This window comes from Thiobaca trueperi, assembly GCF_004342175.1.
Taxonomy (GTDB): domain Bacteria; phylum Pseudomonadota; class Gammaproteobacteria; order Chromatiales; family Chromatiaceae; genus Thiobaca; species Thiobaca trueperi.
Window position 1 is genome coordinate 400,821 of the sequence record NZ_SMAO01000002.1, and the last position, 57,671, is coordinate 458,491.

At 61.9% G+C, this 57,671-nt stretch carries 46 protein-coding genes, 1 tRNA gene and 1 pseudogene (2 of these 48 cut by a window edge); 26 read left to right on the forward strand and 22 right to left on the reverse strand.

The features are described from left to right. Positions 1-108 carry the 5' portion of a glutamyl-tRNA reductase gene (gene hemA / locus EDC35_RS04960; protein WP_132976115.1) on the reverse strand. 1,164 nt of this gene lie to the left of the window's left edge, so only the first 108 of its 1,272 coding nucleotides appear in the window; it begins with the start codon at positions 106-108; the stop codon falls past the left edge of the window. Positions 109-400: 292 nt separating this feature from the next. Beyond that, entirely contained in the window at positions 401-1,744 is a 1,344-nt protein-coding gene (locus EDC35_RS04965) for an OmpP1/FadL family transporter (protein WP_132976116.1), read from the reverse strand. Positions 1,745-2,234: 490 nt separating this feature from the next. Here EDC35_RS04965 and EDC35_RS04975 point away from each other — a divergent pair, with 490 nt between their 5' ends. The 6 genes from EDC35_RS04975 to pth all read left to right on the forward strand — a co-directional run bounded on the left by EDC35_RS04975 (position 2,235) and on the right by pth (position 7,548). Further along, a complete protein-coding gene (locus EDC35_RS04975; RefSeq protein WP_132976117.1) occupies positions 2,235-4,037 on the forward strand; it encodes a tetratricopeptide repeat protein in 1,803 nt (600 codons plus the stop codon). Then, positions 4,034-4,912 (forward strand): 4-(cytidine 5'-diphospho)-2-C-methyl-D-erythritol kinase, encoded by an 879-nt coding sequence (gene ispE / locus EDC35_RS04980; RefSeq protein WP_243651439.1) that lies wholly within the window; start codon positions 4,034-4,036, stop codon positions 4,910-4,912. The genes EDC35_RS04975 and ispE overlap by 4 nt, the downstream gene beginning before the upstream one ends. A 63-nt stretch (positions 4,913-4,975) precedes the next feature. Beyond that, positions 4,976-5,050 (forward strand) — tRNA-Gln (locus tag EDC35_RS04985). Between the two features lie 55 nt (positions 5,051-5,105). Then, positions 5,106-6,059 (forward strand): ribose-phosphate diphosphokinase, encoded by a 954-nt coding sequence (locus tag EDC35_RS04990; RefSeq protein WP_132976118.1) that lies wholly within the window; start codon positions 5,106-5,108, stop codon positions 6,057-6,059. Positions 6,060-6,163: 104 nt separating this feature from the next. After that, positions 6,164-6,769 carry a 50S ribosomal protein L25/general stress protein Ctc gene (locus tag EDC35_RS04995; RefSeq protein ID WP_132976119.1) on the forward strand — a complete coding sequence of 202 codons (606 nt, stop codon included), beginning with the start codon at positions 6,164-6,166 and terminating at the stop codon, positions 6,767-6,769. Between the two features lie 194 nt (positions 6,770-6,963). Further along, entirely contained in the window at positions 6,964-7,548 is a 585-nt protein-coding gene (gene pth, locus EDC35_RS05000; protein WP_132976314.1) for an aminoacyl-tRNA hydrolase, read from the forward strand. A gap of 73 nt (positions 7,549-7,621) precedes the next feature. Here pth and fdxB read toward each other — a convergent pair whose 3' ends face one another. From fdxB to mnmA, 8 genes are all read right to left on the reverse strand, one after another. Further along, positions 7,622-7,930, reverse strand: a complete 309-nt coding sequence (gene fdxB, locus EDC35_RS05005; RefSeq protein WP_132976120.1) for a ferredoxin III, nif-specific — start codon at positions 7,928-7,930, stop codon at positions 7,622-7,624. Positions 7,931-8,117: 187 nt separating this feature from the next. Next, complete coding sequence (locus tag EDC35_RS05010; protein ID WP_132976121.1) at positions 8,118-8,333, reverse strand: CCE_0567 family metalloprotein; 216 nt, start codon at positions 8,331-8,333, stop codon at positions 8,118-8,120. A gap of 4 nt (positions 8,334-8,337) precedes the next feature. Then, positions 8,338-8,811: a NifX-associated nitrogen fixation protein gene (locus EDC35_RS05015; protein WP_132976122.1), complete on the reverse strand. Its 474-nt coding sequence runs from the start codon at positions 8,809-8,811 to the stop codon at positions 8,338-8,340. A 299-nt stretch (positions 8,812-9,110) separates the two neighbouring features. Further along, positions 9,111-9,542, reverse strand: coding sequence for a NifB/NifX family molybdenum-iron cluster-binding protein (locus EDC35_RS05020; protein WP_243651442.1), 432 nt, complete (start codon positions 9,540-9,542; stop codon positions 9,111-9,113). A 101-nt stretch (positions 9,543-9,643) separates the two neighbouring features. Next, entirely contained in the window at positions 9,644-11,041 is a 1,398-nt protein-coding gene (gene nifN, locus EDC35_RS05025) for a nitrogenase iron-molybdenum cofactor biosynthesis protein NifN (RefSeq protein ID WP_132976124.1), read from the reverse strand. A gap of 87 nt (positions 11,042-11,128) precedes the next feature. After that, the gene (gene nifE, locus EDC35_RS05030) at positions 11,129-12,559 is read right to left on the reverse strand and encodes a nitrogenase iron-molybdenum cofactor biosynthesis protein NifE (protein ID WP_132976125.1); all 1,431 of its coding nucleotides are present in this window, start codon (positions 12,557-12,559) and stop codon (positions 11,129-11,131) included. Between the two features lie 399 nt (positions 12,560-12,958). Beyond that, entirely contained in the window at positions 12,959-13,591 is a 633-nt protein-coding gene (gene hflD, locus EDC35_RS05035; RefSeq protein WP_132976126.1) for a high frequency lysogenization protein HflD, read from the reverse strand. A gap of 67 nt (positions 13,592-13,658) precedes the next feature. Then, on the reverse strand, positions 13,659-14,774 hold the full coding sequence (mnmA, locus tag EDC35_RS05040; RefSeq protein ID WP_132976127.1) for a tRNA 2-thiouridine(34) synthase MnmA: 1,116 nt from the start codon (positions 14,772-14,774) through the stop codon (positions 13,659-13,661). 258 nt (positions 14,775-15,032) lie between these two features. Between mnmA and EDC35_RS05045 the strand changes: the two genes are divergently transcribed. The 12 genes and pseudogenes from EDC35_RS05045 (at position 15,033) to icd (ending at position 28,766) form a co-directional block, all read left to right on the forward strand. Next, positions 15,033-16,949 carry a methyl-accepting chemotaxis protein gene (locus tag EDC35_RS05045; protein WP_132976128.1) on the forward strand — a complete coding sequence of 639 codons (1,917 nt, stop codon included), beginning with the start codon at positions 15,033-15,035 and terminating at the stop codon, positions 16,947-16,949. Between the two features lie 14 nt (positions 16,950-16,963). Continuing rightward, entirely contained in the window at positions 16,964-18,538 is a 1,575-nt protein-coding gene (locus EDC35_RS05050; RefSeq protein ID WP_132976129.1) for a chemotaxis protein CheW, read from the forward strand. A 37-nt stretch (positions 18,539-18,575) separates the two neighbouring features. Next, positions 18,576-19,661, forward strand: a complete 1,086-nt coding sequence (gene cheB, locus EDC35_RS05055) for a chemotaxis-specific protein-glutamate methyltransferase CheB (RefSeq protein ID WP_132976130.1) — start codon at positions 18,576-18,578, stop codon at positions 19,659-19,661. Positions 19,662-19,802: 141 nt separating this feature from the next. Then, on the forward strand, positions 19,803-20,429 hold the full coding sequence (locus EDC35_RS05060; RefSeq protein WP_132976131.1) for a HEAT repeat domain-containing protein: 627 nt from the start codon (positions 19,803-19,805) through the stop codon (positions 20,427-20,429). Continuing rightward, the gene (locus EDC35_RS05065; RefSeq protein ID WP_243651444.1) at positions 20,419-21,279 is read left to right on the forward strand and encodes a CheR family methyltransferase; all 861 of its coding nucleotides are present in this window, start codon (positions 20,419-20,421) and stop codon (positions 21,277-21,279) included. The genes EDC35_RS05060 and EDC35_RS05065 overlap by 11 nt, the downstream gene beginning before the upstream one ends. Continuing rightward, a complete protein-coding gene (locus EDC35_RS05070; RefSeq protein ID WP_132976133.1) occupies positions 21,276-21,647 on the forward strand; it encodes a response regulator in 372 nt (123 codons plus the stop codon). The genes EDC35_RS05065 and EDC35_RS05070 overlap by 4 nt, the downstream gene beginning before the upstream one ends. After that, a complete protein-coding gene (locus EDC35_RS05075; protein WP_132976134.1) occupies positions 21,644-24,436 on the forward strand; it encodes a chemotaxis protein CheA in 2,793 nt (930 codons plus the stop codon). Before EDC35_RS05070 ends, EDC35_RS05075 begins: the two co-directional genes overlap by 4 nt. Further along, positions 24,433-24,669, forward strand: coding sequence for a hypothetical protein (locus EDC35_RS05080; RefSeq protein ID WP_132976135.1), 237 nt, complete (start codon positions 24,433-24,435; stop codon positions 24,667-24,669). Before EDC35_RS05075 ends, EDC35_RS05080 begins: the two co-directional genes overlap by 4 nt. A 192-nt stretch (positions 24,670-24,861) precedes the next feature. Next, the gene (locus EDC35_RS05085) at positions 24,862-25,236 is read left to right on the forward strand and encodes a response regulator (protein WP_132976136.1); all 375 of its coding nucleotides are present in this window, start codon (positions 24,862-24,864) and stop codon (positions 25,234-25,236) included. Between the two features lie 646 nt (positions 25,237-25,882). After that, a pseudogene (locus tag EDC35_RS19170) lies at positions 25,883-26,062 on the forward strand (methyl-accepting chemotaxis protein); the annotation flags it as partial. Positions 26,063-26,538: 476 nt separating this feature from the next. Then, complete coding sequence (locus tag EDC35_RS05095; RefSeq protein WP_132976138.1) at positions 26,539-27,303, forward strand: ParA family protein; 765 nt, start codon at positions 26,539-26,541, stop codon at positions 27,301-27,303. Positions 27,304-27,509: 206 nt separating this feature from the next. After that, positions 27,510-28,766 (forward strand): NADP-dependent isocitrate dehydrogenase, encoded by a 1,257-nt coding sequence (gene icd / locus EDC35_RS05100; protein ID WP_132976139.1) that lies wholly within the window; start codon positions 27,510-27,512, stop codon positions 28,764-28,766. Positions 28,767-29,039: 273 nt separating this feature from the next. Here the strand turns inward: icd and cspD are convergent, their stop codons facing one another. Beyond that, positions 29,040-29,246, reverse strand: a complete 207-nt coding sequence (gene cspD / locus EDC35_RS05105; RefSeq protein WP_132976140.1) for a cold shock domain-containing protein CspD — start codon at positions 29,244-29,246, stop codon at positions 29,040-29,042. Between the two features lie 313 nt (positions 29,247-29,559). Between cspD and clpS the strand changes: the two genes are divergently transcribed. Further along, entirely contained in the window at positions 29,560-29,883 is a 324-nt protein-coding gene (gene clpS, locus EDC35_RS05110) for an ATP-dependent Clp protease adapter ClpS (protein ID WP_132976141.1), read from the forward strand. 67 nt (positions 29,884-29,950) lie between these two features. Further along, positions 29,951-32,212 (forward strand): ATP-dependent Clp protease ATP-binding subunit ClpA, encoded by a 2,262-nt coding sequence (gene clpA / locus EDC35_RS05115; protein ID WP_132976142.1) that lies wholly within the window; start codon positions 29,951-29,953, stop codon positions 32,210-32,212. A gap of 255 nt (positions 32,213-32,467) precedes the next feature. Here clpA and infA read toward each other — a convergent pair whose 3' ends face one another. The 6 genes from infA to EDC35_RS05145 form a co-directional block, all read right to left on the reverse strand. Beyond that, positions 32,468-32,686 (reverse strand): translation initiation factor IF-1, encoded by a 219-nt coding sequence (gene infA / locus EDC35_RS05120; RefSeq protein WP_007193303.1) that lies wholly within the window; start codon positions 32,684-32,686, stop codon positions 32,468-32,470. A gap of 187 nt (positions 32,687-32,873) precedes the next feature. Then, positions 32,874-33,629 (reverse strand): arginyltransferase, encoded by a 756-nt coding sequence (locus EDC35_RS05125; RefSeq protein WP_132976143.1) that lies wholly within the window; start codon positions 33,627-33,629, stop codon positions 32,874-32,876. Beyond that, positions 33,626-34,288: a leucyl/phenylalanyl-tRNA--protein transferase gene (aat, locus tag EDC35_RS05130; RefSeq protein WP_132976144.1), complete on the reverse strand. Its 663-nt coding sequence runs from the start codon at positions 34,286-34,288 to the stop codon at positions 33,626-33,628. Before aat ends, EDC35_RS05125 begins: the two co-directional genes overlap by 4 nt. A 12-nt stretch (positions 34,289-34,300) precedes the next feature. Continuing rightward, positions 34,301-35,470, reverse strand: coding sequence for a GNAT family N-acetyltransferase (locus EDC35_RS05135; RefSeq protein ID WP_132976145.1), 1,170 nt, complete (start codon positions 35,468-35,470; stop codon positions 34,301-34,303). Positions 35,471-35,849: 379 nt separating this feature from the next. Further along, positions 35,850-37,514 (reverse strand): hypothetical protein, encoded by a 1,665-nt coding sequence (locus EDC35_RS05140; RefSeq protein WP_132976146.1) that lies wholly within the window; start codon positions 37,512-37,514, stop codon positions 35,850-35,852. Between the two features lie 70 nt (positions 37,515-37,584). Continuing rightward, positions 37,585-39,420: a PhoX family protein gene (locus EDC35_RS05145; protein ID WP_132976147.1), complete on the reverse strand. Its 1,836-nt coding sequence runs from the start codon at positions 39,418-39,420 to the stop codon at positions 37,585-37,587. A 251-nt stretch (positions 39,421-39,671) separates the two neighbouring features. Between EDC35_RS05145 and ilvB the strand changes: the two genes are divergently transcribed. The 5 genes from ilvB (at position 39,672) to EDC35_RS05170 (ending at position 50,177) form a co-directional block, all read left to right on the forward strand. Then, positions 39,672-41,405, forward strand: coding sequence for a biosynthetic-type acetolactate synthase large subunit (ilvB, locus tag EDC35_RS05150; protein ID WP_132976148.1), 1,734 nt, complete (start codon positions 39,672-39,674; stop codon positions 41,403-41,405). A gap of 190 nt (positions 41,406-41,595) precedes the next feature. Beyond that, positions 41,596-43,080, forward strand: coding sequence for a sensor histidine kinase (locus tag EDC35_RS05155; RefSeq protein WP_132976149.1), 1,485 nt, complete (start codon positions 41,596-41,598; stop codon positions 43,078-43,080). Further along, complete coding sequence (locus tag EDC35_RS05160) at positions 43,055-43,513, forward strand: response regulator (protein WP_132976150.1); 459 nt, start codon at positions 43,055-43,057, stop codon at positions 43,511-43,513. The genes EDC35_RS05155 and EDC35_RS05160 overlap by 26 nt, the downstream gene beginning before the upstream one ends. Then, on the forward strand, positions 43,513-47,859 hold the full coding sequence (locus EDC35_RS05165) for a PAS domain S-box protein (protein WP_132976151.1): 4,347 nt from the start codon (positions 43,513-43,515) through the stop codon (positions 47,857-47,859). Before EDC35_RS05160 ends, EDC35_RS05165 begins: the two co-directional genes overlap by 1 nt. Before the next feature lie 149 nt (positions 47,860-48,008). Further along, positions 48,009-50,177 (forward strand): malate synthase G, encoded by a 2,169-nt coding sequence (locus EDC35_RS05170; RefSeq protein WP_132976152.1) that lies wholly within the window; start codon positions 48,009-48,011, stop codon positions 50,175-50,177. A gap of 413 nt (positions 50,178-50,590) precedes the next feature. Here the strand turns inward: EDC35_RS05170 and EDC35_RS05175 are convergent, their stop codons facing one another. From EDC35_RS05175 to EDC35_RS05190, 4 genes are all read right to left on the reverse strand, one after another. Then, positions 50,591-51,532, reverse strand: coding sequence for a Nudix family hydrolase (locus EDC35_RS05175; RefSeq protein ID WP_132976153.1), 942 nt, complete (start codon positions 51,530-51,532; stop codon positions 50,591-50,593). 162 nt (positions 51,533-51,694) lie between these two features. Beyond that, complete coding sequence (gene argJ / locus EDC35_RS05180) at positions 51,695-52,906, reverse strand: bifunctional glutamate N-acetyltransferase/amino-acid acetyltransferase ArgJ (protein WP_132976154.1); 1,212 nt, start codon at positions 52,904-52,906, stop codon at positions 51,695-51,697. Positions 52,907-52,908: 2 nt separating this feature from the next. Further along, the gene (gene secA / locus EDC35_RS05185; RefSeq protein WP_132976155.1) at positions 52,909-55,731 is read right to left on the reverse strand and encodes a preprotein translocase subunit SecA; all 2,823 of its coding nucleotides are present in this window, start codon (positions 55,729-55,731) and stop codon (positions 52,909-52,911) included. Between the two features lie 359 nt (positions 55,732-56,090). Continuing rightward, on the reverse strand, positions 56,091-57,011 hold the full coding sequence (locus EDC35_RS05190; RefSeq protein ID WP_132976156.1) for a M23 family metallopeptidase: 921 nt from the start codon (positions 57,009-57,011) through the stop codon (positions 56,091-56,093). Positions 57,012-57,056: 45 nt separating this feature from the next. Between EDC35_RS05190 and EDC35_RS05195 the strand changes: the two genes are divergently transcribed. Beyond that, complete coding sequence (locus EDC35_RS05195) at positions 57,057-57,521, forward strand: DciA family protein (protein WP_165903354.1); 465 nt, start codon at positions 57,057-57,059, stop codon at positions 57,519-57,521. On the opposite strand, the gene lpxC is transcribed toward EDC35_RS05195, so the two are convergent. Next, positions 57,518-57,671, reverse strand: the final stretch of a protein-coding gene (lpxC, locus tag EDC35_RS05200) for a UDP-3-O-acyl-N-acetylglucosamine deacetylase (RefSeq protein WP_132976315.1). 758 nt of this gene lie beyond the right edge of the window; only the last 154 of its 912 coding nucleotides appear in the window; the start codon falls outside the window, past its right edge — the gene reads right to left on this strand; the stop codon is at positions 57,518-57,520. The two genes, EDC35_RS05195 and lpxC, sit on opposite strands and share 4 nt — an antisense overlap.

Consider the following 57,671-nt stretch of genomic DNA (forward strand, 5'->3'; position numbering starts at 1 on the left):
GGTCAGGTCGCGCAGCGCGCCGGCGATGATGTCAGGACCGAAAGCGATGCGTTCGCGGATGTCGATCGGGGCGGTCTTGTGGTTGAGTCCAAGTGCAAGCAGCTTCATATGGTTGGTTTCAGCGGTTGTGTTGGCCGACATTGGCTGATTGGACGGTGTCCGCGTGGGTCGCGGTGCGCGGTCGCGTGGTGTCGGAGACAAACCACATGACGATTGAGTCGCGCATTCTGCCGATACAAAACGGCACAATGGTAACAATTTTTTCGCGGAACCGCTTCGCCGGACTGAACGCTCAGGCTGAAGGCCGTTGCCGAAGGGTCTTTAGCGGGGTTCGCACTCACGGCATGTCTCTGCTCCTGCCTGTCTGCGGCGGGTCTCGGCGCCGAGCAGGCATGTGCGATTAGAATTTCAGGCCGAAACTGAGCTCAAGCTCCCATTGATCCATCGCGATATTGATGGACTCCGGTCCGCCCGAGAAGGGGAGTGAGCAACCGCAATCAAGATCCTTCTGCGGCGCATACATGGCCGCGACACTGATCTCGCTGCGTTGATTCAGCGCCTTGGTGAGTCCCATCGTGAAATGATGCTCGATCAGGGCTGGCGCGATGACATTGAAGAGAACGCCTTCTGCTGGGATTGGCTGCTTGCCGTAGCTGTAGCCCGCGCGCAGGGTCCAGTCTGGTCGCATCTCCCATTGCGCGCCGAATTTATAGACAGTCATGTCGCGCCAGCCGAAGCCGACGCCTTTACTTCCACCCAGGCAGTAGGCGGTTTGGCCTTGCATGCACAACTGAAGGCTGGTGGTCATGCTGTTGCCGAGTGCATCGACATCGCTATACCAGATGTGCTGCACATCGACTGCCAAGGTGAGTGTTGGCGTGGCCTTGAAGGCCAGGCCCAGATTGGCGAACGCGGGCGCGTCGAGATCGCCGCCCTCGGCGAAGAGATCGGAATAACGGTCAAACCGATCGAAGTCCACCTGACTCTGATAGGCGGCACCGAGCGAAAGTTGATCACTGATCCGCCAGAGTGCGCCGATCTGGAGTCCCCAGCCGAACACGCCATCAGTTCCCCGATTAGAGAGGTTGTCCGGGTTGCCGTCAGCCGCCAGCATGCCAAATGATGCCAGGCCCTCGGCCTCGAACATCTGGTAGGCCAGGAGGAGACCCGCACCCACTGAGAAATCGCTGTTGAGTTTGCGCGAATAATTGAGATTCAGGGCCAGTTGCGCCAGATCCACCCCCGTGGTGCCGGCGCCGTAGGTGCCCATCTCGAAGGCGGTATCGCGACGATGGTAGCTGGTGTTCATGCCGCCATTCCCATACAGGGCGACGCCGACCGCGCTGATGTCGTCGAGCGGGTGGTTATAGCCAAAATGCGGGATAAGAAATAAATCGTTTTCGCTTTCGACCGTCCCGGTGAAGTCCGAGCGGCTGCCGAACGGCATCGCTGGGCCAGAGTTCATCAGATTGGTCGTTTCATTTTGTGTGTATTCGCGGCTGGGTGCGAAGAGCGAGACACCAAGATCCATGCGTTGCTCCAGCCAGACCATACCCGCGACGTTTGAGCTGGAGATCATGGCGTCCTGAGGTAGCGCGGCGCCGGCTCCGGCCATGCTTTTGCTTTTGGTGCCATAACCGTGTGACAGGTAGCCATTGGTCGCTTGCGCGGCTGGCGACAGGGCCAGGACCAGGACCAGGACCAGGGTAACGCCGATGGAAATGGCGGGTCTGTTGATGCGCATGAGATGTGTCCCCCTGATTATTTTTCTGTTTGGTTATTTGGCTGATGCAATGATCAGCATTGAGAATTTACCATGAGGCCGCCTAGACGCGGTGGTGGCGGATTGATATTTGTCAATCGATGCGCGAAAAGCGCCTCGTGGTAGCGGTCTGGATGGTTCGTAAGTTGGAAGAGTCGGCCCAAGAGCTTGCCGGTCGCCGTGCAGTCGGTTGCGGCCTGACAGGCGGTCTTGATCTGGTCGGAGGATCTGGGGTTCGCCGAGTGCCAGCAAATCCAGGCCGCTGATGATGGCGTCGCGGGAAGGGATTGACGCTGGACGGTGTTCACGTGGGTCTCAGGCGCGTGGTGCCGGGTCGAACCACGCGATTTAGTCGCGCATTCTGCCGATACAAAACGGCATAATGGCAGCAATTTTTCACGGAACCGCTTCACTGGACTGGAATCTCAGATTGAAGGCTGGCTCCGAAGGATTTTTAGCGGGATTCACACTCATGACATGTCTCACCTCGCGCCTGTTTTCGGCGGGGCTCGCCGCCATTCTGCTGCTGCCTCGTCCTGATCCGGCGCTGGCGCTCGCCGATCCGGCACCGCCCGCATCAATGCCTGTAGCGATGGCCGATGCCGCCGCCAGCGATGTAGCGGCTGTCACAGGTCTCGACGCCGATCAGGTCTACGCGATTCTGGTCGCCGAGATCGCCGGTCGGCGGGGTGATATGGCCACCGCCTTCGTCAACTATCTCCAGGCCGCCCGGCTCACCCGCTCACCGCTGATGGCCGAGCTGGCGCTGCGCGCTGCGGTGAGCAGCAATGACGATCAGGCCGCCGCAGAGGGTGTGAATTTCTGGCTGGAACTCGCGCCCGACGCGCCGTCAGCCCATCAGGTGGCGGCCTTTCTGCGCATCAAGGCGGAGGATCGGGAGGGGGCGCTGACGCATCTGGCGCGTCTGGTGGAACTCTCGGCGGGCGCGGCGGAATCGGTCTATGCACAGTCTGCTGCCATCGTCGCGCGGGTGCCGAACCCGGATCAGCGGGTGGCGCTCATGCAGGCTCTGATCAGTCGCTTTCCCGAGAGCGCCGATGCGCAGCAGTCGCTGGCGCTGGTGGCGGCGAGCGCCGCGCGGCTGGAAATCGCCGAGCGGGCGGCGAGGCGTGCGCTGGAGCTGCGCCCGGACTGGAATCAGCCGCGTCTCTTTCTGGTGAAGCTGCTGCTGTCAGAAAACAAACGGGCTGAGGCGCGGGCGTTGCTCGAAGCGTTCGTCAGTCAGAGTCCGGGCGATCAGAGTCTGCATATGCTCTACGGTCAGTTTCTGGTCGATGAACAGGAGTTCACTACCGCACGCGAGGTCTTCGGGCGACTGCTGTTGAATCATCCAAATGACCCGGATGCACTCTTCGCGGTTGGCCTCCTGTCGCTTCAGCTCAATGACCTGGATGGTGCGCGGACGGCTTTCACACGGCTCTATGACAGCGGTGAGCGTCGGGGCGATGCGGCCTTCTATCTCGCTCAGACAGCGGAGCGCGCGGAGAATGTCCAGGATGCGATCGACTGGTACGGCAAGGTCGATGGCGCCAATGCAGCCGATGCCCAGATCCGTCTCGCGCTGCTGCGCGCCAGGTCCGGTGAGATCGCACAGGCGCGCGAGATCATCCAGAGGCTGCGCGACGATGTGCCCGACAATGCCATTGCGCTCTATCTGGTGGAGGCCGAGATCCTCGATGAGGTCGGGCGGGCGGACGAGTCGATGGCGGTCTACGATGCGGCGCTGGCGGCCTATCCGGATGATCTGAATCTGCTCTATGCGCGTGCGCTTCACGCGGTCAAACGCGATCAGATCCAACTCGCCGAACGTGATTTCCGGCGCATCCTCAAGGCCGAGCCGGAACATGCCGATGCCTTGAACGCCCTCGGTTATACGCTGGCTGATCGGACCAACCGTTATCATGAGGCGCGCGGTTATATCGAGAAGGCTTACGCGCTCAAGCCGGACGAGCCAGCGATCCTCGACAGCATGGGTTGGGTCTATTACCGGTTGGGAGATTATGAGAAGGCGCACGATTATCTGCGGCGCGCCCTGGATAAACTGGACGATGGCGAAATCGCCGCCCATCTGGGTGAAGTCCTGTGGGCGATGGAGCGGCGGACGGAAGCCTGGTCGGTCTGGGATGCGGCGATGAAGGCGCACCCCGAGAATGACTATCTCCAGGCGGTGATCGGGCGCTATCGGCTCTCGAAGACCGATGTCGATCCCAATGCAGCCGGTCAGCAGGCAAAACCGAAGGATGGCGTGAAATGACGAGTGAACCGAGCATGATGGATGCAGGGCTGGCCTGGCCGGCGCCGGCCAAGCTCAATCTGACGCTGCGTGTCGTCGGTCGCCGTGCCGATGGCTACCATCTGTTGCAGACGGTCTTTCAGTTCATTGATCGCTGTGACCGTCTCTGGTTCGACCTGCGCGAGGATGGCCGGATCCGGCGTCTCAACGCGGTCGCCGGGGTCGCCGAGGACGAGGATCTGACGGTGCGTGCGGCCCGTGCGCTTCAGCAGGCGACCGGCTGCACGCTCGGCGCCGACATCCGCTGCGAAAAAAGACTGCCGATGGGCGGCGGGCTGGGCGGTGGCAGCTCCGATGCCGCGACCACCCTGGTGGCGCTGAATCAACTCTGGGGGACCGGGCTCGATGAAGACGCGCTGTCCGCGATTGCGCTGCCGCTCGGCGCCGATGTCCCGGTCTTTGTGCGTGGTCGCGCCGCCTGGGGCGAGGGCGTGGGCGAGCGGCTGACGCCGGTCGAGCTGCCGCAGCCCTGGTATCTGGTGCTGACACCGCCCTGTGCGGTGCCGACCCGGGCGGTTTTTACGCATCCGCAATTGACACGGGATTCCGAACTCATCACACTAGCCGACTTTCTGGGCGGGGATGTCCGCAATGACTGTCTCCCCGTGGTGCGTCGTGACTATCCTGAGGTTGCCGCCGCGCTCGATTGTCTCTCCGCATGGGGAGGCGGTCGTTTGACCGGGACCGGGGCCTGTGTCTTTGCGGTCTTCGCTGACCGCGACAGTGCACTGGCGGCCTGTCGGCAGATTCCTGCGCAGATGCGCGGATTCGTTGCGCAGGGGCTGAACCGCTCGCCTGTGCTTGATCGTCTCGATCAGGCTGTTGCGACGGGTTAAAGACCCCGACATCGTCATGACGCCATGACGCATCCAGAATTAAGATCAGCACCCACTCTTTAATGGGGCGTAGCCAAGCGGTAAGGCACCGGGTTTTGATCCCGGCATCCCCAGGTTCGAATCCTGGCGCCCCAGCCAACTTCTATGATGACCTCGCGACCGACCCCGTGATCGCGCAGACAGGAAAACGCCCGTGCCTGCCAGCCAATTGATGGTCTTTTCCGGCAATGCCAACCCGGATCTCTCAACGGAAATCGCCGGCCACCTGAATGTTCCGCTCGGCAAGGCCGTTGTCGGTCAGTTCAGCGATGGCGAAGTCATGGCCGAGATCCAGGAGAACGTGCGTGGCCGCGATGTCTTCGTGGTCCAGCCCACTGGCGCGCCCACCAACGACAACCTGATGGAACTCCTGGTGATGATCGATGCCCTGCGCTGGGCCTCGGCCAAGCGGATCACTGCCGTCGTCCCCTATTACGGCTATGCCCGACAGGATCGCCGTCCGCGCTCGGCGCGGGTGCCCATCACGGCCCGGCTGGTTGCGAAGATGATCGGGCAGTCGGGGGCTGATCGCATGCTGACCGTCGATCTGCATGCCGACCAGATCCAGGGCTTCTTTGACATCCCGGTCGATAACGTCTATGCCTCGCCGATCCTGCTGGGGGATGTCTGGCGACGCAAGTATGACGATCTGATGGTGGTCTCGCCCGATGTGGGCGGCGTGGTGCGTGCCCGGGCGCTGGCCAAGCTGCTCGACGATGCGGATCTCGCCATCATCGACAAGCGCCGTCCCCGGGCCAACGAAGCCAAGGTGATGAACATCATCGGCGATGTGCGCGGGCGTTCCTGCGTCCTCGTTGATGACCTGGTCGATACCGCCGGTACGCTCTGCCGCGCCGCCGAGGCGCTGAAAGAGCATGGCGCGCGGATGGTGGTCGCCTATTGCACCCATCCGGTGCTGTCCGGGCCGGCGGTCGCTAACATCGCCGCCTCGCAACTCGACGAACTGGTCGTCACCAACACCATTCCTCTGCGTCCGGAGGCGAAGGCCTGCGGCAAGATCCGTCAGTTGAGCATCGGCGAGCTCCTGGCCGAAACCATGCGGCGCATCTCGAACGAAGAGTCGGTCAGCTCGCTGTTCGTGGAGTAGGTGTCATCGCTTAAATCGGCGCGCCTGTGCGCGTCACTGTGCGGGCGTCGGGATCCTGGTCGCGGGATTTCGGCGCTTTTCGTTTCATTAGACTGGAGAACGACATGAGTGTGAATTTCGACGTGATTGCGCAGCCGCGCGCGACGACAGGAAAGGGTGCGAGCCGCCGCCTGCGTCGCACGGGTCTGGTGCCGGCTATCGTGTATGGCGCCCATCGTGAACCTGAAATGCTGACCGTCTCTCACAATGAGCTGCTCAAGCATCTGGAGCACGAAGCCTTCTATTCGCATGTGCTCAATCTCAAGATTGGCGACGAGACCACGACCGTCGTTCTGAAGGACATGCAGCGGCATCCGGCCAAGCCCTTCGTGCTGCATGTCGATTTCATGCGGGTCTCGCAGGATGAGAAGCTGCGGATGGTGGTGCCCCTGCACTTCGTCAATGAGACGACCTGCAAAGGCGTGAAGCTTGGCGGTCAGCTCTCGCATCACATTACTGAAATCGAGATCACCTGTCTGCCGAAGGATCTGCCTGAGTTCATCGCGGTCGAAATGGCGGCCATGGAGATTGGCGACAGTATTCATCTGTCCGAGATTCAACTGCCGGCTGGCGTTGAGTTCGCTCATGCCCCCGACGCCGACCTGCCCATCGTCACCGTCCATGCGGCGCGCGGCGGCAGCGACGAGGCGGAAGAGGGCGCAACGGCCTAACTCGCCAGTTTGGAGCGTGAGGCTGCGCGGGCATCTGGTGCAGCACCTTAAGAAATCCCGAGCCCTTCGTTGTCGTTGTCGTTGGCTTGCGAATCTTCGATTACGACAACGACAACGATAATGATCAGACGGTCTCGGAACATCTGCACGGCTGCACCAGTCTGCTCCCATTCCGCCATGATGGGTCTTTTACGATGAGCGATGCCGGTATCCGCCTGGTCGTCGGCTTGGGAAACCCGGGGGCGCAATACGAAGCGACCCGTCACAATGTCGGTTTCTGGTTCGTCGATGCCATCGCCAGTGCCTGCCGCGAATCCTTTCGCGCCGAGCCGAAGTTTCACGGCGAACTCTGCCGCGTCTCCTTGGCCGGGGCCGATCTGCGCCTGCTCAAGCCTTCCACTTACATGAATCGTAGCGGCCAGTCCGTGGCGGCTGTGATGCGCTATTTCGCCATTTCCCCTGAACAGATTCTGGTTGCGCATGACGAACTGGATCTGCCGGTCGGTACCCTGCGTCTGAAGCAGGGTGGCGGGCATGCCGGCCACAATGGTCTGCGTGACACCATTGCCATGCTGGGGACGCGCGATTTCTGGCGTCTGCGGATCGGCATCGACCATCCGGGTGATCGCACCCAGGTCACGGGTTACGTGCTGGGCCGCCCCTCACGTGAGGAGGACACGCAGATCCGCGACCTTCTGACCGACGCCGAATCCGTTCTGCCTGATCTCGTCGCGGCGAAGTTTCAAGTGGCGATGAATCGTTTGCATCGCCAGCGATAGAGAGTCCTGTCAGTCCCGCCGCAGGACTTGATCGCTGGCCCGGGATTGCCGGCAGGTCAGAATCGACGCGCCCTTATGCCGCAATCGCCTGCGCTTCATGCGACAGACAGTTCTTGGGACAGACGCGCGAGCAGGCCTGACAGCCGATGCAGTCGAGCAGATCCTTGAGATTCATGACCATGCCGGGCGCTTCGTCGAAATCGTCATCGCCGCTTTCCATGTCGTCGAGATCGAGATCGTCACGATCAATCAACTCGAAAACATCGCGCGGACAGACCTTGTAACAGCGCCCGCAGCCGATGCAGACGTTCTGGTTGAGCGCGACGACAAAGGCGGGCGTCCATTCGACGCCGCCCCGGGTGATGCCGGTGATGACGGACATGATTCGGTCTCCGAAAATTTGAGTGGTGAGTGGTGAGTGGTGAGTGGTCAGGGCGTTTTCCAGGAAAATCTCTGCCTGCCTGAAATGTCGTCAATGGACAGGATTAACAGGATTGAAAACAAATAGTTGAAAATCCTGTTAATCCTGCCTGTTCGAGGCGAATATCAGGCATGGATTTTTCAGGAAATCACCCAAGTGCAGCCTGCGCTTCCCTGAGCCGGGCGCTGGCCTCGGCCCAGGCCACACAGGCGTCATAGGTCGCCTGGGCGATACCGGGGATTTCTTCATAGGCGGCGGGCAGGCGATCTTCGACCAGATCGTGCAGTTCGCTGGCCCTTTCGCTCGCGATCCGCTTGGCCTTGCTGACCGCCTTTTCGAGTGTCTTGAGTTCGTCGTCGGTCATTGGCTCAGAGTCCCGCCACTTTGGAATGGGTGCCGATGAGTTCCAGGGCGACGGAGAGGATCTTGTCGGCCTCGTCCTTCATCTTGGACAGACTCGGAAAGCCGAAACGATGGACATCGCGCAGGGTGCGGTCCATGACCACCAGCTTGCCGACGGTGATGATCGCCCGGCCAAAGCCTTCGTGGGTCAAGTTGACCAGAGGCACGGCCATCAGCCCGCATTCGGCCTCGATCATGGCGGAAATGGCGTTATAGAAGACCTTGACCCGCGCGATGACGAGTTCGTCCGGGTCGCCGATGATGGGGATCTCGCGCTTCTTCTCCTTGGTCAGAACGAAAGGCTCCAGGATCTCGGTCGTGGAGAGCGAGTCGTAGGCGCCATAGGGATCGATGGCGCGCATCTGGCGCACCATTTCGATCACGAAATCGCTTTTTAGCAAGCCTTCGTTTTCAATGATCGGTTCGAGTGTTTCAGACATGGTCATGACCTCTTTAAAAATAGACAGGATTAACAGGATTGACAGGATTAAAACTTCGAAAAACAAGCGTTTAAAAATCCTGTTAAACCGCGCCCAGTGCGGTATGTGACCGTTGGGGATTGAGTCGGCTTTGGCAGAATCGACGACCGTTCGCGCGGGCGCGGTTTAAGATATTAAAAATATAAATTTTAAACCGCGTCTCCACTGAGATCGACGACATCGCCAAAGCTAAACACAAAATGAAAATGACGCATGTCGCACTGGACGCGGTTTAATCCTGTCGAAAAGACTTGATCAGCTCATTCGTCCCATCCTTCGGCTTCCATCGCATCGAAACGGCTTGCGCGTCCGGCCTGTCGATTCTCAATGGCGCGGGCGAGCCAGGCGTTCGGGCCTTCGCGCAGTTCGGTTTGCAGTGCGCGAATCGTTTGAGTGATGGATGTGTCCGCTGCGACTTTGATGGGCTGAATCCACCGCGCACGCAGCTGGTTGACCGCTGAGGCACCGATAGCCTGGCAGTAAACGGCGACACAACCCTCCAGCGCATCGATCTTGGCCGTCAGCTTGCTCTCGTTGCCGTCCATGTCGAGCGGCCCGAACTGGACGACCTCGATCAGACTGGCCGTATTCCGGTCAATGGCATAGATGGCGAAGGATTCCGCCGCGCCAAAATGCTGGTCGATCACTTTGCGATCAGAGGTGGCAAAGGCCACGTTGACGGCGGTGTCCATCTGTTTTGTCTCGCTGCAACAGTTCAGGATTCTCAGGCGTCGTTCCACGGTCATAAGTGATTACTCGTCCTGATGATGGGTTTCGCTGCGCTCTACCCATCCTACGCCGCGTGTTTGATATCCCCGGTGCGCTCGTTGGCCGGCCACTGTTTGAGCGGCGACCGATAGGGATGGATCTCGCCCTTTTCCTGGGTCAGGATAAGGTTAGCCAGATCGAACAGGGTCGCTCGCGTCCCCTGGTAGCCGATCCAGGTGCGCTGATAGCCGCCGACCAGATCGTATTGCGGAAAGCCGGCGCGCAGCAGCGGAATGCCGAGTCGCTGGCTGGTCTGGGCGCCGTGCGAGTTGGTGATGAGCACCTCGGCGCCCCTGGCACGGGCGGCGAGTTCCAGGTCTTCCAGATCGCCGATCTTGACCTCTTCGCAGACGGCCTGCGCCAGCACGGGCGCGTTGATCGGGCTGACAGCAGCAACGGTTTCGGCACCGAGTCCGGCCAGCATTTGCGTCAGACCGACCAGCAGATCGGGATCGGCGGCGATGGCAAAACGCGACATTCCCAGCATGAAGTGACAATCCACCATGGCGTCCTGAAGCTGGGCGCGCTGGCGTTCGATCTTGGCCGGTACCGGGACGGCGGCGATGTCGGCCAGGGTTGCGATCAGGCGATCGACCGCATCCAGGCCCATCAAATGATTGAAGCGATGATCGGGCACGCCGGTACGCGACTTGAGCGCATCAGCCGGGGCGTCCATTGAGGCACCGATCACCAGCGTCGCCAGTGCATCGCCGAGCGTCGCCAGTTCGCTGACCAGTGCGCCGCCGATGGTCAGCGGGCTGTAATCGGTCTCGGGCAAATGTCCGTCGAGCGAATCGGAGAGGTCGGGCAGAACCACCGGGCGAAGGCCGAAGAGTTCGATCAGGTCTTTCAGATGCTCCAGATCGCCGGGCGTCAGGAACGAACCGGCCAGCACATTGACCTGCCGACGACGGCGACCAGGCTGCGTGCCCGCCTCTTGGGCAGTCGGTACCAGGGCTTCGATGATGGCGCGGGTCGCTTCGGCGTAACCTGACTCCATGGATCCGGTGAAATCCGGGGTCGAGACGGCGACCACCGGGATGGCGTCGAACTGCGGGCAGGTCTGGCGAAAGGCCCGCACCGCCATTTGGATGTCGGCGCCCTGCGTTTCCGTCAGACCCGTGGTCGGTACGCCGATCAGATCGGGCGCGTTCTTCTCACAGATCGTCTTCAGACCTTCGACCACCATTTCCTGGCTGCCCATGATGGCGCTGACCTGATCGATGGCTGTGGTCTGGAGCGGAATGGGTTCGCGAAAGTGGCGGACGAAGAGGATCTTGCCGAAGGCGCTGCATCCCTGCGAGCCGTGCAGCATGGGAATGGCGCGGTTGAAGCCGAGAAAGGCAAGTGCCGCACCCACGGTCGAACTGGCCTTGAGCGGACTGACCGAGAGGGCCTTTTTGCGCTTGACGATCTCAGGCATGACGGGTCTCCACGGCAATCGGTCTATTGCTTTTGACAGGATTAACAGGATTGACAGGATTTTTTAGCCGCTTGTTTTTAATCCTGTTCATCCTGTTAATCCTGTCTGATGAATGGCTTTCATTTCATTGGGGACAGAAATCGGTCTGACCCAGGGTGCCGGACGGCGCACCGCTTCCCAGATCGGATTCTCGATGGTCAGACAGAGCTGGCGTGCCAGTTCTTCCATGCCGGCATAGCCGGCATAGCCGAATTCGCGCTCCTGATTGATGTCGAGAAAGGGGATTCGCGCCTTGAGTGCCGTGTAGAGATTGCGTCCCCCGGCGATCAGCACATCGACCCCATTGTCGCGAACCATGTCGATCAGGGTGCGCGGGTTGCCCTCGTTCAGCATGATGGCGTCCTCGCCCATGAGTTCGCGGATGCGCGCCTTGTCTTCCTCGGTCGATTTGCGGGTGCCGGTGGCGACCACGGTCATGCCCAGATCCTGAAGCGCCGACACGATGGACCAGGATTTGACCCCGCCGGTATAGAGCAGCACCTTGCGTCCGCGCAGACGCTCGCGCCACGGCTCCAGCGCGGCGTGACTCCTGGCCTCCTCGCGGGCGATCAGCGCCTCGGTGCGCACGGTCAGGTCCGGGTCGTCAATGATCCGGGCGAAGTCGCGCAGCGCCTGGGAGACATCCGCGACCCCATAGAAACTGCCCTCGAACCAGGGCGTGCCGAACGCTTCCTTGAGCTTGCGGGCGACATTGATCATGGCCTTGGAGCAGACCATCATGTTGATCTCCGAGCGGTGCATGGTCTGCACCTCGCGGAAGCGGGCATCGCCCGAGAGGGTGCAGAGTACGCGCAGACCCAGCTCGTCGAAGAGTGGCAGCACGCGCCAGAGTTCACCGGCGATGTTGTACTCGCCGACCAGACAGATGTCGTGGACCTTGAAGCCGTCCCTTTCGATGCCGTCGGGAATAGGATCGGGCTCGCGACCGCCGCAGACATACTTGACCATCGACTCGCCTGCGATGCGGTTGCCGAGGTTCTTGGTGCCATAGAATCCGGCGGCATCGACCGGCACCACCGGTGTGCCCCAGCGCTGCTGCGCTTCTTTGCAGACCGCGCCGATGTCGTCGCCGGTCAGTGCGGGGACGCAGGTGTTGTAGACGAAGACCGCCGCCGGCTGATAGCTGTCGATGGCCTGCTTGATCGAATGGAAGAGCCGCTTTTCGCCGCGCCCCATGATGATGTCCTGCTCGGTCAGATCGGTCGTCATGCCGATCTTATAGAGCGTCGGGCCGGTGGAGCGGGTGCCCCGGTTGTCCCAGGAGTTACCGGCGCAGGCGATGGAGCCGTGGACGATATGAGCGACATCGGCAATCGGCAGCAGCGCGATCTGCGCCCCATCGAAGGCACAACCGCCCGCCGTCGCCCCCGGTTTGGGTTTGGCGCAACCGGATTTGGCCTTTTGATTGTGCGCGCAGGCCGGCTCGTCGAGCAGGGCGGAGATGTCTTTCTGTTTCATGGAAACTCTCGGGGCGGTCGCTATGGGGTTTTTAAGCAGAGGGCATGCCAGTTTATGGTCGTCAGTTGGCAGTCGTCAGATGGCGGTCGGTGGTGTGGCGTAAGCCGTTGTTTTAGTAATTTACTTGCGATGCTGTCGGTTCGATGAGGATGAGTCGAGACCACGTTTGGTTTGGGAGGTTTGTCTGCGTGTGGCAGGGGTTGCCGGGTTGGCTGTCGGATTCGCGACAATCAACCTGAAAAAGCAGTTGAACCGCAAAGGGCGCAAAGAACGCAAAGGCGTTCAGAATCTGATCCTGGCGGAGAAGGGTAGCCGACGGGTGACGCACAACGGAACAGCCACATCCCGTTTGTCTTTGCGTCCCTGGCGCCTTTGCGGCTCAAAATGCTGCGCAGCCTGTCAGCCGCGCGGATGCGGATCGCTGACATAACGCCGTGCATCCGCCAGGATCAGTTTGTTCTTGAACAGGATCTGCCAGCGGTTGCCGCCGATCTGACGCCACAGCATGGCGGCGCGGACACCGGCGAGCAGTAGGGCACGGATGCGGTTCTGGTTGTCCGGATTGCGCAGATGCAGCGATTCGCCCTGAACGAGGATGCGTGGTTCCAGTTTGCTCAAGGTCTCGCTGTAGAGGTCGGCGAAGTGAGCCAGGATGTTGGGGTGCAGCAGGGCGAAGTGTTCGCGCTTGGTCAGCGCGGCATCAATGCCTGCGCCGATGCGCGCCAGCAGGTCGGGGCGCTTGGCGAGGCTGCGCTCCAGCCGCATCAGCAGCACCACATAGCGCGTCAGTTCCAGGTTGCGTTCGGGCTGACCGGTCAGTTGGGCGATGATCTGACGGGCGCCGCTGGCGACCGCGCCCGGTTCGCCGAAGACGGCATCGACAGTCTCCGCATCGACCTGAAAGAGGCTGTGGATGCAGGGTTCCATCTTGTCGGTGTCGGCGCTGCCGTGGCGGGCGATCTGCATCACGCAGTTGGCGGCCTGATAGATGCCGGCAAGGGCGATGACGCGGTCAAGATTGTCGTGGGGCATCGGACTGGGGTCTCTGGATGATTGGCAAGGCGACATTTGAACCCGAAGGCGCGGCGAGCGCAAAGACTCAGGTTGGCCATCCCCGCTCAATGACCGCGCCGCCCAGGCATTCGTCCCCATGATAAAAAACGATGGATTGTCCCGGCGTCACGGCGCGCTGCGGTTCGCTAAAGCGCACCCGGCAGCCGCTCGGGTCGGCGCTCAGGATCTCGCAATCCTGTAAGGGCTGACGATGGCGCAAGCGACACTGGCAGCGGAAAGGTGGTGCGCCGGGCGCCTGTCCGGCGATCCAGTGCGGGGTCAGGGTGTCCAGTCCCGGCGACATCAGCAGCGGATGCTGGCTGTCCTGCACCAGAATCAACGCATTGCGCGCGGTGTCCTTGGCAGCGACATACCAGGGTGATTCACGTCCGCCCGCCACGCCGCCCACGCCCAGACCCTGACGCTGGCCGAGGGTGTAATAGGCCAGCCCCTGATGTTCGCCGAGCCGCACCCCGTCCGGGGTTTCGATAGGGCCGGATTCGCGCGGCAGGTATTGGGCGAGAAAGTCGCGGAAGCGTCGTTCGCCGATGAAGCAGATGCCGGTGCTGTCCTTTTTCGCGGCATTGCTGAGTCCCAATTCGCGAGCGATGGCGCGGACCTGGGGCTTGGTGAGATCGTGTAGCGGAAAGACCGCGCGGGCCAGTTGCGACTGATTGAGCAGATGCAGGAAATAGGTCTGGTCCTTGTCTTCATCGGCGCAGCGGCACAGATGATAGCCCCGGTCGTCGTGTTCGATGCGTGCGTAATGTCCGGTGGCGATGCCATCCGCGCCCAGACCGAGCGCGTGATCGAGAAAGGCAGCGAACTTGATTTCCTTGTTGCACAGCACATCCGGATTGGGTGTGCGCAGCGCCCGGTATTCGCTGAGAAAGGTCTCGAAGACGTGATCCCAATACTCGGTGGCGAAGTTGACGGTATGCAGCCGGATGCCAAGCCGCTCGGCGACCGCTTTGGCATCGGCCAGATCTTCAGCCGCCGCACAGTAGCCGGCGCGGTCGTCCTCCTCCCAGTTCTTCATGAACAGCGCCTCGACCGCATGGCCCTGTTCGAGCAGACGGTGGGCGGCGACGGCTGAATCGACACCGCCGGAGAGGCCGACGATGATGCGTTTGGGCGAGGCAAAGGATGGTTCGGGATTCATGTTTTGAGTCGTCAGTCGTCAGTCGTCAGATTGAGCTTGCCACGATGGAATGGGATCGCATAATTTTTTCTGCCAACTGCCAACTGCCAACTGCCAACTGCCAACTGCCAACTGCCAACTGCCAACTGCCAACTGCCAACTGCCAACTGCCAACTGCCAGGCCTGTTGTAAACCGCGAATTCGTGGAGTAGCGTTACAGCGTTTCGTTCATATATATAAGCATGTGCCCCCATTCGCACCCGCAGCAGGAGACACCGCATGGCCCTCGTGAAAAAATCCCTGACCACGGCTGGTGCAGGCGCAGCCGAAAGCAAGACCTCCGCTGTGGCGGCGCGTGAGGCCGAGGCCCAGCGCAAGCGCGCACGCACCCTGGCCAAGCAGCAGCAGGCGGCCGAACGCATCGCCGCAGCCACCGGCCAGTTGTCCTCCGGGATCAACGAGGCGGCCTCCGCTGCCGAGGAACTCAAGCGCGCCTCCGATCAGATCGCGACCGGCGCCGAGGAGGCGTCCGGTGCGGCGCAGGAGTCGCTGTCGGCCTTCAAAATGGTCGAGGCAGCCATCGTGCGCCAGTTGCACAGCGCGGAGGCCAGCCAGGCCAAGACCGAGGCCACTCAGGCGCTGGTCGTCAGGACGGGCGTCGAGATCTCCGGACTGGTGGCGAATGTCGGGGTCGCGGCGCAACGCCAGACGGCCTCGGTGGAACGGGTGGCCGAGCTGGAAAAGCAGGCGGCCAGCATCGGCGATATCGTCAAGGCCGTGGCGCGCATCGCCGACCAGACCAATCTGCTGGCGCTCAATGCCGCCATTGAGGCGGCGCGCGCCGGCAAACATGGCAAAGGTTTCGCTGTCGTCGCTGACGAGGTGCGTACCCTGGCCGAGACCTCCGAGAAGAGCGCCAAACAGATCCAGGATCTGGTCGGACAGATTCAGGGCGAGGTGAAGGTCATCGCCGAGGGCATCGGCAGTTCGGCCAAAACCGTCGAGGAGGAGGCGGAAAAGGGCAAGACCATCACCGTCCAATTGGAACAGATCCGGCTCGACTCCGCCGAGATCGCCAAAGGCGTGCAGGAAATTGCCAGCGGTGCCCAGCAGTCCAGTACCGCTGCCGCGCAGGCGCTGAAGGGATCGGAAAACATTGCCGCTGCCGCCGAGGAACAGTCCGCCGCCGCTGAAGAGGCCGCCAAGACCGTCGCCGAACAGGCGCAGGCGCTGGCCGAATGCGAACAGGCGGCGCAGGCGCTGTCCGAACTGGCGGAAGATCTCAAGACCTCCACCGATGTTGCCAAGAGTGCGGAAGAGGTTGCATCCGCCGCCGAGCAGTTGTCCTCCGCCGTGTCGGAGATCAATCGCTCCGGCACCCAGATCATGATCGCCATCGACCAGATCCGCAAAGGCGCCGAGGTGCAGTCTGCCGGCACTGAGGAATCGGCCGCCGCCATCACCCAGATCGAGAAGGGGCTGGAACTGGCTCAGGCCCGCGCGGCTGTCGGCGCCGAAAAGGTGGCGGCGATCAAGGCGCTGCTGGGCGTCAACAAGACCACGGTCGAGACGCTGGTGGCGGGGATTTCGGCCGCCGCCGATGCCTCCCGCTCCAGCATCAGACAGATCAAGGATCTGGAGCTGGTGTCACGGCGTATCGACAAGATCGTCGATGCCATTACCACGGTCTCCATTCAGACCAATATGCTGGCGGTCAACGGTTCCATCGAAGCGGCGCGGGCCGGCGAGTTCGGCAAGGGTTTTGTGGTGGTGGCCACCGACATCCGTAACCTTGCCCACGACTCGGCTGAAAATGCTGACAACATCAAAGACCTGGTGAAGGCGGTGCAGGATCAGATCGGCGTGGTGGGGCGTGATCTGGAAGAGATCGTAGCCAGTGCGCTGAGTGAGGTGGAGCGCGCCAAGACCACCACGACCAGTCTGGCCGTCATCGACTCGGATATCCTGGTCGTCGAAACCAGCACCCAGGAGATCCTGACCGCCGCCAATGAAATCGCCGCCGCCATCGCGCAGGTGAAGACCGGGGTCGAGCAGATTTCTGCCGCCGCCCAGGAGGCTGACAAGGCGGCGACCGAGGCCGCCGCCGCCGCCAAACAGCAATCGCAGGGGGCCGAAGAGCTGGCCGCTGCGGTCGAGGAAATCGCTTCGCTTGCCGACGAACTGCAAAGCGCCTGAGCCGGGAGGCGACCATGACCTCAGACATCTCAGCCGAGACGCTGGCGCGACCAGCCACAGGATCGCATCCCGCAGACGGGGATTTCGACGAACAGACCTCCGATATCCGGCAATTCGTCACCTTCCTGGCGGGCGATGAGGTCTTTGCCGTCGATATGCATCCGGTACAGGAGATCATCCGTGTGCCCGATGTGGTCAGGGTGCCGCTGGCCCCGCCCAGCCTGGAAGGGCTGGCCAATCTGCGCGGCAAGGTGCTGCCGATCATTTCGCTGCGTCATCTCTTCGGTTTTGCCGAGCGCGCGCATGACGACACGACCCGCGCCCTGGTGATCGATCTCGGTCAGCCCCTGGGTTTCGTGGTGGATCGGGTTGCCAGCGTGGTCGGCGTCGAGCCGGGCCGGATCGAGCCGGTCGGATCGATCAGCGGCACGGTGGACACCGAGCTGCTGTCCGGTCTCATCAAGGATGTCGATGGCCACGCCATGATCATGGTGCTGGATTTCGCCAAACTGATCGGGCGGGAATTTGCGGAGATCGCCCATACGACCCTCGGCACTGCCGTGACCGCTGGTCTCATGGGTCAGACCGGGGGCGACGATGAGGTCAGCAGCGATGAACTGCAACTGGTGAGTTTCGAGGTCGCCGGTCAGGAATACGCCATCGCCATCGAAAACGTGCAGGAAATCGTGCAGGTTCCCGAACAGATCATTCATGTTCCCGGTTCGGCGGCGCATGTGCTTGGCGTCATGAGTCTGCGCAACCGTTTACTGCCATTGGTGAGCCTGCGCCGGATGTTCGCCCTGCCGTCGCGCGACGCCGACGAACAGAGCCGCATCGTCGTGGTCGCGCTGGGTGCGGCCTCGGTTGGCGTGGTGATGGATCGGGTCAATGAAGTGCTGCGGGTCGCACGGTCTGACGTGGAGCCGATGCCCGGTCTGCTGGCGCGCGAGGGCGATCTGGCCGACATCTCCGACATCTGCCGGCTGGATGGCGGCAAGCGTCTGGTATCGATCATTTCAACCGACAATCTGTTCCGTCATTCGGTGATTCAGGAGGCATTGACGACCGTGGAGACCTTGCATGACGACGAGCGGGCCATCGACGACGAGCGTGAGGATGAGAGTGCGGACGACGACGAGCAGGTCGTGGTCTTCCGTCTCGACAAAGAGGAATTCGGGGTGCCGATCGGGAGCGTGCAGGAAATCGTGCGGGTTCCGGACGAGTTGACCCATGTGCCCAGGGCGCCCGCCTTCGTCGAAGGCGTCATCAATCTGCGCGGCACGGTGCTGCCGGTGATCGATCTGCGTCGTCGCCTCGGCCTGCCCGAAGCGGAGCGTTCGGATCGGCAGCGCGTGATGGTGTTTCTGATCGAGGGTGCGCGTACCGGCTTTATCGTCGATTCGGTGGCGGAAGTGCTCAAGATCCCCAAGACCGCCATCGAACCCGCGCCGCAACTCTCCGGTGAGCAGTCCAAGCTGCTGGCGCGCATGGCGAATCTGGAAAAACAGCGGCGTCTGGTGCAGTTGATCGAGCCGACCCAACTGATTCAGAGCGGCGAGCTGGCGGGTTTGGCGGGTTTGGCGGCATGAGCGAGCCGCGCCCCGGACAGGGGAGACCCAAGGCAGCATGATCAAACTGCTGATCGTCGATGACTCGGCGCTGATGCGTCGTCAGTTGACCAATGTGTTTCAGGCGGAAGGCGACTTTGAGATCCGTCAGGCGCGCAACGGACGGGAGGCAGTGGAGGAAAACCGCGCCTTTCAGCCGGATGTGGTGACGCTCGACATCAATATGCCGGAGATGGACGGCATCACCGCGCTCTCGCTGCTGATGGCAGAACGCCCGGTGCCGGTGGTGATGGTCTCGTCACTGACCGAGCAGGGCGCGCTGGCGACCTTCGAGGCGCTCAATCTCGGCGCGGTGGATTATCTGGCCAAGCCTGGCGGGACCATTTCGCTCTCCATCGACGAGATCAGCGTCGAACTGGTCTCCAAGGTGCGCGCGGCGGCGCGTGCGCGACTCAAGGTCAAGAGCGGCGGACTGGCCCAGCGCCTGCGGGAGGAGCGGGCCAGGCCGGCCCTGCGCGCCCAGGGCGCAGCGCCGGACAGACCGCTTGCCGTGCGGCGTGGCATCGCGGGCGAGGGACTGGTGGTGATCGGCGTCTCGACCGGGGGGCCGCGCACCCTGGAGGATATTCTGCCCCGCTGGCCGGCGGACTTTCCCTGGCCGGTGCTGGTGGCGCAGCACATGCCGGGTTCATTCACCCGTCCCTTCGCCGACCGTATGAACAGCCTGTGCCCGCTCAGGGTGATTGAAGTCGCGCATCCTCAGCCGGTCGAGCCCGGCACCATCTATATCGGCAAGGGTGGGGCGGACATGGTCGTGGGACAGCGTGGCGGCAAACTCACCGTGCTCGCCAAACCGGAGAGTCGCGATTTTCTCTGGCATCCCTCAGTGGAGCTGCTGGGTCGTTCGGTGCTGGAGTACTGCGATCCGGCGCGGGTCGTCGCCATCATGCTGACCGGCATGGGTTATGACGGCGCGGATGCCTTCGCCGAGATCAAAAAACGCGGCGGGCGCACCATCGCCGAATCCGAGCAGTCCGCTGTGGTCTTCGGCATGCCGGCGGAGCTGATTGCACGTGGCGGCGCCAGTCTGGTGCTGCACGCTGACAAGATCGCCGGGCAGGTCAATAGCTGGGCGGGTGTTTAAAGTTGGCAGTTGGCAACCGGTTATATCGAAAAAGAACGAGGTCGCCTCTAGCTTGCTGAAACGAGAGAAATTTCCGCCATGCTGATCGGCTTGCGCGTCAATTTTACTGCCAACTGCCAACTGCCAACTGACGACTGAAAAATGGCCCTCATCAAAACACAACCAACGCCCGAGTCCGTCACTGAGGAAGTGCGCAGACATCCGCGCGACTGCGCGGGTCTGCTCGCTCAATTGACCGATCCCGACCCGACGGTGCGACGCTGGGCGGCCCGTGATCTGGCGGATTGTCCGGATATTTCCCCTGTCCTGGTGGAGCGTTTGCATCAGGAGGCGGATGTCTCGGTGCGCGAAGTGATCGTCACCACCCTGACCGGCCTGGGCGATGCGGCAGCGGTAGCGGGGCTGGTGGAGTGTTTACGCAGCGAGGACGCGGCGCTGCGCAACGAGGCCATTGAGGCAATGCGGCAACTGCCCGATGCGGTGGCTCCCATCATGCGCGGGCTGCTCGCCGATCCGGACCCCGATGTCCGCATCTTTGCGGTGAATATCCTCGAATCCTTCTGCTATCCCGAAGTGGAGGCCTGGCTGATCGCCGTCATCGATCACGATCCGCATGTGAATGTCTGCGCCACAGCGGTGGATCTGCTGGGCGAGATCGGCACGCTGGCCGCCCGCGAAAGCCTGCTGCGTCTCAAGGCGCGCTTCGCCAATGAACCCTATATCCGGTTTGCCGCCGATCTGGCTCTGGAGCGTTTGTGTGAATCCTGATCCGGAGACGGTCGATCCGATCATCACTGAAAGCGATTTCCAGAAATTTCGCGAGTTCTTTTATCGCAAAACCGGCATTCAGTTTGATTCGTCCAAGCGTTATTTCGTCGATAAGCGTCTGGTCGAGCGCATCGCGGCCACCGGCACCGGTTCCTTTCGCGGCTATTTCATGCTGCTGCGCTTTCAGGTCAATGGGGATGAGTTGCAGGCATTGACCAATCTGATGACGGTCAATGAAACCTATTTTTTCCGCGAGGAGTATCAGTTTCAGTGCCTGGTCGGTTCGCTCCTGCCGGAAATCGTCGCCCGCAAGACCGACCGCCGCCCGATCCGCATCTGGGTGATGCCGTCCTCTTCCGGTGAGGAACCCTATTCCATCGCCATTTATCTGTTGGAACGCTGGGTCGGCATCCATCACTGGGATGTGGAAATCATCGCCTCCGACATTGACACCCGCATTCTCGCCCAGGCACGTCAGGGACTCTATTCGCAGCGATCGGTTCAGTATCTGCCGCCAGACTATCTCAAACGCTATTTCAAGCGTCGCGCCGAGGGTTATCAGATCAGCGATGATCTGCGTCAGTCGGTGGAATTCACCCGCGTCAATCTGTCGGAACGCGCGGATACCCGGAACTACCGTGATTTCGACGTGATTTTCTGCCGCAATCTGCTGATCTATTTCGACGATGTCTCGCGCAAGACCGCGACCGAAACCTTCTACGACGCCCTGTTGCCTGGCGGTTTCATCTGTCTTGGTCATTCAGAGTCCATGAGTCGCAGTTCATCACTCTATAAAGTGCGCAAGTTCACCAATGCCATCGTCTATCAACGCCCCCTGGAGACACCATGAAACGCATCCTGATTGTCGATGACGCGGCAACGGTGCGTCTCTATCACCGCGAAATCCTCGAAGCGGCGAATTTCACGGTGGAAGAGGCGATGAACGGGATCGAGGGGCTGGAAAAAACGCTCCGCTCGCCATTCGATCTCTATCTGGTGGATATCAACATGCCTAAACTGGATGGTTACGGCTTTTTGCGCGAGCTGCGCGGCCTGGATCTGCCCCAGGCACCGGCCATCATGATCTCGACCGAGGCCGAGGCCAGCGACGCGCGGCTGGCTTATGCAGCCGGCGCCAATCTCTATCTGATCAAGCCGGTCAGACCGAACCAGCTCCTGATCCAGGTGCGGCTGCTGTTGGGCGAGGTTTGTCCATGAATTCATTGCTCGAACAGTTCCTGTCTGAGGCGCGGGATGTGTTGCAGGGCATCGGCGACAAGCTGATGCAACTGGAAAACGCGCCGGACGATGCCGGACTCATGACCGAGCTGTTCCGGCTGGTGCATACCCTCAAGGGCAACAGCGGTCTGTTCGATTTTCCCGAGATGACGCGCGTGCTACATGCGGGCGAAGACCTCATGGATGCGGTGCGCAACGGTCGGGTCGCCTATTCGCGCATCCTTGCCGACCGGTTGCTGGAGGCGATGGATTTCGTCGGTCTGCTCTGCGAGGAAATCGAGGCCGGGCAGGGGGAGACGGCGCGCCATGCCGCCGCTTCGGTGCATCTGGTGAAAGGGCTGCGCGAGCTGATCGCGTCCGATGAGCCGGCTGAATCGTCACCGCCGGCTGCCGCAGCGAGCGTCGCAGAGCTGGCGGAAGATTTTCCCGATCTGGCGCTCGACAGGCTTCCGGAAGCCGCGCGCATGGACGCCTATCGTCGCGCCTGCGCGGGCGCATCGCTGCATTGGCTCGTCTATCGCCCGTCCGAACAGTGTTTCTATCAGGGCGACGATCCCTTTTTCCAGGTGCGTCAGACACCCGATCTGCTGTGGGGTGGCATCGAGGCCCGCGATCCCTGGCCGCCGCTGGCCGAACTGGACGCCTACTGCTGTCTGCTGGATTTCTGTCTGCTGACAGCCGCCCCCCGCGCCGCACTGGAAGAACAGTATCGCTATGTCGCGGATCAGGTGACGTTCACGCCGGTGTCCCGATTTGCGCTGGTGCTGCCCCAGGGCGACACGAACGGCGGGCCGGTTTACGACGACTTTGCGACCGACGCCCGGAACCTGCTTGCCGCTGGCGATCTGGCCGGTCTGGCCCGTAATGCCGGCACCATGCTGGAACTCTCCAGCCCTGATCTCTGGATCGCCTCGGCCCTGCGCTGGCTGCGACTGGTGCTGGAAAGCGAGCCCGACAACCGCGCCGTGCTCGGCGCGCTGGTCGAATCCCTGAACAGCCTGACCACGCCTGACTGGCGTGCTGCAGGATGGGTAGAGCGCGGCGAAACCCATCATGCTGACGCTGCTATTGCCCACAGCCCCAGCCAGGTGGCGACAGCATCCAGCAAACCAGCTCAGCCGGATCAGGCCTCGGCGGCTGCGGACCAACCGTCGGCGGATGATGGGTTTCGCTCCGCTCTACCCATCCTGCCGTCTGACGCAGCGGCGGCGCTGACGGCCATCGTTGCCACGCAACGCGAGATTCTGGCGTTGTCCGATCAGCCGGTCTGGCTGTCGGGCCGGATCAGTGCCGCTGCCGCTGCGCTGTCTGGCTGTCTGCGGGCGGCTGGCGCGGCGGATGCGCTGCCTGAACTGGATGCGGCTGTCGCGCGCGCCCTGGCGGAGGAACGTGGTGACGCGCTCCTGGCCTGGCTCGATGACTGGTTTCCGCTGGACGGGCTGGCGGATGCCGGACTCAAGGCGAATATTCCGGTGCAGCCGGCAATGCCGGTGACGCCGACCGACACCCAGCCGGCGCCAGCCCCGGCCACTCAACCCGAGCCGGACAGCGAGCTCAAATTCGGGCGCCGTGCCGAGGACGCCATTGCCGGTCCCAAAAGTCTCAAGGTCGATCAGGCCAAGATTGATCGCCTGATGAATCTGATCGGCGAAATGGTGGTCGCCAAGAACGCGCTGCCCTATCTGGCCGGACGCGCCGAGGCGGTATTCGGGGTACGCGAACTCTCGCGTGACATCAAGGGCCATTACGCCGTCATCAACCGCATCGCCGAGGAGATGCAGGACGCCATCATGCAGGTGCGCATGATGCCGGTATCCTTTGTCTTTCAGCGTTTCCCGCGTCTGGTGCGCGACATCTCGCGCAAGCTCGGCAAGGAGGTCAATCTGGTTCTCGAAGGCGAGGACACCGAGGCCGACAAGAACATCATCGAGGCGCTCGCCGATCCGCTGATGCACATCGTCCGCAACAGCCTGGACCACGGGATCGAGTCGCCCGAGGTCCGCCGCGCCGCTGGCAAACCGGCGACCGGCACCCTGACCATCAGCGCCGCGCAGGAATCCGACCGGGTGCTGATCGAGATTCGCGACGATGGCAAGGGCATCGATCCCGGTGTCATCAAACGCAAGGCCTACGCCAAGGGGCTGATCGACGAGACGCTCCTGGAGCGTATCAGCGATCAGGAGGCCGTCAATCTGGTCTTCGCCGCCGGTTTTTCGACCGCCGAGCAGGTGTCCGATCTCTCGGGTCGGGGGGTCGGCATGGACGTGGTCCGCAATGCGGTGGAAAAGGTCAACGGCACGGTTTCGCTGACCAGCGAGTGCGGGCGGGGCACCCGGTTGCGTCTGTCGCTGCCCTTGTCCATGGCCGTGACCAACGTCATGATCGTGGTTTCGGATGGTCAGCGTTTTGGTGTGCCCATGGATAGCGTGGTGGAGACGGTAAGGGTGCGCCGCGCCGCGATCCGCACCATCAAGCGCAGCCTGACCACGGTGCTGCGCGGGCGGATCGTGCCGCTCAAGTCCATCAATGACCTGCTCGGCCTCGACGCCGCCCCTCAGGTCAACGGTGACGATGAACTGGCCGTGCTGGTGGTGCGTCTGGGCGATGAGTCGGTCGGTCTGCTGGTCGATGATTTCCGCGAGACGCAGGATATTATCCTCAAGCCCATGACTGGCGTGCTGGGCGGGCTGTCGGCTTACGCCGGTTCCGCCCTGATGGGCGATGGCTCGGTGCTGATGGTGTTGAATGTCAAGGAGATGCTGTCATGACCATTGAGTTCAAACGCAATCTGGCCGTGCTGCGTGACATGGTGACCGTCGAGGAGGCGGAAGGTCTGCTGGAATGGCTGCAAAAAAAGCCGACGGCCAAGGTGGATCTGGGGGCATGTGTCCATCTGCATGCGGCGAATCTGCAAGTGCTGATGGCGGCGAAGCCGGTGATTCAGGTCTGGCCTGCAGATGCGGCGCTGCGCCTCTGGCTGGAGTCCGCGCTGACGATCTGAAATGAAACCGCGTTCGCAGCCGGCGAACAAGACTATTCAGACAGGATTAACAGGATTTTCCAGGATGGACAGTGTCTTTCAAGCCATTGTTTTTAAAATTTTTTAATCTTGAATCATCCTGTTGATCCTGCTCCATTGACTATATTTCGGGCGGGCAGGAGTTTTCCGGGAAATCGCCCGAGGAGAAAAACCATGTCGAAAACCATCATGATCGTGGATGATTCCAGCACCATGGTCTGGAGTCTCAAAACCACCCTGGAGATGAACGGTTTCGTGGTCGAGACTGCCAGCGATGGCGTGCAGGCGCTGACCAGGCTCAAGGGCGGGGTGAAGCCGGATCTCATCATCACCGATATCAATATGCCCAACATGGGCGGTCTGGAACTCATCAAAAACGTGCGCGCACTGCCGGGCTTCCGTTTTACGCCGATCCTCACCCTCACCACTGAGAGTCAGGCCGAAAAGCGCGACGAGGGCAAGAAACTGGGCGCGACCGGCTGGCTGGTGAAGCCGATCCTGGGGCCGGATCTGGTCAAGGTCATCAAACAAGTGCTGCCGGGCGCCTAGCCCGTATCGCGGCATGGATCACACGGATTCGCAACCACTGGCGTCTGGCGCACTGCTTCGCCTGCTGGCGGCGGTGCTGGTGGCCCTGGCTGTCAATGTGCTGATCGCCTGGTTCTTCTCGCCCTGGCTGCGCGCAATGTTCATCGCCCCGACGGGCATCGGCTATGCGACTGAAATTGCCCTGACCACCCTGCTGTCCACGCTCTCCGTTCTGGTATCCACGGGGCTGCTGATGTGGTTTTTTCTGAAGCAGGACGTGCGTCAATGGCGTGTCCTGCTGCGCGATGAACGCTTTCGGCTGACCGGCATGGCGGCGCAACAGGCGGTCGTCAAGGACGAGATCCGCCATGTCTCGCCTTATCTCGACATCATGGGCAGTCAGATGCAGGGCACCGTCGCGGAGACCGAGCGAGGCGTGATGGCAGTTATCGAGCAGATCGGTCAGGTTCACACACTCTCGCAGATGCAGGTGGAACGGATCGGCCATTCCATGCGCAATGGCATGGCGCTGGCGGATGTCATGCAGCAGCAGACGGTCAACAATCAGGAGGTGATTGCTGTTCTGACCCAGCATCTGGACGAGCAGACGGCGGAACTGACCCGCAATCTGGAGCGGATCGAGCGGCTCGCCGGTCAAGTGGGTGCGCTGTCGCCGCTGGTCGGGATGATTTCAGGTATCGCCAGGCAGATCAATCTGCTGGCGCTCAATGCGGCCATCGAGGCCGCCCGTGCGGGCGAGGCGGGACGCGGCTTTGCGGTGGTGGCGGATGAGGTGCGGGCGCTCTCCAGCCAGACCGCCAATGCAGCGGCGGATATCGCCGACAAGATCAGCGCCGCCACCCAGGGCACCCAAACCGAACTGGCGGTCGCACGTGAGGCGCGGGACAGCCAGCGATCCAGTGAACGACTGCATCATCTCATCGCTGAAATCCGCGCCACGGAGGCCCGTTTTGCCGAGGGCAGCGGACTGCTGCTGGAGGTGATTCAGGGCGTGGAGGCGGGTAATCAGGACATCGTCATGCGCCTGTCCGAGGCGCTCGGTTACATCCAGTTTCAGGACGTGGTGCGTCAGCGGCTGGAGCAGGTCGGCATCGCGCTGCGCGAACTGGACGAACATTTGCAGGGCTTGGGTGATCATCTGGGACATCCCGATTGGGATGGTCATGTGCAACCCAGTCTCAAGGCGCGTCTGGACGGACATCTTGCGCGCTATGTCATGTCCAGCCAGCGCCAGACTCATGTGTCCGTGACCGGCCAGACGGCTGACACCGATGAACGTCCCAGGATCGAGCTGTTTTAGCCATGACCCGCATCATCGCCATTTCCAATCGCAAGGGCGGCGCCGGCAAGACCACGGTCGCGGTCAATCTCGCTGCCGAACTGGCAGCCCTGGGTCGCCGCGTGCTGCTGGTCGATCTCGACTCACAGGGGCATTGTGCCGCCGGGCTGGGAGTGAAGATCGACAAGGGGTCGCCCACCGCTCACGATCTCTTTCTCGATCCGCAGGCCGGTCTGAGTGCGGCGGTGCGGCAGACCGACTGCCCGAATCTGGCGCTGGCACCGGCCGATCAGCTCTTTGACCACGGCAGTGGAACCGGCGACGAGCGGCGGCTGGCGCAGGCGCTCGCGGATGAAGCCATTGTGACGGCCTTCGATCTGGTGATTCTGGACACCCCGCCATCGCTCGACCATCTGCTGCTCAATGCCCTGATGGCTGCCAACTGGGTGCTGGTGCCCTATGTGCCGCATCACCTGTCATTCGAGGGCATGCGGCAGTTGATGCGGGTGCTGTTCAAGGTCATGTCGGGTGGCAATCCGCAGCTCAAAATTCTCGGCTTTCTGCCCGTCATGGTCACTGAGCACATCCGTCAGCATCGTCTGGTGACCGGCGAGGTCTCGCGCCAGTTCGGTGCGCCGCGTGTGCTGGCGGGTATCCGCAATGACATCCGGCTGGCCGAGTCCTTCGGTGTCGGCAGGCCCATCCGTCAGTACGCGCCCAAATGTCGCGGGGCCGAAGATTTTGCGGCACTGGCGGCGACTCTGGCGCCGATCCTGGACGAGTCCTGAATCATAGCGGGCAGTACCTCGATTGACGGGATGCATGGAACCGTCTCCGATCGTTGTCGTTGTCGGCTTGCGAATCTTCGATTACGACAACGACAACGAACGGCTTCGGGATTTCCAAGGTGCTGCACTAGCACCCCATTTGCTCTGCGCAATGAGCGATCCGGGTGATAGCATGTCGCTTTTACGGCAATTCGAGAGAGAGACCTATGGCCTACGACAAAATCAAAATCCCGACCACTGGCGAGAAGATCCGGGTCAATGACGATCTGTCCCTGACGATTCCGGATCAGCCCATCATTCCCTATATCGAAGGCGATGGCATCGGCATCGACATCACGCCGGTGATGTGCGCCGTGGTCGATGCCGCCGTGGCCAAGGCTTATGGCGGTGCGCGTCAGATCCAGTGGATGGAAATCTATGCCGGCGAAAAGGCGACCCGCACCTATGGCGAGGATGTCTGGCTGCCGGAGGAGACGCTGGAGGCGGTCAAGGATTTCGTGGTCTCGATCAAGGGGCCGCTGACAACACCGGTCGGCGGCGGCATCCGCTCGCTCAATGTCACCCTGCGTCAGGAGCTCGACCTCTATGTCTGTCTGCGTCCGGTGCGTTATTTCACCGGTACGCCGAGCCCCTTGAAGGCGCCCGAACACACCGACATGGTGATCTTCCGTGAGAATGCCGAGGACATCTATGCCGGCATCGAGTGGCAGGCGGAATCGCCAGCGGCGAAAAAGGTCATCGATTTTCTCCGCAGCGAGATGGGTGTGACCAAGATCCGTTTTCCGGAGACCTCCGGTATCGGCATCAAGCCGGTTTCGCGGGAGGGCACCGAGCGTCTGGTGCGCAAGGCGATCCAGTACGCCATCGACAATGATCGTTCATCGGTGACCCTGGTTCACAAGGGCAACATCATGAAGTTCACCGAGGGCGCCTTCAAACAGTGGGGCTACGAGCTGGCCCAGCGTGAATTCGGCGCGGTGGAGATCGATGGCGGACCCTGGTGCCGGTTCACCAACCCGAAGACGGGCAATGAAATCATCGTCAAGGACGTGATTGCCGACGCCTTCCTCCAGCAGATTCTGCTGCGCCCGAAGGATTACGCCGTGATCGCGACCCTGAATCTGAACGGCGATTATATTTCCGACGCACTGGCGGCTCAGGTCGGCGGCATCGGCATGGCGCCGGGCGCCAATCTGTCTGACTCGGTCGCCATGTTCGAGGCCACCCACGGCACCGCGCCCAAGTATGCCGGCAAGGATCAGGTGAACCCGGCCTCGCTCATCCTCTCGGCTGAGATGATGCTGCGTCACATGGGCTGGACCGAGGCGGCCGATCTCATCATCAAGGGCGTAGAGGGAGCCATCGCCGCCAAGACCGTGACCTATGATCTGGATCGACTGATGGACGGCGCGACCAAAGTGAGCTGCTCGGGCTTCGGCGAGGCGGTGGTCGGCAAGATGTAGGGGGATGTCAGCAATTTCCCCTGAAATGGACAGGATGAACAGGATTTTTCAAGATTCACAGGATTTCTGGTGACGAAGCTTTGGCTTCGTCACCCGCGAGACGAAGCCCCGCTTCGTGAATTTGACGGGGATCGATCAGATCGCTCCAAGAGAAGGCTCGAAACGCCATCTTGTGAAGCAGAGCTTCATCGCTGAGGTCACGAAGCTGGAGCTTCGTGACCAGAGAATCCTGCGAAATCCTGTGAATCCTGTCTATTTTGGTCCGGGCGTTGTTCAACGCACCGGCTGCACATTGGCCGCGTGCAGCCCTTTCGGCCCCTGCGTCAGCTCGAACTGAACCTTTTGTCCCTCGCGCAATGTTTTGTAGCCATCCATATCGATTGACGAGAAATGGACGAAGACATCCTCCTCGCGCCCTTCGGGTTGCACAAATCCATAACCCTTGGTGTTATTGAACCATTTGACGACACCGATGATCATTGGTGCATCCTCCGGAGGTTGTGGGCGTGTGTGGTGCTTGATGATTCTCCTCGGACGCCATACCTTGAATCCAGTGGGTGGCGCCACGATACCTCAAGTATAGTGAGTTGATTTGGCTGGTCAAAGCACAGGTCGCAAAACCACCTGCTTCACTTTGGCTGCTGGAATGTTGACTGAAATTCAAGGATCGTTGGAGTCAGCGCGGTTTAAGAGATTAAACAATTTCTAAACCACGTCTCCACCGAGGTCGCTGAAATCCACAGCCTTTAACACAAAGCGAAAACCATGCATTTCACTCTGGACGCAGTTTAGAATGAGTAACGAGAGACCAGGCGAGGAACGCGAATCGGGGCTGACCGTCCAGGAGGCCCGTCCCAAACTGCGGCGTCCGCCCCTGTTCAAGGTGTTGCTCCTGAACGACGATTACACCCCGATGGAATTCGTGGTGCTGGTGCTGGAGATTTTTTTCAGGATGGACCGCGAAAAAGCGACCCAGGTAATGCTGCATGTGCATACGCGCGGGGTCGGTGTCTGCGGTGTCTTCACCAAGGATATCGCCGAGACCAAGGTGGCGCAGGTCAATGATTACGCGCGCAGCAATCAGCACCCGCTGATGTGTACGATGGAAGAGGCGTAGCGACTGGCGGCAAATTGCGGCGTGGCAATAGGTATGGTTTCGTCAACCCCTCTCTTGGAACAGTCCGATGCTGAGCAAAGAACTCGAATTTTCGCTGAACCGGGCCTTCAAGGAGGCGCGCGCCAAACACCACGAATACATGACCGTGGAGCACATGCTGCTGTCGCTGCTGGACAACCCGGCTGCGGCCAAGGTGCTGCGCGCCTGCGGAGCCGACTCCGATCGGCTCCGGCGTGAGATCGCGGCCTTCATCGACGAAACCACGCCGCTCATTCCGGCCAACGAGGATCGCGACACCCAGCCCACGCTCGGTTTCCAGCGGGTGTTGCAGCGTGCCGTGTTTCATGTACAGTCCGCCGGCAAAAAAGAGGTCACCGGGGCCAACGTCCTGGTCGCGCTCTTCAGCGAGCAGGATTCGCAGGCGGTCTATCTGCTCAATCAGCAGGATGTCACCCGGCTCGATGTGGTCAATTACATCTCGCACGGCATTTCCAAGGTGCCGGGCGAAAACCAGCAGGATGACGCGCCGGGCGAGGCCGATGAGCCGCGCGGAGAGGAAAAGGAAGGTTCCAGCCCGCTCGAAAGTTTTGCCTCCAACCTGAACGAGATGGCCCGCCAGGGGCGCATCGATCCGCTGATCGGGCGTGCCGACGAGGTGGAGCGTACGGTGCAGATCCTCTGCCGGCGACGCAAGAACAATCCGCTGTTCGTCGGTGAGGCCGGCGTGGGCAAGACCGCCATCGCCGAGGGACTGGCCAAGAAGATCGTCGATGGCGAGGTGCCCGAGATTCTGAGCGATGCCGTGATCTATGCCCTGGATCTCGGCGGTCTGGTTGCCGGCACCAAATATCGCGGCGATTTCGAGAAACGTCTGAAATCCGTCCTGGCCCAGCTCAAGCGGCTGCCGCACGCCATCCTCTTCATCGACGAGATCCACACCATCATCGGCGCGGGCTCCGCCTCGGGCGGGGTGATGGACGCCTCGAATCTCATCAAACCGGTGCTGGCCTCGGGCGATCTGCGCTGCATCGGCTCCACCACTTACCAGGAATATCGCGGCATCTTCGAGAAGGATCGGGCGCTGGCGCGGCGCTTCCAGAAGATCGACGTGGACGAGCCGTCGGTCGAGGAAACGATCGAGATCCTCAAGGGACTCAAGTCACGCTTCGAGGCGCATCATCAGGTGACTTACACCAATCCGGCGCTGCGCGCGGCGGCTGAACTCTCCAGCCGTTATATCAACGACCGCCATCTGCCTGACAAGGCCATTGACGTGATCGACGAGGCCGGCGCCCATGTCCAGCTCAAGAGCCCGGCCAAGCGCAAGAAGCGCATCGATGTGGCGGATGTCGAGGCCATTGTCGCCAAGATGGCGCGGATTCCCTCCAAGCGCGTCTCGGCGTCCGATACCGAGTCGCTCAAGAATCTGGATCGCGACCTCAAGATGGTGGTCTATGGCCAGGATCCAGCCATTGATGCCCTGACCTCCGCGATCCGCATGAATCGCTCGGGTCTGGGGCACGATGAAAAGCCCATCGGCTCCTTCCTCTTCACCGGCCCGACCGGCGTCGGCAAGACCGAGGTCACCCGTCAACTGGCGCGCATTCTTGGCATGGAGCTGCTGCGCTTCGATATGTCCGAATACATGGAACGCCACACCGTCTCGCGTCTGATCGGCGCCCCGCCCGGCTATGTCGGTTTCGATCAGGGCGGACTCCTGACCGAACAGATCAACAAGCATCCGCACGCGGTCCTGCTGCTCGACGAGATCGAGAAGGCCCATCCGGATGTCTTCAATCTGCTGCTCCAGGTCATGGACCACGGCACCCTGACCGACAACAACGGGCGCAAGGCCGATTTCCGCAATGTGGTGCTGGTGATGACCACCAATGCTGGCGCCGAGGATATTTCGCGCCGTTCGATTGGCTTTACCGAGCAGGATCACTCAACTGACGGCTTAGAGGCGCTGAAACGCTACTTTTCGCCGGAGTTCCGTAACCGGCTGGATGCCGTGGTTCAGTTCGGGCCACTGAGCGAAGAGACCATCCGCAGCGTGGTCGATAAATTCGTCTTTGAATTGGAACAGCAACTGGAAGAGAAGAAGGTCAGTCTGGCTGTCGATGCCGACGCCCGTCTCTGGCTGGCCGAGAAGGGTTACGACCCCAAGATGGGCGCTCGCCCCATGGCCCGCGTCATCCAGAACCACATCAAAAAGCCGCTTGCCAACGAATTGCTCTTTGGCGAACTGGTCGGCGGCGGCTCGGTGCGAGTCCTGGTACGGGATGGCGAGCTGGCGTTTGAGATCAATGGGGAGGCGCGCGAGCTCTGAGATTTTCCGCTGTCGCGGAAAATCTGTTTTTAAAATTGAATGCGTGATGAACGCCAGAGTTGACAGTGTCGCGTCACTAGGCCGGCGACGCTAATTTGGCTCGAAGATTGAGTAGGCCGGGCAAAAAAACACCTCAGCTACCTCTGCTGTAGCTGATCAATTCCAGGATGCGGTGTGACGGGATGCCGTCTCGCCTCAGATTCACCCGAGTGTTCCGCTACTCCGCTACTCACTGGCAGCAGAGACACCCAGTGATCAGCGGGCGCGATAGACGATGCGGCCCTTGGTGAGGTCGTAGGGCGTGAGTTCGACGGTGACCTTGTCCCCGGTGAGGATGCGGATGTAGTGCTTGCGCATCTTGCCGGAAATATGCGCGGTCACGGTGTGGCCATTTTCCAGCTCGACTCTGAATACGGTATTGGGCAGGGTCTCAGTGACCGTGCCTTCCATCTGGATAACGTCGTCTTTTGACATATGGGGTGTGTATTTTCTGGGAGGAACAACTCGGACCTTAAAGCGGGCGGATTGTAGCACACTCAGGAAGGATGAAGCGCAGGCTGACCAGTGCAGCACCTTGGAAATCCCGAAACCCTTCGTTGTCGTCTTGCGAATCTTCGACAACGACAACGACAACGACGCTGACTCCTGATCCTGGATGTCATCACGACCCCAGGGGCATGGCCCGCTCGAAACGCCGCCATTGACTGCCATCCCAGGCTTCAATGGGACGGAAACGCGCCTTGTAGACCATTTTCCGACTCTCCCGGATCCAATAGCCCAGATACAGATGCGGCAGACCAAGCTGTCGCGCGGCCTCGATCTGTGCGAGGACAGCGAAGGTACCGGGCGCGCGGTCTGCCACATCCGGATCGAAAAAGGTATAGACGGCGGAGAGTCCCTGTTGCAGCACGTCAGTCACGGCCACGCCAAGCAGACGCCCATCGAGCCGCAATTCGATGAAGCGCGTCGTGCCCCCCCAGGGTTCGGTCAGAAAACGTCGATAGCTCTCTTCGCTCGCATCGTCCGCCATGCTGCCGTCAGGGTGACGGTGCGCCAGATAAGACTGGTAAAGCGCGAAATGCTCCAGATTGAAGGCGGCAGGGGTGTCGATCAGGGTCACATCAGCGGCATTGCGTTTCCAGTTGCGCCGCTGGGAGCGATCAGGCGCGAATGATGCGACGGGAAGCCGCACCGGGACGCAGCGCGTGCAACGCTGACAGGCGGGGCGATAGATGTGCGAACCGCTGCGGCGGAACCCCTGATCCACCAGAACCTGATAATCGACAGGGTCGATACGGGCGGTCGGATCGACGAACAGGGTGCGCGCCCGCATTCCTTCCAGATAAGAGCAGGGATGGTCAGCGGTCAGATAGAGGGCCAGAGAGCGACCCCGGTTCGTTTTGGTTTCCTGATTCATGGTTGAGTGCAGAAGCGGTTCAGGAGCGCGACGAATTCGGCACGCGGCATCTCGACCGCGCCCATCCGGATCAGATGATCGGTGCGCATCTGGCAGTCGATGAGCCCGAATTCCCATTCGGCGAGCTTGCGGCAGAGATGAACCAGCCCGACCTTCGAGGCATCGGAGACGCGGCTGAACATGGATTCGCCGAAGAAGGCGCGTCCGATGGCGACACCATAGAGTCCGCCGACCAGTTGCCCGTCCTGCCAGACTTCCACCGAATGAGCCAGGCCATGAGCGTGCAGCGCCTCATAGGCGGCGATCATCTCCGGCACCAGCCAGGTGCCGCCCTGCGCATCGCGCGGCGCGGCGCAGCACCGGATCACGGCACTGAAAGAGCGGTTCAGCGTCACGTCGAAGGATGCGTTGCGCAGTCGTTTGCCCAGACTGCGCGAGATGCGTATCTGCGACGGAAAGAGGACGGTGCGCGGGTCGGGCGACCACCAAAGAATGGGGTCGCCGGCGCTGAACCAGGGAAAGATTCCGCGCCGGTAGGCATGCGCCAGCCGCGTTGGGCTCAGGTCGCCACCGACCGCCAGCAGTCCGTTGGGCTCGCGCAGTGCATGCCGGAGGTCGGGGAAGGACTCCCGGTCGTGTGGGTCGAGTCGGGCGATCATGGTGATTTCATCTCAGGAAACCGCTTGGATTCGATCCGGCAAGGCATCCGCCCGATACGGACTGTGCGTATTCATTTCCGCCAGATAGTCCTGCATGTCGCGGGTCTCCGTATCGAGAAAGCGCGCAATGGCCTGTCTGAAATCCGCATTGGCGATCCAGTGGGCCGACCAGGTGGCGGTTGGCAGAAAGCCCCGGCTGACCTTGTGTTCGCCCTGTGCGCCCGGCTCGAAGCGGGTCAGACCCTGTTCAATACAGTATTCGAGCCCCTGATAATAACAGGCATCGAAATGCAGGCTGTGGAAGTCCTGGAAACAGCCCCAGTGCCGGCCATAGAGCGAGCGTTCCCCGATCAGGTTGAAGGCGGCGGCCACGATGTTCCGGTCATGATAGGCCAGAACCAGCAGCAGATTTCGCCCCATTCGCTCGCCGATGTCCTGGAAGAAGGGGAGGGTGAGTGTCGGCAGTCCGCCGCGTTTGTCGAAGGTGTCCCGATACAGACGGTGGAAGATCGCCCATTCGGACTCGGTGACGGCATCGCCGCGCACCCGGCGGATCCGGATGCCGTTTTCGGCGACACGGCGGCGCTCGCGTTTGATCTGTTTGCGCTTGGCGGCGGTGAAGGCGCCCAGAAAGTCGTCGAATGAGCCGTAGCCCGGATTACGCCAATGAAACTGGCAGCCCAGCCGTCGCATCGATCCCTGCTCGGCGAGCCAGTCGGTCTCGTCATCGGCCGTGAACAGCCAGTGCAGTGAGGACACCCCCAGCTTCTCCGCCACCTGCACCGCGCCCTGAATCAGCACTCGCGCAATATCGCGTCGCTGGGGTGTCGCACCGGTCAGGATCCGTGGACCTGTCGCCGGGGTGTAAGGCGAGGCGACGATCAGCTTGGGATAATAGGCCCGCCCGTGGCGACGGTAGGCGTCGGCCCAGGACCAGTCGAAGACGAATTCGCCATATGAGTTGAATTTGAGATAAGCGGGTGCGACGGCGAGGATCCGGTCGTCCCCATCACGCAGCGCCAGATGATGCGGAAGCCAGCCCAGCGACTCGCCGACGCAGCCGTGGCGTTCCATGGCATCCAGGAACGCATGATGCAGGAAGGGCGTATCCGGATCGGCGAGACGGTTCCAGTGTTCGGCGGGGATCTCTGCGATGGCGGAATGGGTTGTCAGTCTGTACATCGCGGCGGAGCGGGTGATCTGTCCATGACCTACAGATAAGGGATGTGGAGCGGTCAGGCAATCCCTGCCGGGCAATGCGCGAGGAGTTGGTCGATGGGTTGCGCGGCAGTTTCGCGCTTTTTCAAAGCCCGCTGGATAGCGGGCTTTGAGAATGGACAGGATTAAACCGCGCCCAGCACGGTATGCGATCTTTGCGGATCGGATCGGCCCTGGCAGACTCAAGGATTATCGGAGCTGGCGCGGTTTAAGGCATTCAATAATATGAAATTTTAAACCGCGTCTCCACTGATGCCGTTGACTTCCCCAGAGCTAAACACAAATTGAAAATTACGCATATCGCACTGGACGCGGTTTAACAGGATTTTTGCGGAGGATCCGGTCAGTGTCCCAGGACAGGTTCCGCGACCCCGGTCAAGGTCTCAGCGCTCACCCAGGGATGGACGTTGGATCCCGCCGTTTCGATCATGGCGTCGCGTCCCTCGCTGAAGCTCTGTTCCTGGACGATCACCCGATAGGCCTTGTTGAGCTGCATTGCCCGCTCGGGCGAGGCATAGAGGAGGGTGCTGATGTCCTGGCGCAGACGTTCGAGCCGCTCGGGCCGGAGTGCCCCGTTGGGGTCGAAGAAGCGCTCCTGTATCTCCCGATTCTGACGGAACTCGTCACCCGCGCCATTGGTGGCGAGATAAAAGGCATATTCGGGCGCGCCATCGCGGCGCAGCGGCTCGGGGATACCGTCCAAGCCCTTCTGACTCCAGTGATGCCAGCCGCGCTGGAAGCTGTCGGCCCCGAAACGGCGCGGAAAGGCGAAGCTCGAATCCGTCGTGGCGCCCATGCCGCCATGGCAGCCGACACAGAAGGCCAGTTCTTCGTAGCTTTGCGGACGCAACTGCCCCTCGGCATCCTCGATCAGGGCCGAGTAGACCCAACCCTGATCATTGCTGATGCCGGCCTCGATGTTGCCCCGGAAGGTGCGAACACGATCAGGGAAATCGTGCTTCTCCTTGGTCTCGGCCGCCATGCGGCTGTCGAGTTCGGCATAGGTCATCCAGTAGCGTTTCCGGGCGTGGCGCACCTCTTTCATGCGTGCGGCGAGCCGGTTGCCGCCCGCCTCGTCGATGTCGATATAGCGCACCGTATGCAGAAACTCGGTGCCTTCCGGATAGAGCCCGGCGGCCAGATGCACCCGTCCGGCGCGCTGTTCGGCGAGCGCCTGTCCGACGTACCACATCAGACGCCCTTCACGCGGTGCCCAGTCGTAGCGGATCCACTCAGCCGTACCGATGATCCCGTCGCGATCCAGATCGACCCCGCCGAGCCCGGCCTCATCGACCGGCTCAATGGCAATGTCGCGCCGACGGATCACGGATTCGACGATGGCCAGATTGGTCTTGTAGACCGCACGGTCGAACTCACCGGCGAGATTGCGCTGAAACGGCGCGGCAAGACGGATGAATACATCGTCGGTCGAGCCGTTGGTCGGCCAGAAGGTGCCAAGGAAAGGATAGTAGCCAAAGGCGCGCCAGCCGGTCAGATGACCCTCTGGATCCAGGTCGAAGCCCTCATCGTCGAAGCGGAAATAGGCATCGGGTACATAGCCTTCCCAGCGCCCGTTGTCATCGTAATCCCAGTCTGTCGGGACATCGGCCAGACGCCGGGCCGGGATGATGCGTCCCTCGGCATCCAGATAGTTGCTCTGGCGAATGTAGCCGCGCATCGCGTCATCGCTGATCGCCGCCATGGCGGCGGTGCGATCCTTGTAGAGATTTTTCCAGGGATTTTCCTCGGCTGGCGCGGGGAAACTGAAGGCCAGTTGCAGATCCTGGTCATTGAGATAATTGGGCGCATCGGAACCCGTGTGGCAGGCGTAACAGGGGTTATGGACCCGACCCTGGTCATCGACCGTTCTGGTGTAGCACTGTGAAACGATGTGGGGCGTCTCGTTGTTGAGGATCCGTTCGTCGAGCCCGGCGCTCAGGACGGGGCCAATCCAGGAGAGGCCAGCCAGGAGACAGAGGCCGGCGATAGCATGGAAGCGTATCGGCATGGTTGATTTCCTGCGTGTGCCCATCCGCCGACCCGGTGTCGGGGCGGCGGATGGTGTGGGCGGTCGCGCCCTATTTGTTCATGGCGGGGAAGACGAAATAACCGGTGTAGGCGGAGAGCTGACCGGCCTCTTCGAGCTTGTCCGCGTCGGACTCGCCATAGGGGTGCTGGACGACCGACATCAGATAGGCAAAGCCATTGATGTTCGGATAAAAGTAAGGCGAGGTGGTCTCGGCCCCATAGGGCGTGGTCTGAATGCGGGTGAGTGTGCCTGCATCGAGGTTGTACGACCAGATCATGTCGTTCTGATGGCCGGAGCCCGTGTCCTCGCCGATGATGAGCGTGTTGTAGCCCGGCATGTAGGTGACGTTGTCCGGGTTGGCGATGCCCCTGACATCGCACTTGTTGGTCCCGTCATACTCGGGCGACTGGGCGCTGGCGCCATAGTCCATGGTCATGGGGATGCCGGCCACGATGGGATGGATGCCGAGAGCGGTGTAGTTGCTGTCGAGGTTCATCGCATAGACCGCACCGCAGACATTGGCCTGGGCCAGCCTCATGTGATTCGGGCCACCGATGTCGTACTTGTCGTAGGAGGCTGGCGCACGATCGGCACGGCTGAAGTCGAGCATGCCGCGATCGACTTCGGACAAGGCCAGATAGAGCTGATTGCGGTCGGGGTCAAAGGTGATGCCCTCCATCTTGCGGAACTCGGTGGTGCCGCCCTGCATCGCCGCCCAGCGCCGGGTCTCCAGACGTGAGGCGATGTTCTCGTCCATCCAGTTGATCGCACCGTCCTGGTTGATGTCGCGCAGTTTGAGGCACTGATGATCGCCATCCTCGTGTCCGGCGTTGATCGAGGTGAAACCCTCGGGGCAGCTCGGCTTCTTGCCTTCGGCCAGCACCGCTGGCTCGACCTCGTCGAAGATGTCGGTGAAGCGATAGCGATTGATCCAGTCGCGCACCTGCTCGCTGCTGGCCCAGCCGAGATAGATCCAGTTGAGATTGGCGGCACCGGCGCCGCTGGCGGACTTTTGATTCCACTGCGCGACCCAGAGCGCGCCCATGTCCAGCTTGCCGGGTTCGTTGGCGACAAAGCGGTACAGGCCGACATTGGTGCCGTCATCCGTGAGATAGACGGTCTTGTTGTCGGGCATCACATAACCGAGTTCGAGCGCGACCCGTCCCATGGCGTAATGCTTTTCGACGGTGGCCGAGCCGAAGTCATTGACCTTGACCTCGACCGCATAGCCGTAGTCGTAGGGGTTCATGACGCTGCCGGCATCGTCCGGGCTGGCGCCGAAATAGGTCGCCATGGCGGCGTTATAGTCGGTGATGTTGCCATCCCGCCATTGCTTGGCGTCCGGCTCGTATTCCTCCGAGCCAAGATGCGTCCCCCAGGGGGTGACACTGCCCGCGCAGTGAACCCAACCCCCTTTCAAACTGGAGAAATCAAGCGGGCGGGTACGCAACGCGGTGAGTAGACCGTTTTTCGGATCCTGGCTGAGTTCGGTGAGATACATGGCTCCAGGACGCGACTCGAAGTGCGAGACCATGTAGAACTTGCCGTCTGTGCCGCGCAGCAGTGAAGCGAAGTCGTTATCGTTGGAGAGATAGGGGGAGCCATCTTCGGCCGTCAGCGGCTGGCCGTTGCTGTCATAGAGCTGGCCGTAGCGGTAGCCATTGGGATCCAGGGTGCCGGTCTGACCGGAGCGCAGGATGGTGTTGTAGTCGATGCTGACGCTGACCCCATCGACGACGGCCTGATCGGAGGTCAGGATCGAGCGTTTCTCGGCGTCGGTCCTTGGAACCGGAGCCTCGCTGAATGCGATGGAGCCCGCGAGGCTGATCGTACTGACGCCCATGGTCAGCGCCAGGACGACTGCCGATTTGATTGGAGATTCCATGGCTTGCACTCCGTTGAGTGTGGCTGGGTGAAATATTTAACGGACGTGCGCGAGAATAGTGGTTTGATATGACAGGGAAATGATCTTTATGTGACGGCAGGGTGCTGAAGGGGGCGGGAAATTTCAGGCGTGTCTTGAGCCGTGATGGTCATCGGTTCGCAGCCGAATCAAGCCAAAACCCGAAAAACCCGTTCCTCGCGGTATGATGACGCCTTCGCTGCCAGTCAGTCTTTCAGTCGATCCGCACCGCCATGACAAGCCCGAACCGTACCGGGGCCGCCCTCCTGCTCGATGTGCTCACCGACCTGGGTGTCGATTATCTCTTTGGTCACACCGGGGGCGCGGTCATCCCCATTCATGTTGAACTGAACAGGCGTCTGCGCCGCCGTGCGCCAGCGCCGACCTTCATCCTCTGCCGCCAGGAAGGCGGCGCCGGGCATGCCGCCGAGGGCTATGCGCGGGTCAGCGGTCGGGTCGGGGTCGTGCTCGCGACCTCGGGACCGGGCGCAACCAATCTCGCCACGCCGATTGCCGATGCCTACAAGGACTCGCTGCCGACGCTCTTCATTACGGGTCAGGTGCCAAGCGGAGCCATCGGCACCGACGCCTTTCAGGAGGTGGACATGGTCGGCATGACCCGGCCCATCTCCAAACACAATTATCTGGTCAAGGATGTGCGCGATCTGGAATGGGTGCTGCGCGAGGCCTATGCACTGGCGACGCACGGACGCCCCGGCCCGGTGGTGGTGGACATCTGCAAGGATGTGCAGCTCGCCCTGGCGGGACAACTGAACCCGCCGCGTCTCCGGCACCGCGAGGAAATTCCCTTCGATCCGGCACGGGCGGATGCCATTCTGGATGCGCTGACGGCTGCCCGGCGTCCGGTGATCAAGGCCGGGGGCGGGGTGATTCATGCCAATGCGGCCCCGGCGCTGCGTCTGTTCGCCGAACGCTTCGGCGCGCCGGTCACCACGACCTTCAACGCGCTTGGCGCGCTGCCGTTCGAGCTGCCGCTCAACCTTGGCATGCCCGGCATGCACGGGAGCATCCCGGCCAACTATGCGCTCCGCGATGCCGATTTCATCCTCTCGCTCGGCGGGCGCTTCGATGACCGGGTCGCGGTGCGCGGCTTTGCGGACGGCAAGCGCATCGCCCATGTCGATATCGATCCCTCCGAGATCGACAAGACGATTGCCGCCCATCTCCATCTGGTCGCCGGACTCGACGAGTTTTTCGACCATGCGCTGGTCTCCGGGCGTGCGGCCAGCCATCCTGACTGGCTGGCGCAGATCGTCGCGTGGCGCGAGCAGATGCCCAAGCCCTATGACCGCTCGGACTATATCAAGCCGCAGGCGGCGATCGAGATCCTCTCCGATCTCACTCAGGGCAGTGCAACGCTGGTCACTGGCGTTGGTCAGCATCAGATGTGGGCGACCCAGTATTATCGCTTCCAGCGTCCGCGCCAGTGGGTCAGCTCCGGCGGACTCGGCACCATGGGCTTCGGCCTGCCGGCGGCCATCGGCGCCTGGTATGCCGATCCGACGCATCCGGTGGTGCTGATCGATGGAGACGGCAGTTTCCAGATGAACATCCAGGAACTGGGCACGGTGGTCGCCAACCGCATTCCGCTCAAGATGTTCGTGCTGAACAACAGTTTTCTGGGGATGGTGCGTCAGTGGGAGGACATGATGGATGAGGGCCATCATTACGAAACCTGTCTGGCGCGCAATGTCGATTGCGATCCCGACTGCATCGATCTGGATCAGGACTGCCGGCGTCAGATCCCCAATCTGACCGGACTCAAATATGTCTATCCGCGTCTCCGAACCATGCGGCTCAGGGATCCGGCCACCCTGCGCGAAGGGCTTGCCGCCGCGCTCGCCGAGCCGGGGCCGATGCTGGTCGATGTCTGGATCGACAAGGCCGAGAACGTCATGCCGATGATCCGTCCCGGTCACAGTCTGGACCAGATGATCGAGTCTTGAACCGCGCCCGGTGCGATATGTGATGTTGTTGGGTTGGATCGACCTTGGCAGCATCGACGACCGTGTGAGTTGGCGCGGTTTAAAAGATTAAAAAAATAAAATTTTAAACCGCGTCCCACTGAGTTCGTTGACATCCGCAGAGCCAAACACAAACTGAAAATTATGCATATCGCGCTGTACGCGGTTTAACATGGGTATCAAGACTAAGCTCAAGCTGATCGGATTGCTGCCGGTGCTGATGGCGGTGATCTTTGGTCTGATCGCTTACCAGGGGCAGGGACGCCTGAGCGACATGCGCCGGCAGACCACGCTGGCCGGGGAGATGCTGGATAAAATCTGGCAGTTGGAGTCAGCCACGCATCGTTTCGTCGAAACGCGCGGAGCCAATTTCAGACCCCTGGTCTATGCGCTGTTCGATGTCCTCGACAGTCAGATGCAGCAGTTGAGCCAGGACAGCCTGGAGCCGTCCGCAGACACCAGCCTGACTGACCTGCGTGCGCGTCTGGCGCGGATCCATGGCGACTTCGTGAAGCTGGACCGCCTTTATCGTGGTGCCTTGCAGGCGTTCGATATGGCGCAGATCCTGCCGGTCGCCGAGCGCCTGCGGGCCGAATTGGGTGAGATCAAGCCGTTCCTGAGCCGTCTGCATTGGGGCAATCAGCAGGCGCTGACCGACTACAGCGACCGGCTGGCGCGGACTCAGTTCATCCTGATCGGTCTGACGACACTGCTGATTCTCATGCTCGCGTATCCGGTGCTGTCGCGTATCAACACCGCGCTGGATGTACTCAGCCGGGGGGCGAAGGAACTGGGTGCGTGCAATCCGCCGTCAGTCCTGACCCTGTCTGGGCAGGATGAATTCAGCCAGCTTGCGCGCGACTTCAATCAGATGACGGAACGGCTTGCGGCGGCTGAAGCCGCGCGCACGCAGCATCTGCGCGAACTGGAAAACGCGGTCAAGGATCTGGAAAACTTCAGCTATTCGGTTTCGCATGACCTGCGCTCGCCGTTGCGGGCCATTGATGGCTTCGTCGCGATTCTGCTCGACGAATACGCCCCTCAGCTCGATGCGGAAGGATTGCGGCTGTTCGGCGTGGTGCAGGACAATGCCAAAAAGATGGAACAGCTCATTGATGACATTCTGGCCCTGTCACGCGCCGGTCGGCTTGAGCTGCAAACCAGTCGGGTCGATATGAATGACCTGGTGGATGCGGTCTGGTCCGACCTCTCGGAATCGCTCGGCGAGCGTCCGGTCCAGTTCCGGCGTGCGGATCTGCCATCCATCGTCGGCGATGCGCGGGCGCTGCGTCAGGTCTGGCAGAATCTGCTGGACAATGCGCTCAAGTTTACCCAGGGACGTGAGCCGGCGGTGATCGAGGTCAGCGCCGAATCGCTGGGCGGCATGATCCGCTACAGTGTCAAAGACAATGGTGCCGGTTTCGATCCGGCTTACGCCAACAAACTCTTCGGTCTCTTCCTGCGTCTGCATGGCACGGATGAATTCGCGGGCACCGGCGTGGGTCTGGCGATCGTCAAGCGATTCATCCAAAAGCACGATGGCCAGGTGGAGGGCATCGGCGCGGTGGATGCCGGCGCCACCTTCAGCTTCAGCCTGCCGCTCCAGCCATCCATTGCCTCGGGAGGGCCACATGACCATGAGAGACACAGTTGTTGACATCCTGCTGGTTGAAGACAACCCCAACGATGCCGAACTCGCCATTCGCGCCCTGAAAAAACACAATCTGGCGAATCATCTGGAATGGGTCAGGGACGGCGCTGCCGCGCTCGATTTTCTGTTTCAGCGCGGCGACTATGCCGGACGCTCCAGCACGCTGCCCAAGGTTGTGCTGCTGGATCTGCGTCTGCCCAGGGTGGATGGGATCGAGGTCTTGAGTCAGGTGCGCGCACACCCGGAAACCCGCGATCTGCCGGTGGTGGTGCTGACCTCGTCCAAGGAGGAGCGCGATCTGATTGCCACCTACGAACTCGGCGTCAACAGCTTCGTCGCCAAGCCCATCGCCTTCGACGAGTTCGCCCGCACCGTGGCCGATCTCGGGATGTACTGGGTGCTCGTCAACCGCGTGCCCCCCGAGATCCGCCCTCTGTGATGAGCGTTCCCCTGCGCCTGCTCCTGCTCGAAGACAATGCCGCCGACGCGGAGTTGAATGAACGCTGCCTGCGTCAATCGGGCTGGTCGTTCGTCTCGCGACGGGTGGAGTGCCGGGATGACTTTCTGGAGGCGCTGGAGGGCTTTCAGCCGGACGCCATTCTGGCCGACTACAGCCTGCCCCGATTCGACGGCCTGCAGGCGCTCGCGCTGGTGCGGGCGCGTGCGCCAAATCTGCCCTTCATTTTCGTCACCGGGGCGCTGGGCGAGGAGGAGGCGGTGGAGCTACTGTGCAACGGCGCCAGCGATTTCATTCTCAAGCATCATCTCGCCCGTTTGCCGATGGCCCTGGAGCGCGCCCTGGAGATTGCCCGTCAGAGGCAGGCGCTGCGTCAGGCCGAGCAGGCACTCAGAGAAAGCGAAGAGCGTTTTCGCACCCTGGTGGAAACCACGCTGGACTGGATCTGGGAGATCGATGCTGAAGGGCGCTATACCTATGCCAGCCCGGTTTCGCTCAGTCTGCTGGGCTATACGCCCGAGGAATTGCTTGGACGCAGCGTATTCAGTCTGATGCCGCCCGCTGAGGCCGCGCGGGTCGGCGCCTTCTTTGCCGAAAATGTCGCCGCCCCACGCCCGTTTTCGATGCTTGAGAACACCTGTCTGCACCGGAACGGCCAGGCGGTCACGCTGGAAAGCTCCGGGACGCCGATCATCGCCCCGGACGGCCGTTTGCTCGGTTATCGCGGTATCGACCGCGACATCTCTGAGCGCAAGCGTCAGGAGGCGATATCGCGGTTGCAGACGCAACGGGCGACGGCCCTGCTGGAACTGCCGCGCGCCGCCGACCGGCTCAATGAGTCCGAGTTCATGCAGTTCGGCCAGGAGCTGGCCGAGGAACTGACCGGGAGCCGGATCGCCTTCGTCCATTTCGTCAACGACGATCAGAAAACCATCGAACTCATCGCCTGGTCGCGGCGCACTCTCGACGGCTATTGTCAGGCCAACTATGACGGGCATTATCCCATCAGTCAGGCCGGCGTGTGGGCGGATGCCCTGCGTCAGCGCGCGCCCGTGGTCTTCAACGACTACGCCACGGCGTCCGGCAAACATGGATTGCCTGAGGGTCACGCGGAACTGATCCGTCTGATCAGCGTGCCGGTGCTGGACGGCGAGCAGGTGCGCATGATGGCCGGAGTCGGCAACAAGCCCACGCCCTATACCGATCTGGACGTGGAAACCGTGCAGCTCATCGCCAACGAGATCTGGCGCATCGTGCGCCAGCGGCGCGCCGAACAGGCGCTGGCCGCCAGCGAAGAACGGCTGGCGCTGGCGCTGGAGGGCTCAGAGTTGGCAACCTGGGACTGGCAGGTGCAGACCGGTGCACATCAGTGCAATGATCGCTGGGCGCAGATGCTGGGTTACACCCTGGACGAGCTTCAGCCCATCACCATCGAGACCTGGAACAGTCTCTGTCATCCGGACGATCTGAGGCTGGCTCAGGGATTGTTGGAGCGTCATTTTCAAGGGAAGACCGACGCTTTCGACGTTGAGATGCGTCTGCGTCATCGCGACGGCCATTGGGTGTGGGTGCTGGATCGCGGCAAGGTGGTGGAATGGGATGCGGATGGCAAACCCCTGCGCATGGCCGGCACTCATCTCGACATCACCGACCGCAAGGAGGCCGACCAGCGCCTGCGCAAACTCTCGCTGGCCGTGGAGCAGAGTCCGACCAGTATCGTCATCACCGATCTGGAGGCGCGGATCGAATACGCCAATCCGGCCTTTACCCGCGTTTCGGGCTATACCCTTGAGGAGGCGCGCGAGCAGAATCCGCGCCTGCTGCAATCCGGTCACACCCCGCGCGCGGTCTATGATGATCTCTGGGCCACCCTGACCCGTGGCGAGGTCTGGCGCGGCGAGTTCTGGAACCGGCGCAAGGACGGCAGCGACTATGTCGAACTGGCGGTCATCTCCCCGGTTCGTCAGGCGGACGGTTGCGTGACCCACTATCTGGCGGTCAAGGAAGACATCACCGCGCGCAAAGCGGCCGAAGAGGAGCTGGAGCATTACCGTCAACGCCTGGAGGATCTGGTGGAGACGCGCACCGCCGAACTGCGGGCGGCGGAGGAGCAGAGCCGGCTGATCCTCGAATCGAGCGCCGACGGGCTCTATGGCGTCGATCTGGAGGGGCGCGCCACCTTCATCAATCCGGCCGCCTGCGCCATGCTGGGCTATGCGCCGCAGGATTTTCTGGGTTGCTGCACGCATGACCTGCTGCATCACACCCGCGCGGACGGCACCCCCTATCCGCGTGAAGACTGTCCGGTTCACGGCACCCTGCGTGACGGGCGGGTGCTGCGCCAGGATGAAGACACCTTCTGGAATGTCGATGGCGAGCCCTTTCCCGTCAGCTATTCCTCACACCCCATGTATCGCGATGGCGAGATCATCGGCGCGGTGGTGAGCTTTTTCGACATCAGCGCCAAACAGCAGACAGAGGCCGCGCGGCAGGCGGCGCTGGACGAGGCCGAGCGTCTGGCGCGTCTGAAAAGCGAATTCCTGACCAACATGAGCCATGAGATCCGCACCCCGCTCAATGCCGTGCTGGGCTTTGCCCAGATCGGCGTCCGCGAAAGCGACGGTCGCCGGGCGCACGAGTTCTTCAAACGCATTCTGGACTCGGGTCAACTGCTGCTCGGGATCGTCAACGACATCCTGGATTTTTCCAAGATCGAGGCCGGCAAGCTCCGCATCGAGCAGGGGGTGATCGACCTGCGCGAGGTCATCGAACGCTCGATCAATCAGTTGCAGACGCAGGCGCTGGACAAAGGACTGGATTTCCGCCTGGAAGAATCCGGCGATCTCCCCGCCACCTGCCGGGGCGATCCGCTGCGGCTTGCGCAGGTGCTGACCAATCTGCTGTCCAATGCCATCAAGTTCACCGCGCAGGGAGAGGTCGTGCTGAAGGTGTCGCGTGATGATCAATACCTGTCATGGCGTGTGACGGACACCGGCATCGGCATGACCGACGAACAGATGGCCGGACTCTTCCGCCCCTTTGAGCAGGCCGACGGCTCCATCACCCGCCGCTTTGGCGGTACCGGGCTGGGACTGGCCATCACCCGGCGTCTGATCGATATGATGGGCGGCGAGATCCAGGCTGAAAGCCGTTTGGGCGCTGGCACGCAATTCAGGGTGCGGATCCCGCTCCATGAGCCGGCCGGCACGCTCAGGTCGCATCCACTCAGGGCCGAGGCACCGCCGTCGTTACGCCGGCAGCGTCTCCGCAGATTCATTATCCTGGTGGCTGAAGACAATGCGGCGAATCGTCTGGTGCTGGAAGAGCTGTTGAACGAGGAAGGCTGCTGGCTGATCCAGGTCGAGAATGGTCAGCAGGCCGTAGAGCAGGTGACACGGAACGGTCCCAACGCCTTCGATCTGGTGCTGATGGATATTCAGATGCCGGTCATGGACGGTTTCGAGGCGACCCGGCAGATTCATGCGCTGGCGCCGACGCTGCCGATCATCGGCCTGACCGCCCATGCGCTGGAAACCGAACGCACGCGCTGTCTGGAGGCGGGCATGGTCGATCATGTCGCCAAGCCGGTGGAGCTGGATTCGCTGGTGGCGACCATTCTCAGACATGCGCCGATCAGTGCCGAGGCCGGTGTCGCGCGGTCGGTGATCGCCAGCGGCCTGTCCGGCGTGGCAGCATCACCGACGCCTGGCGGTCGCCAGACCCAGATCGACTGGCTGGCGCTGACTGAACGCTACCGGCAGCGCCCCGCCTTTCTGCCCAAACTTCTGGCATCCGTCATCGAAGTCAACACGGGCTATCCAGCCGCCTTGCGCCAGGCGGCCAAACAGGGCGATCTGGCCCAGATCGCCTTTCTCGCCCACAGTCTCAAAGGCACCGCCGGCAATCTCTTCGCCAACTATCTGCGCGAGCTGTCCGCCAGCACGGAAAGCAACGCCCATGCAGAACGGCCCGATGCCTATCGTCAGGCCGCGCGGCTCGCCGGTCTGCTCGATATCCTGTTGCGCGAGATCGCGGATTGGCAGGTGGCAGCGGACGCCCCCAAGGTGATGGATGCCGATGCACCGCCCCCCATCGATTGGGACCGCCTGACCGACACGCTGGACCGTCTGGAGTCGCTGCTTGTCCTTGACGACACGGCCGCCAACACGCTCTTCGATGAATCGCAGCCCCTGTTGCGGCAGGTCTGTGGCGAACAGATCCAGCGACTGGGCCGGCATATCCAGCAATTCGATTATCCGGCGGCACTTGATCTCCTGCGCGAGGCGCGGGCGACGCTGGATCTGGCGGTGAGGGCGGATTCAACGTGAAATGCAAGACGAATGGACAGGATTAACAGGATTTCACATGATTGACAGGATGTTGTGATACCTGATTTTTAATCCTGAGAAATCCTGTTAATCCTGTCTATTTTTACTCACACACACCCTCGCCCTGTCGGGGAACGGAGTTTGACACGATGACCGAACGTCTGGAAATCGGCGGCCTGAAGATCGCCAAACCTTTGTATGACCTGGTGAAGAACGAGATCGCCCCCGGCACAGGGATTGATCCCGATGCCTTCTGGCAATCCTTCGCCGCCATCCTCGCCGATCTCGCGCCGCGCAACCGCGAGCTGCTTGCCAAACGCGACGCCCTTCAGGCCAAAATCGATGCCTGGCATCTGGAGCATCGGGGCCAGCCGCAGGACATGGGCGCCTATCGCGCCTTTCTGTCCGACATCGGTTATCTGGTCCCCGAAGGTCCGGATTTTCAGGTCAGCACGACCAATATCGACCCCGAGATCGCCCACATCGCCGGCCCGCAGCTCGTGGTTCCGGTCAGCAATGCACGTTATGCGCTCAATGCCGCCAATGCGCGCTGGGGCAGTCTCTATGACGCGCTCTATGGCACCGACGCCATCCCGGACGCCGACGGTCTGGAGCGCGCTAAGGGCTTCAATCCGGCCCGCGCGGCGGCGGTCGTCGCCCGCGCGGCGGCCTTTCTCGACGAGGCCGCACCGCTCGCGCGCGGCTCGCATGCCGAGGCGCATGGCTACCGACTCGATCAGGGCAGACTGAGTGTGCGGCTTGCCGATGGCAGCGAGACCAGCCAGGCCGATCCGGCGCAGTTCGCCGGCTATCGCGGCGATGCCGCACAGCCCGAGGCGATCCTGCTGGTCAATCACGGCCTGCACATCGAGATCCAGATTGACCGCACCCATGCCATCGGTCAGAACAGCGCGGCGGGTGTCGCCGATGTGCTGCTGGAATCGGCCATCACGGCCATCCAGGACTGCGAGGATTCGGTCGCGGCGGTCGATACCGAGGACAAGGTCGGCGTCTATCGCAACTGGCTCGGTCTCATGAAGGGCGATCTGACTGCCAGCTTCGACAAGGGCGGGCGGACGGTCGAACGGGCGCTGGAGCCGGATCGCGTCTATACCCGGCCCGAGGGCGGCAGTCTGACGCTGCCCGGCCGCTCACTGCTGCTGGTGCGCAATGTCGGCCATCTGATGACCATTGATGCCGTGCTTGATGCCGAGGGCAACGAGGTGCAGGAAGGCATGCTCGACGGCATGGTCACGGTGCTTTGCGCGCTGCACGATGTGCATCCCGCATCCGGCGCGCGCCGCAACTCGCGCGCCGGCAGCGTTTATATCGTCAAGCCCAAGATGCACGGACCCGACGAGGTGCAACTGGCGGTCGATCTCTTCGCCCGCATCGAGGATGCGCTGGGACTGGCGCGCAACACGCTCAAGATCGGCATCATGGACGAGGAGCGCCGGACGACCGTGAATCTCAAGGAATGCATCCGCGTCGCCCGTGATCGCGTCATCTTCATCAACACCGGCTTCCTCGACCGCACCGGCGACGAGATCCACACCGACATGGAGGCCGGCCCGGTGCTGCGCAAAGGCGCCATGAAAGGCGCGGCCTGGCTGGTGGCCTACGAGGACTGGAACGTGGATGTGGGTCTGGCCTGCGGTCTGCCCGGCCATGCCCAGATCGGCAAGGGCATGTGGACCATGCCGGACGAGATGGCAGCCATGCTCAACGCCAAGATCGCTCATCCCAAGGCCGGCGCCAACTGCGCCTGGGTGCCCTCGCCAACCGCCGCGACCCTGCACGCCACCCATTATCATCGGATCGATGTCAGCGCGGTTCAGGCTGAACTGGCGAAGGGCGGCCCTCGCGCCAGTCTCGACAGCATCCTGCAGATCCCGCTCGACCCAGACTGCGCCTGGACGCCGGAGGAAATTCAGGAGGAACTGGACAACAACTGTCAGGGCATCCTGGGCTATGTGGTGCGCTGGATCGATCAGGGCGTGGGCTGTTCCAAGGTGCCGGACATCGCCAATGTCGGTCTGATGGAAGACCGCGCGACCCTGCGCATCGCCAGTCAGCATGTCGCCAACTGGCTGCATCATGGCGTCGTCAGCGAGGCGCAGGTGATGGAGACCCTCCAGCGCATGGCAGCGGTGGTCGATGGCCAGAACGCCGGGGATCCGCTCTATCGTCCGATGGCACCCGCCTTCGATGGGGTTGCCTTCCAGGCCGCCCGCGATCTCATCTTCAAGGGCCGCGAGGAGCCGAATGGCTACACCGAACCGACCCTGCACGCCATGCGTCGGCGGTTCAAGGGTTAAACCGCGCCCAGTGCGGTAGGCGATGTTTGAGGAGTGGATCAACCTTGGCAGCCTTGAAGACTGTGTGAGCTGGCGCGGTTTAAGAGATTAAAAATATAAGGTTTTAAGGTGGTTTCCGGGAAAGTTTCTACCCGAGTCAAGGCTCCAAATGGACAGGATGAACAGGATTTCGCAGGATTCACAGGAGATAAACCGTTGTTTTCTTGATCCTGTCAATCTTGAAAAATCCTGTGAATCCTGTCCATTCACGACCTTTCCGTGGGTAGATTGTTTTCAGGAAATCACCTAAACCGCGCGCCGCCAAGGCTGGTGAATGCGCCAACGTCGAATTCACTCGAAACTCAGGTGAATTCCGAAAATGACTTGACCAAGACCTCAACTCTCGTCGGTCGGGTGAGTCAGGGCGCTGCTTCTCAGGCGTCCCAGAATCCCCGTATCCCGGCAATCCCCTGTGCGCCATGCCGGATGGCCTGATCGAGGTCGTCCGGTGTCAGTCCGCCCAAGGCATAGACCGGCAAGTGTGCGGGATCGACGAGCGCGGCGAAGCCCGGCCAGCCGAGCGGGATGGCGTGCGGATGAGTCGCGGTCGGTTTCACTGGCGACAGCAGGGCATAGTCGAGTCCGAGCCGCGCCGCCTGCGCCAGTTGCGCGGCGTCATGGCAGGAGGCGCCGATCAGATCATGCGGTTTGCCGGGGCGTTCGGTCAGGTTCAGCAGTGTGTGCGCCGTCAGATGCAGTCCGTGACGCGGCACGCCGATGAGCGCGTGCGGATCACGGTTGAGCAGCAGACGCGCGCCGTGGCGTTCGCAGAGCGCATGGGCGCGGACAGCCAGCGCGGCATAATCATCGTCGTCCAGCTCATGCGCGCGTAACTGCACCAGCCGGATGCCGCCTGCAAGGGCGCGGTCGAGACGATTCAGGAAGTCGTCTGTCCGCCGGGGATCGGCGCCCGTGACGAGAAACCGCGACGGCAGACGCAGTGCATTGATGATGGGCCGGTCAGCGGCGGGAAACAGTGCGGGATCCATCGTCTCCGGGTGCAGCCAGTCGAGCGGCTGACCCTCGCGTCCCTCGGGGATGCCGGCATACTCCTCGATCCGCCAGACATCCAGCAGGACGTGACGGTCGCCGTAGTCGTGATGGATGCGGATCAGCGGACGGCTGGCGCGGACCCGGATCCCCAGTTCCTCATCCAGCTCCCGCGCCAGACCCTGCTCAGGCGTCTCGCCCGGCTCCAGCTTGCCGCCCGGAAACTCCCACAGGCCGCCCTGATGGACATGATCCGGTCGCTTGGCAACCAGAATCCGGCCCGCGCCATCGGTGATGGCCCCGGCCATGACGTGGATGTTTTTCATCGGGCTTGGTTTTCGGCAGGATTTCAGGCGATTTTCTGAATCACGCGCGTCGAATAGACAGGATTAACAGGATTTTTCAGGATGGACAGGATTTCAATCCATTGTTTTGAATCTTGTTAATCTTGGGGCATCCTGTTAATCCTGTCCATTCCGAACCGCAGATCAACTCCGATATTCGGCGTTGATGCGGACATAGTCATAGGAAAAATCGCAGGTCAGCACCCGCGTCCCGGTCTCTCCACGCCCCAGCGCGACCCGGATGAGGATCTCGGGTTCGGCCATGACGGCGGCCCCTGCCGCTTCGGTGTAGTCCGGTGCGCGTCCGCCGTCGGTGACGATCAGCACCTCGCCCAGATGGATACGGATCCGTTCGATGTCCAGATCAGCGAGACCGGCACGCCCGACGGCGGCGAGAATACGGCCCCAGTTGGGATCGGAGGCAAAGAGCGCGGTCTTGACCAGCGGCGAATGGGCGATGGTGTAGGCGACCTGACGGGCCTCGGTCAGATCGGCGGCCTGCTCGACCTGGACCGTGACCAGCTTGGTCGCGCCCTCGCCGTCGCGCACGATGGCGGTGGCCAGATCGACACAGACGGCCTCGACGGCGGCTTGCAGCGCGGCGAAATCGGCGCTTGCGGCATCGTCAAGAAGCGGATTGCCGAGCGCCCCGGTCGCGGCCAGCACGCAGGCGTCGTTGGTCGAGGTGTCGCCGTCGATGGTGATGGCGTTGAATGAGCGATCTGCCGCCGACTGAAGCACGCTTTGCAGGATGTCAGACGCGACAGCGGCATCGGTCGCCAGAAAGGCGAGCATGGTTGCCATGTTGGGGCAGATCATGCCGGCCCCTTTGGCGATGCCGGTGAGGGTGGCCGTCCGTCCGGCCAGCATGAACTGGCGCGAGACCAGCTTGGGCACCGTGTCCGTGGTCATGATGGCGCGCGCGGCGCTGGCCCAGCCCAGGGGATCGAGCCGCTCCAGCATCTCAGGCAGGGCCGCCGCGAGCCGCTCGACCGGCAGATGCTCGCCGATGACGCCGGTCGAGAAGGGCAGCACCTGTTCGGGCGTGCAATCGCCGAGACGGGCCAGCGCCTCGCAGGAGGCGCGCGCATCGTCGAGCCCGCGCCGCCCCGTGCCGGCATTGGCGTTGCCCGAATTGATGAGCAGATAGCGCGGCGCTCCCGCGTGCAGATGGCGCCGCGCCAGGGTCACGGGTGCGGCACAGAAGGCGTTGCGGGTAAAAACCGCCGCGCAGGCCGCATCGGGCGGCAGCTCGAACACCACCAGATCGTCGCGCCCCTGATAGCGGATGCCCGCCGCGCCCGCCGCCAGCCGCAGACCGGGAACGGGCTGAAAGAGCAGCTCGGATTCGCTCATGATCAGCCGGCCTTGCCGTGGCACTGCTTGTATTTCTTGCCCGAGCCGCAGGGACAGGGCTCGTTGCGACCGATCTTGCGCGCATCGCGCACGAAGGGCTGATGCTCCTCGGCCTCGCCCGGCGTGCGCGGCTCCGGCTCGGCGTCCGGATCGCCGAAGCCCGCGAAGACCTCGTGCTTGAACTCAAAGTTCTGGCTCGGCACCGGGCCGGCGTTGAAGCCGGCGGCTGGCAGCGCCTGCTCGGGTGCCTGGATCTGGAGCTTGGCAAGGGTGATCACGACATCCTGTTTGATGCTGTCGAGCATCGCCGAGAACATCTCGAAGGCCTCGCGCTTGTATTCCTGCTTGGGGTTCTTCTGGGCGTAACCGCGCAGATGGATGCCCTGACGCAGATAGTCCATCGCCGCCAGATGGTCTTTCCACTGGCTGTCGAGTGTTTGCAGCATCACCGCCTTTTCGATCTGACGCATGTTCGGCGCACCGACGAGTGCCTCCTTGTCGGCGTAACGCACGACCAGGGTGTCATGGATGCGTGCGCGCAGGGTCTCTTCGTGCAGGTTGTGGTCGGCGTCCAGCCATGCCTGGAGCGGCCAGTCGCCGCCGAACTCCTGCGCCAGCGCGGTGCTGAGTCCGGCGATGTCCCACTGCTCTTCCAGGCTCTCGGGCGGGATATAGGTGTCGATGATGCCCTTGAGCGCGTCCTCGCGCATGGCGGTCACGGCGTCGGAGACATCGATACTGTCCATGAGGTCGCGGCGCTGACGGTAGATGACGCGCCGCTGATCGTTGGCGACATCGTCGTATTCGAGCAACTGCTTGCGGATGTCGAAATTGCGGCCTTCGACCTTGCGCTGGGCGTTCTCGATGGCCTTGGTGACCCAGGGATGTTCGATGGCCTCGCCCTTCTGCATGCCGAGCCGCTGCATCATCTTGCTCACCCGCTCGGAGGCGAAGATGCGCATCAGATTGTCTTCGAGCGAGAGATAGAAACGCGACGAGCCGGGGTCGCCCTGACGCCCGGAACGCCCGCGCAACTGGTTGTCGATGCGGCGTGATTCGTGGCGTTCGGTGCCGATCACATGCAGACCGCCAGCGGCGATGACCTGCGCATGACGCGCCTTCCAGGCGGCGCGGATGGCGTCCTGATCGGCATCCGGCCCGGCTTCTTCCAGTTCCGCTTCGAGATTGCCGCCGAGCACGATGTCGGTGCCGCGACCGGCCATGTTGGTGGCGATGGTGATGGCGCCCGGTTTGCCGGCCTGGGCGATGATGCCGGCCTCGCGTTCGTGCTGCTTGGCGTTCAGCACCTCGTGCTGAATGTCGGCCTTTTTGAGCAGCGTGGAGACCAGCTCGGAGGTCTCGATTGAGGCGGTGCCCACCAGCACCGGCTGACCGCGCTGCACGCAGTCCTGCACATCGGCGATGATGGCGGCGTACTTTTCGTCCTGGGTCAGATAGACCAGATCGCCGCGATCCTCGCGGATCATGGGCTGGTTGGTCGGGATGACCGTGACCTCCAGCCCGTAGATCTGCTGGAATTCGTAGGCCTCGGTATCCGCCGTGCCGGTCATGCCCGAGAGTTTGGGGTAGAGCCGGAACAGGTTCTGGAAGGTGATCGAGGCCATCGTCTGATTTTCAGGCTGGATGGCGACCCCTTCCTTGGCCTCCACCGCCTGATGCAGACCTTCTGACCAGCGTCGTCCGGGCATGGTGCGCCCGGTGAATTCATCGACGATGATGATCTGGCCGTCGCGCACGATGTACTCGACGTTTTTCTGGAACAGCGCATGGGCGCGCAGCGCGGCATAGACATGGTGCATGAGCACGATGTTGCCCGGATCGTAGAGTCCGCTGCCCTCGTCGAGCAGACCGATCTCGACCAGCATTTCCTCCACATGCTCATGGCCTTCCTCGCTGAGGAAAAGCTGATTCAGCTTTTCATCGACCGAGTAATCGCCCGGCCCGAAATCGGGCTTGCCTTCCTCGTTGGTGATGGGTGACTGACGTTTGAGCCGGGGGATGATGGCATCGATCTTTTTGTAAAGATTCGTATCGCCGTCGGACGGCCCCGAGATGATGAGCGGCGTGCGCGCTTCGTCGATGAGGATCGAATCGACCTCATCGACAATGGCGTAGAAGGGATCGCGCTGGACACGCTGTTCCGGCGTGAAGGCCATGTTGTCGCGCAGATAATCGAAACCGTATTCGTTGTTGGTGCCGTAGGTGATGTCGGCGGCGTAGGTCTCGCGGCGCGTCACGGGACGCAGATGACGGTAGCCCTGATCGGCGGCGGGCTCGAATTCGGGATCGAACAGATAGGATGAGCTGTCCGGTCCCAGCCCGCCGGACGAATTGATGACGCCGACCGACAGCCCCAGGAAGTGATAGAGACGCCCCATCCAGGCGGCGTCGCGTCGCGCCAGATAGTCGTTGACGGTGACGACATGCACACCCTTGCCGGGCAGTGCGTTGAGATAGGCGGCGAGCGTGGCGACCAGGGTCTTGCCTTCGCCGGTGCGCATTTCGGCGATGCGTCCGCTGTTCAGCACCATGCCGCCGACCATCTGCACGTCGAAGTGACGCATGCCGAGCACCCGCTTGCCGGCCTCGCGCACCACGGCGAAGGCTTCGGGGAGCAGGCTGTCGAGTTCGGCACCGGCGGCCAGACGCTGCCGGAATTCAGCGGTCCTGGCGGTGAGCGCCTGATCCGACAGTTGCGCGATCTCGGGCTCCAGCGCACTGATCCGCGCCACGGACTTCATCAAGGTTTTGACGAGCCGGTCGTTCCGGCTGCCGAAGAGCTTTTTGAACAGACGAGTAACCATCGGAGAATTTAAGACCTGTCGGGGAAATCGGCGGATGATAACGGATTTAAACCGCGCCGAGTGCAGTAGGCGATGTTTTTGGATTGGATCGACCTTGGCAGCCTCGACGATCCTGAGAGCGGGCGCGGTTTAAGATATTAAAAAAATCAATAATTTAGGTGGTTTCCGGGAAAGTTTCGACCAGAGTCAAGGCTCCAAATGGACAGGATGAACAGGATTTCGCAGGATTCACAGGAGAAAAACTTTTCTTCATCCTGTCCATCTTGAAAAATCCTGTGAATCCTGTCCATTCACGACCTCTTCGTGGGTGGACTGTTTTCAGGAAATCACCTGAGCGAGATCCGGTCAGGCATGAGGCCTCAGCGCAGGGTGCCGGAGAGGTCGTCCGTCTGCGCCAGACGCGGCAGCACGTCGAGATAGGGCATGGGATCGACGGCCCGCCCGCCCCGCAGCACCTCGAAATGGACATGCGGCCCGGTGGCGGTGCCGGAGGAGCCGACCCTGGCAATCTGCTGCCCCTGCCGGACGGGATCGCCTTCTTCGACCAGATTGGCCGAATTGTGGGCATAACGGGTGATCAGGCCATTGGCATGACGAATATCGACAACCCGTCCATAGCCGTTGCGGCGTCCGCTGAAGACCACCACACCAGCGGCGACGGCGATGACTGGCGCGCCATGTTTGCTGGCAAAATCGATGCCCTCGTGGAAGATGCGGGCTTTGCGGGTGGGATGGACGCGGAAGCCATATTCGGAACTGATATAGCCCGCGCGCACCGGCCAGCCGGATGGCGCCGACTGCATCGTGAGCTGGCGGTCAGCCATGCCGTCTTCGAGGCGGTCGAGCTTGCGCTGGCGATCCTGAATCTGATTGAGCATGCTGCCCAGCTCGCTGGCCAGCTCCTTGATGGTGTAATCGCGCACCGGGCCCATCTCGGGACCACCCTGTGGCGGCGGCGATCTGAAATCGAACTCGGCGGGATCGAGTCCGGACATCCGCACCAGCCGTTCGCCGAGCGCATTGAGCCTCAGCAGTTCGGCCTGCATGGCCCCCAGGCGCACGGCCAGCGCATTGACTTGATCGGGAGTGCGTGGCTCATCCAGAACTGGCGTGTGGATCGGATCCAGGTCTGGTGCGGGATGGCTGGCGAGCGTGGGCGAATCGGCGTATTTTCCAATCCAGATTCCCAGCCCGGCTCCCGCCAGGCCAAACGAAAAGACGGCCATGAGCACGACAACGGCCTGTCCGCGAGCGGTTTTGCGTCGTTCGAGGTGGTACATCGTTTATCTCTGCTGTTGGTCTGAATGAAAGAGGTAGGACTGAGGATGCGCGCTCCATTCGCACACATCCGCGACCTGTTGCGGAACCACCGAACGCTCGGGGAGCTTCTTGAGCAGCGCCAGCGGGAGTTCGGTCTGCTGTCGGCGGTGCATGCCCGGTTGCCCGAATCCATGCGGAAACACTGCCTGGATGTCGGTCTGGACGAAACTCGGCTGACGCTCTATCTGGATTCGCCGGCCTGGGCGACGCGGGCGCGTTTTCTGGCCGGGGATCTCGTCGATGCCTTCGGCGAGCGGGGCATCCACGAGGTTTGCGTGCAGGTGCGTCCGGGAGACGCAGGCAGGCAGGCCCCACCACAGTCGACGGGGCCGACACGGGGATTGACAGCCGGTGCGGTGGCGCACCTGCTGGACGCAGCGGATCATCTCCAGGATCCGGACTTGCGGGAGATCTTCAGGCGCTTTGCACAACGTCATGCGCGACAGACGCCTGAAGAAAAGAAGGATTAGACAGCGGGCACAGGCTGCGCATAGCAGATGGGCGCCGTTGCGGAATCCTCGAAGACCACTTCCTCCCACGCCGTGGCCTCGGCAGCCAGCGCACGCAGGAGCGCATTGTTCAGCGCATGCCCGGATTTATGCGCGGTGAAGGCGCCGATC

What these genes read in the sequence shown, in the direction of transcription:
- EDC35_RS05165 (WP_132976151.1), top strand. Translation starts at nt 43,513, where the DNA reads ATGAGCGTTCCCCTGCGCCTGCTCCTGCTCGAAGACAATGCCGCCGAC.
- EDC35_RS05170 (WP_132976152.1), top strand. Translation starts at nt 48,009, where the DNA reads ATGACCGAACGTCTGGAAATCGGCGGCCTGAAGATCGCCAAACCTTTG.
- cheB (WP_132976130.1), top strand. Translation starts at nt 18,576, where the DNA reads ATGATCAAACTGCTGATCGTCGATGACTCGGCGCTGATGCGTCGTCAG.
- EDC35_RS05015 (WP_132976122.1), bottom strand. Translation starts at nt 8,811, where the DNA reads ATGTCTGAAACACTCGAACCGATCATTGAAAACGAAGGCTTGCTAAAA.
- aat (WP_132976144.1), bottom strand. Translation starts at nt 34,288, where the DNA reads ATGATCGCCCGACTCGACCCACACGACCGGGAGTCCTTCCCCGACCTC.
- EDC35_RS05075 (WP_132976134.1), top strand. Translation starts at nt 21,644, where the DNA reads ATGAATTCATTGCTCGAACAGTTCCTGTCTGAGGCGCGGGATGTGTTG.
- ilvB (WP_132976148.1), top strand. Translation starts at nt 39,672, where the DNA reads ATGACAAGCCCGAACCGTACCGGGGCCGCCCTCCTGCTCGATGTGCTC.
- EDC35_RS05175 (WP_132976153.1), bottom strand. Translation starts at nt 51,532, where the DNA reads ATGAAAAACATCCACGTCATGGCCGGGGCCATCACCGATGGCGCGGGC.
- clpA (WP_132976142.1), top strand. Translation starts at nt 29,951, where the DNA reads ATGCTGAGCAAAGAACTCGAATTTTCGCTGAACCGGGCCTTCAAGGAG.
- EDC35_RS05125 (WP_132976143.1), bottom strand. Translation starts at nt 33,629, where the DNA reads ATGAATCAGGAAACCAAAACGAACCGGGGTCGCTCTCTGGCCCTCTAT.
- nifN (WP_132976124.1), bottom strand. Translation starts at nt 11,041, where the DNA reads ATGCCTGAGATCGTCAAGCGCAAAAAGGCCCTCTCGGTCAGTCCGCTC.
- EDC35_RS05085 (WP_132976136.1), top strand. Translation starts at nt 24,862, where the DNA reads ATGTCGAAAACCATCATGATCGTGGATGATTCCAGCACCATGGTCTGG.
- EDC35_RS05060 (WP_132976131.1), top strand. Translation starts at nt 19,803, where the DNA reads ATGGCCCTCATCAAAACACAACCAACGCCCGAGTCCGTCACTGAGGAA.
- EDC35_RS04995 (WP_132976119.1), top strand. Translation starts at nt 6,164, where the DNA reads ATGAGTGTGAATTTCGACGTGATTGCGCAGCCGCGCGCGACGACAGGA.
- hflD (WP_132976126.1), bottom strand. Translation starts at nt 13,591, where the DNA reads ATGCCCCACGACAATCTTGACCGCGTCATCGCCCTTGCCGGCATCTAT.
- EDC35_RS05070 (WP_132976133.1), top strand. Translation starts at nt 21,276, where the DNA reads ATGAAACGCATCCTGATTGTCGATGACGCGGCAACGGTGCGTCTCTAT.
- argJ (WP_132976154.1), bottom strand. Translation starts at nt 52,906, where the DNA reads ATGAGCGAATCCGAGCTGCTCTTTCAGCCCGTTCCCGGTCTGCGGCTG.
- fdxB (WP_132976120.1), bottom strand. Translation starts at nt 7,930, where the DNA reads ATGTCCGTCATCACCGGCATCACCCGGGGCGGCGTCGAATGGACGCCC.
- ispE (WP_243651439.1), top strand. Translation starts at nt 4,034, where the DNA reads ATGACGAGTGAACCGAGCATGATGGATGCAGGGCTGGCCTGGCCGGCG.
- EDC35_RS05010 (WP_132976121.1), bottom strand. Translation starts at nt 8,333, where the DNA reads ATGACCGACGACGAACTCAAGACACTCGAAAAGGCGGTCAGCAAGGCC.
- icd (WP_132976139.1), top strand. Translation starts at nt 27,510, where the DNA reads ATGGCCTACGACAAAATCAAAATCCCGACCACTGGCGAGAAGATCCGG.
- EDC35_RS04965 (WP_132976116.1), bottom strand. Translation starts at nt 1,744, where the DNA reads ATGCGCATCAACAGACCCGCCATTTCCATCGGCGTTACCCTGGTCCTG.
- EDC35_RS05195 (WP_165903354.1), top strand. Translation starts at nt 57,057, where the DNA reads ATGCGCGCTCCATTCGCACACATCCGCGACCTGTTGCGGAACCACCGA.
- EDC35_RS05080 (WP_132976135.1), top strand. Translation starts at nt 24,433, where the DNA reads ATGACCATTGAGTTCAAACGCAATCTGGCCGTGCTGCGTGACATGGTG.
- clpS (WP_132976141.1), top strand. Translation starts at nt 29,560, where the DNA reads ATGAGTAACGAGAGACCAGGCGAGGAACGCGAATCGGGGCTGACCGTC.
- secA (WP_132976155.1), bottom strand. Translation starts at nt 55,731, where the DNA reads ATGGTTACTCGTCTGTTCAAAAAGCTCTTCGGCAGCCGGAACGACCGG.
- EDC35_RS04975 (WP_132976117.1), top strand. Translation starts at nt 2,235, where the DNA reads ATGACATGTCTCACCTCGCGCCTGTTTTCGGCGGGGCTCGCCGCCATT.
- EDC35_RS05155 (WP_132976149.1), top strand. Translation starts at nt 41,596, where the DNA reads ATGGGTATCAAGACTAAGCTCAAGCTGATCGGATTGCTGCCGGTGCTG.
- cspD (WP_132976140.1), bottom strand. Translation starts at nt 29,246, where the DNA reads ATGATCATCGGTGTCGTCAAATGGTTCAATAACACCAAGGGTTATGGA.
- EDC35_RS05095 (WP_132976138.1), top strand. Translation starts at nt 26,539, where the DNA reads ATGACCCGCATCATCGCCATTTCCAATCGCAAGGGCGGCGCCGGCAAG.
- infA (WP_007193303.1), bottom strand. Translation starts at nt 32,686, where the DNA reads ATGTCAAAAGACGACGTTATCCAGATGGAAGGCACGGTCACTGAGACC.
- nifE (WP_132976125.1), bottom strand. Translation starts at nt 12,559, where the DNA reads ATGAAACAGAAAGACATCTCCGCCCTGCTCGACGAGCCGGCCTGCGCG.
- pth (WP_132976314.1), top strand. Translation starts at nt 6,964, where the DNA reads ATGAGCGATGCCGGTATCCGCCTGGTCGTCGGCTTGGGAAACCCGGGG.
- EDC35_RS05140 (WP_132976146.1), bottom strand. Translation starts at nt 37,514, where the DNA reads ATGCCGATACGCTTCCATGCTATCGCCGGCCTCTGTCTCCTGGCTGGC.
- EDC35_RS05190 (WP_132976156.1), bottom strand. Translation starts at nt 57,011, where the DNA reads ATGTACCACCTCGAACGACGCAAAACCGCTCGCGGACAGGCCGTTGTC.
- EDC35_RS05145 (WP_132976147.1), bottom strand. Translation starts at nt 39,420, where the DNA reads ATGGAATCTCCAATCAAATCGGCAGTCGTCCTGGCGCTGACCATGGGC.
- EDC35_RS05160 (WP_132976150.1), top strand. Translation starts at nt 43,055, where the DNA reads ATGACCATGAGAGACACAGTTGTTGACATCCTGCTGGTTGAAGACAAC.
- EDC35_RS05135 (WP_132976145.1), bottom strand. Translation starts at nt 35,470, where the DNA reads ATGTACAGACTGACAACCCATTCCGCCATCGCAGAGATCCCCGCCGAA.
- EDC35_RS05045 (WP_132976128.1), top strand. Translation starts at nt 15,033, where the DNA reads ATGGCCCTCGTGAAAAAATCCCTGACCACGGCTGGTGCAGGCGCAGCC.
- EDC35_RS05020 (WP_243651442.1), bottom strand. Translation starts at nt 9,542, where the DNA reads ATGGACACCGCCGTCAACGTGGCCTTTGCCACCTCTGATCGCAAAGTG.
- EDC35_RS05050 (WP_132976129.1), top strand. Translation starts at nt 16,964, where the DNA reads ATGACCTCAGACATCTCAGCCGAGACGCTGGCGCGACCAGCCACAGGA.
- mnmA (WP_132976127.1), bottom strand. Translation starts at nt 14,774, where the DNA reads ATGAATCCCGAACCATCCTTTGCCTCGCCCAAACGCATCATCGTCGGC.